Origin of the sequence: Variovorax sp. SG517, assembly GCF_013376045.1 — a bacterium.
GTDB lineage: Bacteria > Pseudomonadota > Gammaproteobacteria > Burkholderiales > Burkholderiaceae_C > Variovorax.
In genome coordinates, this window is record NZ_JABMJG010000001.1 from 288,133 (window position 1) to 343,712 (window position 55,580).

At 68.7% G+C, this 55,580-nt stretch carries 56 protein-coding genes (2 of these 56 only partly in view); 34 read left to right on the forward strand and 22 right to left on the reverse strand.

Features of this window, described 5'->3' with window-relative positions:
* Positions 1-593, forward strand: the 3' portion of a protein-coding gene (locus FHT32_RS01210; RefSeq protein WP_176662846.1) for an alpha/beta fold hydrolase. It extends 469 nt beyond the left edge of the window; only the last 593 of its 1,062 coding nucleotides appear in the window; its start codon lies beyond the left edge, outside the window; it ends in the stop codon at positions 591-593.
* Here the strand turns inward: FHT32_RS01210 and FHT32_RS01215 are convergent.
* Entirely contained in the window at positions 577-1,497 is a 921-nt protein-coding gene (locus FHT32_RS01215; RefSeq protein ID WP_176662847.1) for an NAD(P)-dependent oxidoreductase, read from the reverse strand. The genes FHT32_RS01210 and FHT32_RS01215 overlap by 17 nt on opposite strands.
* A gap of 128 nt (positions 1,498-1,625) precedes the next feature.
* On the opposite strand from FHT32_RS01215, the gene FHT32_RS01220 reads away from it, so the two are divergent.
* The gene (locus FHT32_RS01220; protein WP_176662848.1) at positions 1,626-1,979 is read left to right on the forward strand and encodes a helix-turn-helix domain-containing protein; all 354 of its coding nucleotides are present in this window, start codon (positions 1,626-1,628) and stop codon (positions 1,977-1,979) included.
* Positions 1,980-2,079: 100 nt separating this feature from the next.
* Here the strand turns inward: FHT32_RS01220 and FHT32_RS01225 are convergent, their stop codons facing one another.
* Genes FHT32_RS01225 through FHT32_RS01235 form a run of 3 tightly spaced genes read right to left on the reverse strand, consistent with a single transcriptional unit; the run spans position 2,080 to position 3,485 of the window.
* Positions 2,080-2,481 (reverse strand): OsmC family protein, encoded by a 402-nt coding sequence (locus FHT32_RS01225; RefSeq protein WP_176662849.1) that lies wholly within the window; start codon positions 2,479-2,481, stop codon positions 2,080-2,082.
* A complete protein-coding gene (locus FHT32_RS01230) occupies positions 2,478-3,005 on the reverse strand; it encodes a GNAT family N-acetyltransferase (protein WP_176662850.1) in 528 nt (175 codons plus the stop codon). Before FHT32_RS01230 ends, FHT32_RS01225 begins: the two co-directional genes overlap by 4 nt.
* Positions 3,006-3,017: 12 nt before the next feature.
* Positions 3,018-3,485, reverse strand: coding sequence for a winged helix-turn-helix transcriptional regulator (locus FHT32_RS01235; RefSeq protein WP_093197485.1), 468 nt, complete (start codon positions 3,483-3,485; stop codon positions 3,018-3,020).
* Positions 3,486-3,613: 128 nt separating this feature from the next.
* On the opposite strand from FHT32_RS01235, the gene FHT32_RS01240 reads away from it, so the two are divergent.
* Positions 3,614-4,915 (forward strand): D-amino acid dehydrogenase, encoded by a 1,302-nt coding sequence (locus tag FHT32_RS01240; RefSeq protein WP_176662851.1) that lies wholly within the window; start codon positions 3,614-3,616, stop codon positions 4,913-4,915.
* A gap of 12 nt (positions 4,916-4,927) precedes the next feature.
* On the opposite strand, the gene FHT32_RS01245 is transcribed toward FHT32_RS01240, so the two are convergent.
* The gene (locus FHT32_RS01245; RefSeq protein ID WP_176662852.1) at positions 4,928-6,013 is read right to left on the reverse strand and encodes an aromatic ring-hydroxylating dioxygenase subunit alpha; all 1,086 of its coding nucleotides are present in this window, start codon (positions 6,011-6,013) and stop codon (positions 4,928-4,930) included.
* 361 nt (positions 6,014-6,374) lie between these two features.
* On the opposite strand from FHT32_RS01245, the gene FHT32_RS01250 reads away from it, so the two are divergent.
* The 8 genes from FHT32_RS01250 (at position 6,375) to FHT32_RS01285 (ending at position 14,612) form a co-directional block, all read left to right on the forward strand.
* Entirely contained in the window at positions 6,375-7,415 is a 1,041-nt protein-coding gene (locus tag FHT32_RS01250; RefSeq protein WP_176662853.1) for an ABC transporter substrate-binding protein, read from the forward strand.
* A complete protein-coding gene (locus FHT32_RS01255) occupies positions 7,412-7,945 on the forward strand; it encodes a nucleoside deaminase (RefSeq protein ID WP_176662854.1) in 534 nt (177 codons plus the stop codon). Before FHT32_RS01250 ends, FHT32_RS01255 begins: the two co-directional genes overlap by 4 nt.
* 220 nt (positions 7,946-8,165) lie before the next feature.
* The gene (locus tag FHT32_RS01260; RefSeq protein WP_176662855.1) at positions 8,166-8,996 is read left to right on the forward strand and encodes an urease accessory protein UreD; all 831 of its coding nucleotides are present in this window, start codon (positions 8,166-8,168) and stop codon (positions 8,994-8,996) included.
* 116 nt (positions 8,997-9,112) lie between these two features.
* The gene (locus tag FHT32_RS01265) at positions 9,113-9,997 is read left to right on the forward strand and encodes an iron-containing redox enzyme family protein (protein ID WP_176662856.1); all 885 of its coding nucleotides are present in this window, start codon (positions 9,113-9,115) and stop codon (positions 9,995-9,997) included.
* Positions 9,991-10,938 carry a class I SAM-dependent methyltransferase gene (locus FHT32_RS01270; RefSeq protein WP_176662857.1) on the forward strand — a complete coding sequence of 316 codons (948 nt, stop codon included), beginning with the start codon at positions 9,991-9,993 and terminating at the stop codon, positions 10,936-10,938. The genes FHT32_RS01265 and FHT32_RS01270 overlap by 7 nt, the downstream gene beginning before the upstream one ends.
* A complete protein-coding gene (locus FHT32_RS01275; protein ID WP_176662858.1) occupies positions 10,938-12,032 on the forward strand; it encodes a hypothetical protein in 1,095 nt (364 codons plus the stop codon). The genes FHT32_RS01270 and FHT32_RS01275 overlap by 1 nt, the downstream gene beginning before the upstream one ends.
* 28 nt (positions 12,033-12,060) lie before the next feature.
* The gene (locus tag FHT32_RS01280) at positions 12,061-12,882 is read left to right on the forward strand and encodes a GNAT family N-acetyltransferase (RefSeq protein WP_176662859.1); all 822 of its coding nucleotides are present in this window, start codon (positions 12,061-12,063) and stop codon (positions 12,880-12,882) included.
* Between the two features lie 185 nt (positions 12,883-13,067).
* Complete coding sequence (locus FHT32_RS01285) at positions 13,068-14,612, forward strand: GGDEF domain-containing protein (protein WP_176662860.1); 1,545 nt, start codon at positions 13,068-13,070, stop codon at positions 14,610-14,612.
* A gap of 34 nt (positions 14,613-14,646) precedes the next feature.
* On the opposite strand, the gene FHT32_RS01290 is transcribed toward FHT32_RS01285, so the two are convergent.
* The gene (locus FHT32_RS01290; protein ID WP_093197513.1) at positions 14,647-15,525 is read right to left on the reverse strand and encodes a LysR substrate-binding domain-containing protein; all 879 of its coding nucleotides are present in this window, start codon (positions 15,523-15,525) and stop codon (positions 14,647-14,649) included.
* Between the two features lie 106 nt (positions 15,526-15,631).
* On the opposite strand from FHT32_RS01290, the gene FHT32_RS01295 reads away from it, so the two are divergent.
* The 4 genes from FHT32_RS01295 to metC all read left to right on the forward strand — a co-directional run bounded on the left by FHT32_RS01295 (position 15,632) and on the right by metC (position 20,230).
* On the forward strand, positions 15,632-16,222 hold the full coding sequence (locus FHT32_RS01295; RefSeq protein WP_176662861.1) for a cysteine dioxygenase family protein: 591 nt from the start codon (positions 15,632-15,634) through the stop codon (positions 16,220-16,222).
* 87 nt (positions 16,223-16,309) lie between these two features.
* Positions 16,310-17,893, forward strand: coding sequence for a rhodanese-like domain-containing protein (locus tag FHT32_RS01300; protein WP_176662862.1), 1,584 nt, complete (start codon positions 16,310-16,312; stop codon positions 17,891-17,893).
* A 72-nt stretch (positions 17,894-17,965) separates the two neighbouring features.
* On the forward strand, positions 17,966-18,976 hold the full coding sequence (locus FHT32_RS01305) for a tripartite tricarboxylate transporter substrate binding protein (RefSeq protein WP_176662863.1): 1,011 nt from the start codon (positions 17,966-17,968) through the stop codon (positions 18,974-18,976).
* 45 nt (positions 18,977-19,021) lie between these two features.
* Positions 19,022-20,230, forward strand: a complete 1,209-nt coding sequence (gene metC / locus FHT32_RS01310; protein ID WP_176662864.1) for a cystathionine beta-lyase — start codon at positions 19,022-19,024, stop codon at positions 20,228-20,230.
* A 32-nt stretch (positions 20,231-20,262) separates the two neighbouring features.
* Here metC and FHT32_RS01315 read toward each other — a convergent pair whose 3' ends face one another.
* The 6 genes from FHT32_RS01315 to FHT32_RS01340 all read right to left on the reverse strand — a co-directional run bounded on the left by FHT32_RS01315 (position 20,263) and on the right by FHT32_RS01340 (position 27,169).
* Positions 20,263-20,880, reverse strand: a complete 618-nt coding sequence (locus tag FHT32_RS01315) for a phosphoribosyltransferase (RefSeq protein WP_176662865.1) — start codon at positions 20,878-20,880, stop codon at positions 20,263-20,265.
* 97 nt (positions 20,881-20,977) lie between these two features.
* Positions 20,978-21,406 carry a sel1 repeat family protein gene (locus tag FHT32_RS01320; protein WP_176662866.1) on the reverse strand — a complete coding sequence of 143 codons (429 nt, stop codon included), beginning with the start codon at positions 21,404-21,406 and terminating at the stop codon, positions 20,978-20,980.
* A gap of 120 nt (positions 21,407-21,526) precedes the next feature.
* Complete coding sequence (locus tag FHT32_RS01325) at positions 21,527-23,698, reverse strand: TonB-dependent siderophore receptor (protein WP_256098835.1); 2,172 nt, start codon at positions 23,696-23,698, stop codon at positions 21,527-21,529.
* A gap of 254 nt (positions 23,699-23,952) precedes the next feature.
* A complete protein-coding gene (locus FHT32_RS01330) occupies positions 23,953-24,756 on the reverse strand; it encodes a class I SAM-dependent methyltransferase (protein ID WP_176662867.1) in 804 nt (267 codons plus the stop codon).
* A 126-nt stretch (positions 24,757-24,882) separates the two neighbouring features.
* Entirely contained in the window at positions 24,883-25,089 is a 207-nt protein-coding gene (locus tag FHT32_RS01335; RefSeq protein WP_093058085.1) for a YbdD/YjiX family protein, read from the reverse strand.
* A 4-nt stretch (positions 25,090-25,093) separates the two neighbouring features.
* Positions 25,094-27,169: a carbon starvation CstA family protein gene (locus FHT32_RS01340; RefSeq protein ID WP_176662868.1), complete on the reverse strand. Its 2,076-nt coding sequence runs from the start codon at positions 27,167-27,169 to the stop codon at positions 25,094-25,096.
* A 219-nt stretch (positions 27,170-27,388) separates the two neighbouring features.
* On the opposite strand from FHT32_RS01340, the gene FHT32_RS01345 reads away from it, so the two are divergent.
* The 13 genes from FHT32_RS01345 (at position 27,389) to FHT32_RS01405 (ending at position 42,303) form a co-directional block, all read left to right on the forward strand.
* The gene (locus FHT32_RS01345) at positions 27,389-27,796 is read left to right on the forward strand and encodes a type IV pilin protein (RefSeq protein WP_176662869.1); all 408 of its coding nucleotides are present in this window, start codon (positions 27,389-27,391) and stop codon (positions 27,794-27,796) included.
* Positions 27,790-28,347, forward strand: a complete 558-nt coding sequence (gene pilV / locus FHT32_RS01350; protein ID WP_176662870.1) for a type IV pilus modification protein PilV — start codon at positions 27,790-27,792, stop codon at positions 28,345-28,347. The genes FHT32_RS01345 and pilV overlap by 7 nt, the downstream gene beginning before the upstream one ends.
* Positions 28,344-29,480, forward strand: a complete 1,137-nt coding sequence (locus FHT32_RS01355) for a PilW family protein (RefSeq protein ID WP_176662871.1) — start codon at positions 28,344-28,346, stop codon at positions 29,478-29,480. Before pilV ends, FHT32_RS01355 begins: the two co-directional genes overlap by 4 nt.
* Entirely contained in the window at positions 29,477-30,049 is a 573-nt protein-coding gene (locus tag FHT32_RS01360; protein ID WP_176662872.1) for a hypothetical protein, read from the forward strand. Before FHT32_RS01355 ends, FHT32_RS01360 begins: the two co-directional genes overlap by 4 nt.
* Positions 30,050-30,092: 43 nt before the next feature.
* Positions 30,093-33,173 (forward strand): pilus assembly protein, encoded by a 3,081-nt coding sequence (locus FHT32_RS01365; protein WP_176662873.1) that lies wholly within the window; start codon positions 30,093-30,095, stop codon positions 33,171-33,173.
* The gene (locus FHT32_RS01370; RefSeq protein WP_371132116.1) at positions 33,170-33,706 is read left to right on the forward strand and encodes a GspH/FimT family pseudopilin; all 537 of its coding nucleotides are present in this window, start codon (positions 33,170-33,172) and stop codon (positions 33,704-33,706) included. The genes FHT32_RS01365 and FHT32_RS01370 overlap by 4 nt, the downstream gene beginning before the upstream one ends.
* A gap of 122 nt (positions 33,707-33,828) precedes the next feature.
* Positions 33,829-34,653, forward strand: coding sequence for a DUF6502 family protein (locus tag FHT32_RS01375; RefSeq protein ID WP_176662874.1), 825 nt, complete (start codon positions 33,829-33,831; stop codon positions 34,651-34,653).
* Positions 34,650-36,041 carry a DUF5666 domain-containing protein gene (locus FHT32_RS01380; RefSeq protein WP_176662875.1) on the forward strand — a complete coding sequence of 464 codons (1,392 nt, stop codon included), beginning with the start codon at positions 34,650-34,652 and terminating at the stop codon, positions 36,039-36,041. Before FHT32_RS01375 ends, FHT32_RS01380 begins: the two co-directional genes overlap by 4 nt.
* 97 nt (positions 36,042-36,138) lie before the next feature.
* The gene (locus FHT32_RS01385; RefSeq protein ID WP_176662876.1) at positions 36,139-37,422 is read left to right on the forward strand and encodes an FAD-dependent oxidoreductase; all 1,284 of its coding nucleotides are present in this window, start codon (positions 36,139-36,141) and stop codon (positions 37,420-37,422) included.
* 127 nt (positions 37,423-37,549) lie between these two features.
* Positions 37,550-38,287 (forward strand): DUF3348 domain-containing protein, encoded by a 738-nt coding sequence (locus tag FHT32_RS01390; protein WP_176662877.1) that lies wholly within the window; start codon positions 37,550-37,552, stop codon positions 38,285-38,287.
* Positions 38,284-40,926: a DUF802 domain-containing protein gene (locus FHT32_RS01395; RefSeq protein ID WP_176662878.1), complete on the forward strand. Its 2,643-nt coding sequence runs from the start codon at positions 38,284-38,286 to the stop codon at positions 40,924-40,926. The genes FHT32_RS01390 and FHT32_RS01395 overlap by 4 nt, the downstream gene beginning before the upstream one ends.
* The gene (locus FHT32_RS01400) at positions 40,923-41,591 is read left to right on the forward strand and encodes an OmpA family protein (RefSeq protein ID WP_176662879.1); all 669 of its coding nucleotides are present in this window, start codon (positions 40,923-40,925) and stop codon (positions 41,589-41,591) included. Before FHT32_RS01395 ends, FHT32_RS01400 begins: the two co-directional genes overlap by 4 nt.
* Complete coding sequence (locus FHT32_RS01405) at positions 41,584-42,303, forward strand: DUF2894 domain-containing protein (protein ID WP_371132117.1); 720 nt, start codon at positions 41,584-41,586, stop codon at positions 42,301-42,303. Before FHT32_RS01400 ends, FHT32_RS01405 begins: the two co-directional genes overlap by 8 nt.
* A gap of 6 nt (positions 42,304-42,309) precedes the next feature.
* Here the strand turns inward: FHT32_RS01405 and FHT32_RS01410 are convergent, their stop codons facing one another.
* From FHT32_RS01410 to FHT32_RS01450, 9 genes are all read right to left on the reverse strand, one after another.
* Entirely contained in the window at positions 42,310-42,849 is a 540-nt protein-coding gene (locus tag FHT32_RS01410) for a C40 family peptidase (protein ID WP_176662880.1), read from the reverse strand.
* Between the two features lie 174 nt (positions 42,850-43,023).
* Positions 43,024-43,311: an HU family DNA-binding protein gene (locus FHT32_RS01415; protein ID WP_176662881.1), complete on the reverse strand. Its 288-nt coding sequence runs from the start codon at positions 43,309-43,311 to the stop codon at positions 43,024-43,026.
* A gap of 186 nt (positions 43,312-43,497) precedes the next feature.
* A complete protein-coding gene (locus FHT32_RS01420) occupies positions 43,498-43,896 on the reverse strand; it encodes a hypothetical protein (protein ID WP_256098836.1) in 399 nt (132 codons plus the stop codon).
* Between the two features lie 21 nt (positions 43,897-43,917).
* Complete coding sequence (locus FHT32_RS01425; protein WP_218088046.1) at positions 43,918-44,349, reverse strand: hypothetical protein; 432 nt, start codon at positions 44,347-44,349, stop codon at positions 43,918-43,920.
* An 18-nt stretch (positions 44,350-44,367) separates the two neighbouring features.
* Positions 44,368-44,997: a DUF938 domain-containing protein gene (locus tag FHT32_RS01430; protein WP_176662882.1), complete on the reverse strand. Its 630-nt coding sequence runs from the start codon at positions 44,995-44,997 to the stop codon at positions 44,368-44,370.
* Positions 44,998-45,104: 107 nt separating this feature from the next.
* Positions 45,105-45,923 (reverse strand): class I SAM-dependent methyltransferase, encoded by an 819-nt coding sequence (locus FHT32_RS01435; protein ID WP_176662883.1) that lies wholly within the window; start codon positions 45,921-45,923, stop codon positions 45,105-45,107.
* Between the two features lie 226 nt (positions 45,924-46,149).
* Entirely contained in the window at positions 46,150-46,965 is an 816-nt protein-coding gene (locus FHT32_RS01440; RefSeq protein WP_176662884.1) for an ABC transporter permease, read from the reverse strand.
* 4 nt (positions 46,966-46,969) lie between these two features.
* On the reverse strand, positions 46,970-47,818 hold the full coding sequence (locus FHT32_RS01445; protein ID WP_176662885.1) for an ABC transporter permease: 849 nt from the start codon (positions 47,816-47,818) through the stop codon (positions 46,970-46,972).
* Between the two features lie 118 nt (positions 47,819-47,936).
* Entirely contained in the window at positions 47,937-48,965 is a 1,029-nt protein-coding gene (locus tag FHT32_RS01450; protein WP_176662886.1) for a PotD/PotF family extracellular solute-binding protein, read from the reverse strand.
* A gap of 314 nt (positions 48,966-49,279) precedes the next feature.
* Here FHT32_RS01450 and FHT32_RS01455 point away from each other — a divergent pair, with 314 nt between their 5' ends.
* The 4 genes from FHT32_RS01455 to argE all read left to right on the forward strand — a co-directional run bounded on the left by FHT32_RS01455 (position 49,280) and on the right by argE (position 52,620).
* Entirely contained in the window at positions 49,280-49,693 is a 414-nt protein-coding gene (locus tag FHT32_RS01455) for a RidA family protein (protein WP_019656931.1), read from the forward strand.
* Between the two features lie 5 nt (positions 49,694-49,698).
* A complete protein-coding gene (locus FHT32_RS01460) occupies positions 49,699-50,373 on the forward strand; it encodes a DUF1028 domain-containing protein (RefSeq protein ID WP_176662887.1) in 675 nt (224 codons plus the stop codon).
* Positions 50,374-50,440: 67 nt separating this feature from the next.
* A complete protein-coding gene (locus FHT32_RS01465; protein ID WP_176662888.1) occupies positions 50,441-51,433 on the forward strand; it encodes a LysR family transcriptional regulator in 993 nt (330 codons plus the stop codon).
* Positions 51,430-52,620 (forward strand): acetylornithine deacetylase, encoded by a 1,191-nt coding sequence (gene argE, locus FHT32_RS01470; protein ID WP_176662889.1) that lies wholly within the window; start codon positions 51,430-51,432, stop codon positions 52,618-52,620. Before FHT32_RS01465 ends, argE begins: the two co-directional genes overlap by 4 nt.
* 115 nt (positions 52,621-52,735) lie before the next feature.
* Here the strand turns inward: argE and FHT32_RS01475 are convergent, their stop codons facing one another.
* Complete coding sequence (locus FHT32_RS01475; RefSeq protein ID WP_176662890.1) at positions 52,736-53,995, reverse strand: NAD(P)/FAD-dependent oxidoreductase; 1,260 nt, start codon at positions 53,993-53,995, stop codon at positions 52,736-52,738.
* A 269-nt stretch (positions 53,996-54,264) separates the two neighbouring features.
* Between FHT32_RS01475 and FHT32_RS01480 the strand changes: the two genes are divergently transcribed.
* Positions 54,265-55,422 carry an ABC transporter ATP-binding protein gene (locus FHT32_RS01480; protein WP_176662891.1) on the forward strand — a complete coding sequence of 386 codons (1,158 nt, stop codon included), beginning with the start codon at positions 54,265-54,267 and terminating at the stop codon, positions 55,420-55,422.
* A protein-coding gene (locus FHT32_RS01485; protein WP_256098837.1) for an NAD(P)H-quinone oxidoreductase crosses the window boundary here: on the forward strand, positions 55,419-55,580 show its beginning. It continues 840 nt past the right edge of the window; only the first 162 of its 1,002 coding nucleotides appear in the window; its start codon is at positions 55,419-55,421; the stop codon falls past the right edge of the window. Before FHT32_RS01480 ends, FHT32_RS01485 begins: the two co-directional genes overlap by 4 nt.

Consider the following 55,580-nt stretch of genomic DNA (forward strand, 5'->3'; position numbering starts at 1 on the left):
TGCATCCGGAACGGACGCAAGGCCTCGTCTACCTGGACACCACCTTCGACTACACCGTCGAAGCCGACAGCGCAGGCGAGACAGTGCCCGACAACCGCCTGTTCCACGAGCCCCGGCCCACGCCGGACGACGGCCGGTCCCTGCAAGCCGCCATCGCCTTCTTCCGGCGCAACTCGAAGAACTGGTGGCCTGCGCTGGAAGCGAATCTGCGCGACGCCATCGACATACGCACCGACGCAAGCGTGCGCCTCAATACCCCCGATGAAGTGGAGACCGCCATGGATACAGCCGCACACTCTTTCTCCCCCGACTACAAGGCCGTGCGCGCGCCGTCGCTGGTCGTGACCGCCCTGCCCGCCGACAACCGCGACATGTTCCCGTGGCTGGAGCTGCCGCTCGATGCGAAGACACAGAAAGACGCTGCCGACTACCTGCGCATCTTCCGCCGCGTGGCCATCACGAATTCGAACCAGCTCGTGTCGGCGCTCGATACGCCGAACCGCCTGACGCTGGACAACGCCAGCCACGGCGACTTCATCATGGAGCGCGAGGCCGAGGTGCTGCGCGCCATCCAGTTCATGACATGGGCCTGAGCGATGCCGAAGCCTCTTTCGCACGCAGCAGCTTGATCAGCGCCGCGAGTTCCTCGCCGCCCAGGCCGGCCTCGTCCGCCCGCTGGAAGATGCCGGCGGCGAAGGCCGGGAAGCCGGTGTCGATGCCCGAGTCCTGCGCCGACTGCAGGATGCGCCGCGTCGCCTCGACCGAGATGCGCATCGGGCTCTGCGAGATGGCGAAGTCGCCCGACTGGATGACGGAGCCCTCATGCTGAAGAAAGCCCGCGAAGGTCGGCATGATGCCCGCGACGATGCGGCCGTATTCCGCCACGTCGAAGCCTTCGTGCTCCGCGATGCGCGCGCCGTGGATGAAGCCGAGCATCGTGCCGTAGATGGTGGAGAGCGTGGCGAGGTCCATGGCCGCCGCCGCGCTCGCGGCCTCGCCCAGGTAGACGATGCCGCCGGCCAGTGCCTTCAGCCACGGCCGGGCTTCGTCGAACACCGGCCTGGCGCCCGACACCAGCAGCGGCGTGTCGGGCTGGCCCATCTGGTCGGGTGCGGCCTGGATCGCGCCTTCGAGATATGCGGCGCCCCGTGCGTTGGCCCACGCCTGCGCATCGCGCGCGTCCTGCGGGCTGCCGGTGGTCAGCTGCACCAGCAGGCGGCCGTCCATGGCGGCGGCGACGCCTTCGAGCGCGAAGATGGCCTCGGCCGCGCGGTAGTCGTAGACGCACATCACCACGACACGCGCGGCGCGCACCGCCTCGCTCGCGCTGCGCGCCAGCACAGCGCCTTTCGCAACCAGCACGTCGGCCTTGCCTGCGGTGCGGTTCCACACGGTCACCCTGTAGCCCTGCTCGAGGTAAAGCCGCGCGATGGTTTCGCCCATCGCTCCGAGGCCCAGAACGGAAACTTCCTTGATGTCGGTGCTCTTGCTGCTCATGACGATTCGCTCGTTACGTTTTGTGAAGATGCACGCATCGTAGGAATCGGGCTTCCAAACGGTCAAGTACCTACAATTAAGTTAGGTACTTACCAAAATGTATGTATTACCTGCTGACGGGGATGAAGATGAAATCCAGGAAACCCTACAACTGCGGCATCGGCCCGGCCTTCGACGTGATCGGCGGCAAGTGGAAGGCCGTCATCCTTTGGGAACTGCACGTGCAGCCGCTGCGCTTCGGCGAGCTGAAGCGGGCGCTGCCCGACATCAGCGAGAAGATGCTGATCCAGCAGCTGCGCGAGATGGAGACCGACGGCATCGTTCACCGCGAGGTGTTCCACGAGGTACCGCCGCGCGTGGAGTACTCGGAGACGAAGCTGGGCGCCACGCTCAACGCGGCGCTCGCGCCGCTGGCCGACTGGGGCGACCGCTATGCGAAGCGCGTGGAGGCCGCGCGGACGCGGGCCGAAGCGGCGAAGTGAGGGCGCGGATAAAGGCCGCGCAGTTCCCTCGGTGTGCTGGGCCTGCGCGCGGAGCGCACCTGCTGCGCGCTGCATTGACCGGCAAAGCCGGCAAGCCGGGTCACTCGACCCAGCCGGTCTCGATCTCGGTCTTCACCTCGGTCATGAGCTTGTGCACCGGGCACTTGCCGGCCACGCGAAGCAGCTCGTCGCGCTGCGCTTCGCTCAGGTTGCCGCTCAGGCGCAAGCCCGACTTGAGACGGTAGACGCCCTTGCGCTCCTCGCTGTCGTCGCGGTCGACCACCACCTCGATGTCTTCCACCGGAATGCCCTTGCGGCGCGCGTAGATCAGCACGGTGAGCGCCTTGCAGGCCGCGAGCGATGCGTCGTACAGGTCGTGCGGCTCCGGGCCGGCGTCGCTGCCGCCGCCGGCGGGCGAGGCATCGACCGGGATCTCGTGGTTGCGGATCTTCAGGATGTGGCGGGTGCCGGTGATGCCGTCGCGGCGGATCGTGATGCTCATGCGTGTTTCCTCGGGGAAGTGGTTGCGGTGAGGGGAGAAAGCGTCTTCACGTAAAGGATGGTGGTGAAGCCGCTGTGCCATTCGAGGTCGGGGTAGCGGTCGGCCTCGCGGTAGCCGAGCGCGAGGTAGAAGCCCTGGCTCTGCGTGTTGAAGGTGTCCGTCTCCAGCCGCGCGAGCTCCACGCCGTCGGCGCGCATGCCCTCTTCCGCGAAGGCCATCAGCGCCCTCGCGATGCCTTTGCGCTGGTGCCTGGCCGGTACGTGCAGGGCGTGCACGAAGTCGTGCTCCCAATGCACCATGCCGACCACCTCGCCGTCGATCTCGGCCACGAAGAAGTCCGGACCCTTCTCTTCGATGTAGCCGACAGGGGCACCGCTCTCACGGTAGGCCTGCGCGGCCTCGGGCGTGAGTTGCGGCAGCCAGGTGCCGGCGAAGGTGTCGTCGAGGATGGCCTTCACCGCGTCGAAGTCTTCGAGGCGCCACGGCCGGATCGTGATGTCGGGTACGTCGTTGTTCGTGCTCATCGGTTCGGCGATTCAGCGGTCCACGGCCAGCATCAGCGTTTCCTTGATTTCCTCCATCACCACGTAGCTGTGCGACTCCGCCGCCACCGGCAGCTTCTTGAGGATGTCGCCCAACAGGTGCCGGTATTCGCTCATGCCGCTGAGCCGCGCCTTCACCAGGTAGTCGAAGCTGCCCGACACCAGGTGGCATTCGAGCACCTCGGGCATGTGCAGCAGCTCCTTGCGGACCTTGTCGAACACGTCGCCCGACTTGGCCGAGAGCTTGATCTCGACGAACACCAGCAGCGTCTTGTCCAGCGCCTCGGGCGATACGTGGGCGTGGTAGCCGGTGATGACGCCGTCGCGCTCCATGCGCTTGACGCGCTCGGCGCAGGGCGAGGCCGACAGGCCGATGTGCTCGGCCAGTTCGGTCATGGACATGCGCCCCTGGCGCTGCAGAACGTCGAGGATCTTGCGGTCTATGCGGTCGAGTTCGGGCATTTCACTCCGGCGACAGCCTTGGAAGGTTCTCCGCAGTGTATTCCACTGCCGAATCGAATAAATCAGTGGAATCCACTGCCTGGAGAACTTTAGATTCCCTTCATTCCATCTGAATCGGCGAATACACCATGAAAGTCATCGTTCTCGGCGGCGGCGTGATCGGCACCACCACGGCCTACTACCTCGCCCGCTCGGGCGCCGAGGTCACCCTGCTCGACCGGCAGGCCGGCCCCGCCGAGGAAACCAGCTTCGGCAACGCGGGCCAGGTGTCTCCCGGCTACTCCACGCCATGGGCCGCGCCGGGCATTCCGCTGAAGGCGATCAAGTGGATGTTCAAGAAGCACGCGCCGCTGTCGATCCGCCCCGACGGCACGCTGTTCCAGCTGCGCTGGATGGCCGCCATGCTGCGCAACTGCTCGCCCGAGGCCTATGCGGTGAACAAGGAACGCATGATGCGCGTGGCCGAATACAGCCGCGGCTGCCTGCAGCAGCTGCGCGCCGACACCGGCCTGCAGTACGAGCAGCGCACTGGCGGCACGCTGCAGCTGTTCCGCACGCAGGCACAGCTCGATGCGGTGCAGCGCGACATCGCGGTGCTCGAGGAGTGCGGCGTGCCCTACGAACTGCTCGACCGCGACGGCCTCGCCCGCATCGAGCCCGCGCTGGCCGGCGCGCGCGACCGCCTCACCGGCGGCCTGCGTCTGCCCAACGACGAGACCGGCGACTGCCACCTCTTCACCCGCGGCCTCGCCGAGATCGCACACGGAATGGGCGTGGACTTCCGCTTCGGCCAGACCATCGCCGCGCTCGAGACCGACGGCGACCGCATCACCGGCGTGCGCACCAGCGCCGGCAAGATCCTCACGGCCGACCGCTACGTGATGGCCTTCGGCAGCTACTCGCGCGCCGCCATCGCCGCGCTGGGCCTGGACATTCCGGTATACCCGGTCAAGGGCTATTCGCTGACCGTGCCGCTGCTGGACGAATCGCTCGCGCCGCAATCCACCGTGCTCGACGAGACCTACAAGGTGGCCGTCACCCGCTTCGACAACCGCATCCGCGTGGGCGGCATGGCGGAGCTCGGCGGCTTCGACCTGCGGCTGAACCCTGCCCGCCGCGCCACGCTCGAGAAGGTGGTCACCGACCTCTTCCCCGGCGGCGACGTGCCCCGCGCCACCTTCTGGACCGGCCTGCGCCCCATGACGCCCGACAGCACCCCCATCGTCGGCGGCACGCGCTACCCCAACCTGTACCTCAACACCGGCCACGGCACCCTTGGCTGGACCATGGCCTGCGGCTCCGGCAAGCTCATCTCCGACATGGTGATGGGCCAGCGCCCCGAGATCCGCACCGACGGCCTCGCGATGGACCGCTACGAAACGGGCTCGTCGCGCGCAGCGCGCCCGAACCCCACGACCGCACCGGCTTGATGCAGGGGCCGCTCAGGCGGCCTTTGCAATGGGGATCACGGTGCTGTCGTCCATGCCGCGATACACCTCCGCCTCCCCGTGCTTCGCAAGCAGCTGCATCAGGTGCTTGCGGATCAGCATGCCCGGACGGTCCGACTCCATCGAATACTCCACGCCGCGCCGCCGCGTGTCGACCAGCGCGTCGGGGTCGGTCGATTCGAGGATGTCCTTGTCCTCGCGCGTCACGGCTTCGTCGAAGTCGATCAGCATCTGCGCAGTGCAGTCGGCCTCGGTGTCGTTGCGGAAGAGCCACTGGCACAGCTGCATGCGGCCGTCGTCGATGGGCGTGAAGCAGTTGATGATGATGTGGCGCACGCCGCTCGGGTACTCGATGTCGAGCCTGCGCGAGAACGGCAGGAAGTAGGCGTTGCGCATGTGGCGCGTGGTGATCGGGTCGGTCACGCCGCTGATCGCGTGGAACTTCACCGGGTTGGTCGCCTCGATGACCGTCTCGGCATAGAAGCCCGAATCGTTCTCCACCAGTTCGTACTTGCTCGGCTTCGGGCTCGCGGCCACGCCGAAGGTGGCGCGGTGCACGAAGCTGAAGTGCGAGTTGTCGAAGGAGTTCTCCAGCGCGCGCATCGGGCTGGTCTGCCACTCCTCGTAAAACTGGAAGATGGTGCGGTAGCCCGGGTCGTCGAACTCCGGAATGGCCGGGATGTCGGCGATGGGCTCCTCCAGCGCCACCCATGCATAGCCGTAGCGCGCGGCGCAGCGGTAGGCGGTGGTACGGTACTCGGGCGATATCTTGCGGTCGGCCTCGTACTGCGGAATGCGGATGACCTGGCCGCTGCGGTCGTAGGTCCAGCCGTGGTAGCCGCACTGGATCGCGCCGGTGCCGCAGGCCTGGCCTTCGCTGTCCACGCACCAGCCCTTGGAGAGCTTTGCGGTGCGGTGGCAGCAGCGGTCGCGCAAGGCGGCGGGCTGGCCGTCGGCATCGATGAAGAGGACGATGTCTTCGCCCAGCAGCCTGAAAGGTTTCGGGCCGTTGGCCAGTTCGGTGAGCGGCATGACGGCATGCCAGAACTTGCGGAAGACGGGTTGACGGGTGACGAGCATGCGCGGACTCCTTCTATGGTCGTGTGGGGACGAACGTGAAAGAGCAATTTCCTGCCGGGATGCGTGGGGCACCGCGCGGCTGAACGCTTCTACTCTGCGCAGACTGCCTTGCAAGTTGCGCGCCCGGATTGTGGCGCTTCGGCCGCGCAGCACCAAGCCCCTTCACAAATACCCGACCAATGCACGACCAGAGCCCTTGGCATGCCTCGTGCATCACCGAGCGCAAGAGTAGAAGCGTTCAGCAGCGCACGCACCACGACTGTGCGCCCGCCCGGAAATTGCTCTTGAAACGCCCGCAGCCCTTCTTCCTTCACCGGAAAAAGGCGACCGGATTCAAGACACGAAGCTTCCGAGGCCCCACATGCAACGTCGATCCTTCCTCGCGGCCAGTACCGCGACCATTGCAGCCATCGCCGCCCCCGCCGTGCTCGCGCAAGGCGGCAAGCTCACCCCCCTCAAGTTCACGCTCGACTTCCGCATCAACGGGCAGACCGCTCCCTTCTTCCTCGCACTGGCCAAGGGCTACTACAAAGACGAAGGCCTGGACGTGAGCATCGACACCGGCGCCGGCTCGGTGGCCTCCATCACGCGCATCGCGAGCGGCGTCTATCAGCTGGGGCTGGGCGACATCAGCTCGCTGGTCGAGTTCAACGCCCAGAACCCCGGCACGCCGGTGGTGCAGGCGGTCTACCAGTACTACAACCGCGCACCGTTCGCGATCATCGGCCGCAAGGACCGCGGCATCACCAGCGACTTCAAGAGCCTAGCGGGCAAGAAGGTCGCGGCCGCTGCCGTCGAATCGACGCGCCGCGCCTGGCCGCTGGTGGCGCGCAAGCAGGGCATGCGCGCCGATGCCTTCCAGTGGCAGACCACCGACTTCAGCGCGCGCGACAACGTCATGGTGCGCGGCGACGTCGATGCCGCCACCTACTTCCACGACTCGGCCGTCTCGCTCTTCGCACGCATGAAGCCCGAGGAGCTGTCGATTCTCAAGTACGCCGACGCGGGCGTGAACCTGTACGGCAACGCCATCCTCGCGGGCAGCAACCTGATCGCGCAGAACCCGAAGGTGGTGGCCGCCTTCCTGCGCGCGAGCAACCGCGCCATCGTCGAGACCTTCGCCAACCCGGCGCCGAGCATCGCGGCCATGCGGCAGCGCGAGCCCATCCTCGATGAGAAAATCGAGATCGAGCGCTGGGGCATCACGGCCCAGTACGTGGGCGCCGCAGACACGCAGGGCCATGGGCTCGGCGACATCAGGAAGCTCACGCTGGAGCAGCAGGTCGACGAGGTTGCCGATGTCTTCGGCCTGAAGGTCAAGCCCGCGTCCGACGCCATCTTCAACACTTCAATGCTCCCATCGCGCAGCGAACGCACTCTTCCCAAATCCTCCAAGGCATGAACGATTCCATCGACAGCAACAGCATCGGCACCTTCTATCCGCCGGAGACCGCCCTCGACGAACGCGACGGGCGCTACCTGCGCAAGGCCATCGTGTGGTCGCACGCGGCGCGGCGCAGGGGCAACCGGCCCTTCGGCTGCGTGATCGTCTCGGCCGCCGGAGAAGTGCTCTCCGAGGCCGCCAACAGCAACAACGAAACCGGCGACTGCACCGCCCATGCCGAGGTCAACGCGCTGCGCGCACTGGCCGGGCGCGGGCTCTCGCGCGAGGAACTGGCGGGCGCCACGCTCTACGCCTCTGGCGAGCCCTGCGTGATGTGCGCGGGCGCGATCTTCTGGTCGAACATCGGCCGCGTGGTGTTCGGCATCGACGCCGAGCGGCTGCGCGTGTTCCGCGGCGAACGGCAGGACCAGCGCGATGCGGAGCTGTCGTGCCGCGACGTGTTCCGCGCCTCGCCGCATCCGATCGAGTGCATTGGGCCGGCTCTCATCGATGAAGCCAGCGCCGCGCACGACGGCGCGTGGAAGTAGCTCGCCCCCAGGCTGCGCGCACTTCGTGTCGCTTCGCCAACCCCCTCGCCGGGGGCAACACCAGCGGCCCGGCAAAGCCGGTTCCGCGGTAGCACTGGGCTCGCCCCCAGGCTGCGCGCACTTCGTGTCGCTCCGCCACCCCCCTCCGGGGGCAACACCTGCGGCCCGGCAAAGCCGGTTCTGCGGTGTTCCACGAAAACACCCCGACTAGACTCGCCGGATGTCTTGGCACGCCCGTCTCCATCTCTCCTATCAGCACGAATCCGAACGCACCGTCGCCCGCTTCCGCCATGACGGGCCGCTGCGCATCCTGCAGAGCCTGTATCCGGAGGGCGATGCGGTCTGCCACAACGTGCTGGTGCATCCGCCGGGCGGGCTGGTGGGTGGGGACACGCTCGACATCGAGGTCGAGGGCGCCGATGGCAGCCACGGGCTGATCACCACGCCCGGCGCATCGCGCTTCTACCGCTCCGAGGGCGACCTCGCGCTGCAGCGCACGCGCATCCGCCTGGCTGCCGGCGCGCGGCTCGAATGGCTGCCGCTCGAAGCCATCTGCTACAGCGGCTGCCGGGCCGAGAACCGGCTCAGCATCGAGGTCGAGCCCGGTGCAGAGCTGATCGGCTGGGACGTGACCGCGCTGGGCCTGCCCAATGCCGGCCAGCCTTTCGAGCGCGGCACCTACCTGCAGCACATCGAGGTGCCCGGCGTCTGGCTGGAGCGCGGGCGCATCGACGCGGCCGACCAGCGGCTGCTGCAAAGCCCCATCGGCCTCGGCGGCCAGCGCTGCCTGGCCTCGCTCTTCTTCGTGGCGGGCTCGCCGATCGCGCGGGCCCGGCGCGACGCCCTGCTCGCGCACGCACGCACGCTGCTCGACGCGAGCCCCCTGGCCGAAAGCGCCGGCGCGACCAGCCCGCATGCCGAAGTGGTGGTGCTGCGGGTGCTGGCGCCCGTGGTCGAGCCCGCGATGCTGCTGCTGCGTCAGGTGTGGCAGGCATGGCGCACGGAACTGTGGCGGCTGCCACCGGCCACGCCGCGCATCTGGTCCACCTGAGGCCGTTTCATCCTGCCCCCGGCATTCGGGGGTGAATCTGTAGGCGCCGTCTGACGGACAGCCGCCGCGCAAAGGCGCACTCTGGCCCCTTGCCCAGCGGATGACGAGGATCGGCCATGCCTGTTGACGACACCCCGGACACCCTTCACCGCCGACTGGCGCGGTTCAACGCCGCACGGCTGAGGCCCGGCATCCCTTCGCCCCGGTGGAAGAACGACCTGGAACAGGAGCATGCGTGCCGCCTGCTCGAAGGCGAATTCATCGAAGGCCTGCGCGCCACCGTGCAGGCGGCCGCGTCGGCTGCCTGCGGCAACGCGGCGCATTTCCTCGCCTGGTTCGAGTCGCTGGCGCGCACCGGACCGGGTCAGGGCCATCCGCTTTTCGACTGGCTGGCACAGGAGGCCACGCTGGCGCAGATGCGCTGGTTCCTCACGCAGGAGGCCGCAGGCGAGGCCGGGTTCGAGGACCTGCTGGCCTATGCCCAGGTCAAGCTGCCGCCGCAGCCCAAGCTGGAGTGCGCGCGCAACTTCTGGGACGAGATGGGGCACGGCAAGCAAAGCGCCATGCACGGCCAGATGCTGGAGCAGATGGTGCGCGAACTCGACCTGCACCCGGCCATCGACACCACGGTGTGGGAGTCGCTGGCGCTCGCCAACACCATGGTCGCGCTGGCCACCACGCGGCGCTACGCCTTCCACGCCATCGGCGCGCTCGGCGTGATCGAGCTCACGGCCCCCGGCCGCGTGAAGCAGGTGGCCACCGGCATGCGGCGGCTGGGCCTCGGCGGCCGTGTGCGCGCCTACTTCGACCTGCACGCGGCGCTCGACGTGTCGCACTCCCGCGCATGGAACCGCGAGGTGATCCTGCCGCTTGTGGAGGCCGACCCGGCCTGCGGCCAGTTCATTGCCGAGGGCGCGCTGATGCGGCTCGCCTGCGGCGAACGCTGCTTCGAGCGCTACAGCGCCGAGCTACGTCAAGCAGAAGAGGTCGCTGCATGCTGAACGCGGCCGACGTGCTGCGACAGGTGGCGGCCACCGGCTACCGCTTCACCGCGGTCACGCCGCTGACGCACCAGCGCGTGCTGGCGCGGCGCGGACGCGAGCCGGGTGCCACGCTGCGCGACATCTTCGGCTGGAACCTGCCGTTCGAAGCGCGTTCGCTGCCGCCGGAACTGCTGGCCGGCATGGAGCGCGCCGGCATCGTGCGGTGCGAGGGATCGCTGCTGCGCAGCACGGTGCGCATCGCCAGCCTGGGCGACGACCTGTTCTTCCACTCGGCCTATCCCACGGTCGAGGAGAACGCGGTGTTCTTCGGCCCCGACACCAGCCGCTTCGCGCGCTTCATCCGCCATGCGCTGGCCTCGCGCGAAGCGCAATGGCCGCCCCTGCGGGTGCTCGACGTGGGCTGCGGCAGCGGCGCGGGCGGCGTCGCGGTGGCGCGTGCGCTGGCTGCCACCGGCACGCCCGCGACGGTCGTGATGAACGACATCAACCCGCTCGCGCTGCAGTACACGGCCATCAACGCGGAGGTGGCGGGCGTGGACGTCACGCTCGCGCAGGGCGATGCGCTGTCGGCCGTCGATGGCGAATTCGATCTGATCGTGTCGAACCCGCCCTACCTCGACGACGCCGCGCAGCGCGCCTACCGCCACGGCGGCGCGCGGCTGGGGCGGGCGCTCAGCGTGCGCATCGCGGCGGAGTCGCTGAAGCGGCTCGCGCCGGGCGGGCAGCTGCTGCTCTACACCGGCGTGGCGATGGTCGATGGCGAGGATCCGTTCCTTGCGGAGATGCAGCCGCTGCTCGCGGCACCGGGCCTGGAATGGTCCTACGCCGAGATCGACCCCGACGTGTTCGGCGAGGAACTGGAGCGGCCGGTGTACGCGCACATCGACCGCATCGCCGCGGTGGGCCTTGTCGCCACCCGCGCCGCGGAGGCAGCCTGATGGCCGCCGGACTCGGTCTCGGCATCGACACCGCCCGGCTCGCCGTGGTGCGCGAGTGCAGCGTGCTGGAGCGCATGCCCAAGTGGCTCATCTGCGTGCCGCTGGTGGTGCAGTGGCTGTGGCTCTCGGTGCGCTACGGCGGCGCCACCGTGCCCACGGCCGCCAATCCACACATCACCTCCGGCGGGATGGCCGGCGAAGGCAAGCTCGAATACTTCCGGGGCATGGGGCCGCTGGCGCGGTCGGTCACGGCCGAACACTGCGGCGTGCTCAACGACGGCACGGCCACCGAAGACGCGCTGCGGCAGGCCATGGCGGCCAGCGGCCTCGCGTTTCCCGTGGTCGCCAAGCCCGACCTGGGCCTGTGCGGCTACGGCGTACGCCTGGTGCCCGACATGGCGGCGCTGCGCGCCTACCTGGCCGCCTTCCCCACGGACGAAACGGTGGTGCTGCAGCGCTACCTGCCGCAGGAAGGCGAGGCAGGCATCTTCTACGCGCGCGACCCCGTCACCGACGAGGGCCGCGTCATCGGGCTGGCGCTGCGCTACTTTCCGCGCGTGACGGGCGACGGCCGCAGCACCGTTGCACAGCTCGTGGCGGCCGACGTACGCGCCCGCCGCATCGCGCGCACGCCGCGCCACCAATGCAGCGTGCCGCCAGAGAGCGTGCCCGCCGCCGGGCAGCAGGTGCGGCTGGCCACCATCGGCTCGACGCGCGTGGGCGGCCTTTACCGCAACGGCGCCGCGCTCGTCACGCCGGAGCTGGTGCGCGCCATCGACGCCGTCGGGCGCGACATGCCCGACTTCCGCTTCGGACGCTTCGACGTGCGCTACCAAAGCCTGCGCGAACTCGCCGCCGGGCGCGGCTTCACCATCATGGAAGTCAACGGCGCGGGCTCCGAGGCCATCGAGGCGTGGGACCCCGACATCGGCGTGATCCAGGGCCTGCGCATGGTCTTCGCCAAGCAGCGGCTGCTGTTCGCCATCGGCGCGGCGCAGCGCAGGGCCGGCGTGAAGCCCATCGGCCTGCTGGCGCTCGCGCGGCTCAACCGGCGGCAGAACCGGCTGGTCGACCGCTATCCGCCTTCCAACTGAGCACCTTCAACCGAGTCATCGCACGCACATGGACATCACCGCCACGCACGCCTTGCCCCACCGCTCGCTCACGGCTCTCGCGGCCGAGGCGCCCGTCCTGGAAACCCGCTGGGCCGATTGCGAGGAGGACGTGCGCGACGCGCAGCGCCTGCGCTTTCGCGTGTTCGCGCAGGAGATGGGCGCCCGGCTGACACCGCCCGAGGGCACGCCGCCCGGGCTGGACGCGGACCGCTTCGACGCCTTCTGCGACCACCTGCTGGTGCGTGCCGTCGACCCGGTGCACGGCCCCGGCCCGCTAATCGGCACCTACCGCGTGCTCACGCCGCAGGCGGCGCGCCGCGCTGGCGGCTTCTACACCGACACCGAGTTCGACCTGGCGCCGCTCGCCCCGCTACGGGCCAGCGCGCTGGAGCTGGGCCGCTCGTGCGTGGACGCCGACTGGCGCTCGGGCAGCGTGATCATGGCGCTGTGGACCGCGCTCGGGCAGTACATGGTCGACCACGCGCTCGACACCATGATCGGCTGCGCCAGCATCGGGCTGGACGACCAGGGCACGGCCGCGGCGCGGCTGTGGCACCGGCTGTGCCGCACCCACCTGGTGGAGGCGCGCTGGCGCGTGGAGCCGCGCATCGCGCTGCCGCTGGACCCGGAGCCCGACACCGATGCAGACACCGACCTGCCCGCGCCCGCCACGCCGCCGCTCATCAAGGGCTACCTGCGCTGCGGCGCGCGCCTGCTCGGGCCGCCCGCGCTCGACGTGGCCTTCAATACCGCAGACCTGCCCCTGATGCTGCGCGTGGACGAGGTTTCGCCGCGCTACCGGCAGCATTTCTTCGGCATTCCGGCGTGAACACGGGCACCTGAGCGGCAGCGCGGCAACGACGCGCGGGAGGGCGCGAGGGACGGCAGGAGAAACGGCGCCGAACGGGCAGCAGGAGCGCTTCGGATACAGTCCCGCACCACCCCGCTTCAAGACCTGCCGCCAGCGTGACCTTCCGAAAATCCGTCAACAGTCTGGTTTTCCGTCTTCTCGTCATGGGCCTGGCAATGGCGCTCGTGGGCACCGCGGCCAGCTACATCCAGCTCAGCCGCTTCCTGCGGGAGGAACTGACGAAGTCGGTGGCGACGCAGCAGACGGCGCTGGCCGCCTACGTGGCCCGCGACGTCGACAACTACATCGTCGAGCGGCTGTCCTTCCTGGAGCGCCTGGCGCTCGCCCTGCCGCCCGAGCTCCTGTCGCAGCCCCGGCAACTGCATGCGTGGCTGGCGGAGCGCGGCGCGCTCAGCGACCTCTTCCCGCTGGGCCTGGCGCTCGCCGAGGTCGGCGGCAAGCGGCTCGACGACACCGGGCAGATCTCGACGGACAGTCCGGAATTCGCCGAGGCATCCGCCGGGCGGCGCGCCGTCGGGCGGCCCCGCGCCACGGCCTCGCAGCATTCGGCCCTGCCCATGGGCGTGCCCGTGCGCAACGCCGCAGGCCAGGTCACGGCGGTGCTGCTCGGCATGGCGGACCTCACGGCCGACGGCCTGCTCGACCACCTTCAGGAAGGGCGCGTGGGCCGCAACGGCGGCATCCTGGTGATCTCGCCGCGCGACCGCCTGTTCGTCGCCTCGACGGATGTCTCGATGTCCCTCAAGCCGACGCCCGCCGACGGGGTGAACCTGCTACACGACCGCGCGATGGCCGGCTTTCGCGGCAGCGGCACGACGCGCAACGCCAGGGGCATCGACGAGATATCCGCCATCGCATTGGTGCCCAGCGCGGGCTGGTTCGTGGTGGCGCGCCTGCCGGTCTCGGAAGCGCTGGCCCCGGTGGCGCGCATGCAGACCTTCATCCTGCAGCAGCGCGCGCCCGCGGTGACCGCGGTGCTGATCGTTATCGGCCTGATCATGGCCTGGCTGCTGCGGCCGCTCTTCCGCGCCGCCGACCAGGCCGACCGCATGACGCGCGGCGAACTCGCGCTGGCGCCGCTGCGGGTGGTGCGCGACGACGAGATCGGGCACCTGACACAGGCCTTCAACCGCCTGCTGGCCAAGCTCGTCGACAACCAGGAGGCGCTGGCCCACCTCGCCCACCACGACGCGCTGACCGGGCTGCCCAACCGCCAGCTGCTGCGCGACCGGCTGCAGCAGGCGCTGGCCCACGCCGGGCGGCACGGGCACGAGGTGGCCGTGCTCTACCTGGACCTGGACGGATTCAAGAGCCTCAACGACACCTTCGGCCACGAGGCGGGCGACAAGGCCCTGCGCGAAATCGCGCGCCGCCTGCAATGCCTGGTGCGGCAGACGGACACCGTCGCGCGCATCGGCGGCGACGAATTCGTGCTGGTCGCCACCGGCCTCAAGGCGCCCGCGAAACAGGGCGCGCAGGTGCTGGCGCAGCGATGCGTCGACGCCATCGCCGAGCCGCTGCCGCAGGAGCTGGCGGGCATGGCCATTGGCGCGTCGATCGGCATCGCCCTGGGCAACGGAAGCGAAACGCCGCAGGACCTGCTCGCCGCGGCCGACAAGGCCATGTACCGGGCCAAGCAGGGCGGGCGCGGCAGCTACGCGATGACGGGCGCCGCGACCGGTACGTAGCGGGCCCGGGGCCGCGCCCCCTTTTCCTTCTTCGCTACGCCGGCATGTCCGTGCGCGGCAGCCGCAGGTGCTTCTTCAGCGTCTCGAACACCTGCCGCGTGACCGGGTTCACCACGTGGCTGCGCACGTAGAGGTAGTAGGCCAGGTCGGGCAGCCGCGGCATGCCGTCGCCCGCGCCCAGCACGCGCAGGCCGGCATCGAGCTGCTCCACGCCGCGCGCCGTCACGCCGAGCCCGGCGCGCAGCGCGGCCTTGATGCCGATCAGGCTCGACGATGTGTAGCGCGGCGTCCAGGCCACGCCCGCCGTGTCCAGCGCCTCGTGGCCGATGCGGCGGAAGATGCTGGGCCCGTCGGCCATGATGAGCGGCACCGGCTTCGTCGGGTCGTGCACGTAGCTCGCGGCGCACAGCCACACGGTGGGCGAGTTGCGCAGCACCACGCCTTCGAACTGCGACTGCGCGTCGGCGCGGTTGGAGATGATCATGTCGACCTCGCCGCTCTTGAGGGAGGTCATCAGGTAGGGGCTGCGGCCGATGTGGATGTCGAGCTGCAAGAGCGGCGAGGTGCGCGCCACCTCGGCAAGCAGCAGCGGCAGCATGGTCTCGGCCACGTCGTGCGGCGCGCCGATGCGCAGGTTGCCTTCGAGCTGCCCCTGCCGCAGGCTGCGCAGCGCCTCGTCGTTCAGCGCCAGCATGTGGTGCGCGTAGGTCAGCAGCCTCTCGCCGTGCTCCGTCAGCCGCTTCTGCCGCCCCTGCTTGACGAACAGCGGATGGCCGATCTGCTCTTCCAGCCGCTGCATCTGCTGCGTGATGGCCGACTGCGTGCGCCCCAGGTGCACCGCCGCGGCCGCGAAGCTGTGGAGGCTGACGACGGCCGCGAAGGAGCGCAGCAATTCGAGATCGAGCGTGGGCATGCATCAATTTTATTAATGTGTTTACTGCGCCGGCTGGATTGTTGCGTCACGCCCCCGTCACTACAGTGGATGCACACCAAACAGGCAACCCCACTGGAGAAACCGCATGAGCACCCCATCCGAGCAACGCAGCCGGGCCGTCGAGGCGTCCATCGCCGAGATGAAGAAAGCCATCGGCGGCGCTGAAGCCACCCGCGAGAAGCTCGACGTGGTGCTCGAGTCGCTGCAAGGCCTGGCCGCGCACACCGAATACTGGGGCGCCGCCGACTTCCCGCCGCCCGAGGCCGGCGAGCACCAGGCCCGCTACCTCATCGCCGAAGACCCCGACCAGAGCTATGCGCTCTACCTGAACGTGATGCGCCCGGGCAAGAAGATCGTGCCGCACAACCACACCACCTGGGCCTGCATCGCAGCCGTGGAAGGCACCGAGCACAACCGCGTGTACGAGCGCACCGACGACGGCAGCGTGCCGGGCGTGGGCAGGCTGAAGCAGACGGAGCTGGTCGTCGTCGAGCCGGGCAAGGGCATCGCGCTGATGCCCGAGGACATCCACTCGGTGGAGATCCAAGGCGAACAGGTGATCCGCCATCTGCACATGTACGGCCGGGCGCTGGAGACGCTGAACAGCCGCACCGCCTACGACCTGGCAGCCGGCACGTACCAGACCATGGGCATCGGCGTGCAGACGCGCCGCTAGCCGCTCTTCCTTTCACCTTTTCCCGTTCTTCATGCGGGCCGCGCTGGCGGTCTCGCAGGACTTCGTTCGTCCCAACGACTCGCTCTCATGACTCTCTTCATCGACCCGAAGACCCTCAAATCCTGGCTGCACGACGGCGGCGAGATCGCATTGCTCGACGTGCGCGAACACGGACAGTACGGCGAGGCCCACCTGTTCTACGGCATTCCCCTGCCCTTCAGCCGGCTGGAGATCGACGCACCGCGCCTGGTGCCGCGCCGCAGCGTGCGCACGGTGGTCTACGACGAAGGCGACGGCGGCGAGGTCGCCGAGCGCGCCGCGGCGCGGCTCTCGGAGCTGGGCTACACCGACGTGCACATGCTGCAGGGCGGCGCCCGCGCATGGAAGGCGGCGGGCTACGTGCTCTTCGCGGGCGTGAACCTGCCCTCGAAGACCTTCGGCGAGCTGGCCGAGGAGGTCTATCACACGCCCCGCGTCAGCGCCGACCAGCTGGCCGACATGCTGGCGCGCAAGGACAAGGTGGTGGTGCTCGACGGCCGCCCCGCCAGCGAGTTCCGCAAGATGAACATCCCCGGCGCCACCTGCTGCCCCAACGGCGAGCTGGCCTACCGCGTGCGCCGGCTGGTGCCCGACACCACCACGCCCATCGTCATCAACTGCGCGGGCCGCACGCGCAGCATCATCGGCGCGCAGACGCTCATCAACCTCGGCCTGCCCAACCCGGTGTACGCGCTGGAGAACGGCACGCAGGGCTGGTACCTCAACGACCACAAGCTGGAGCATGGCGGCACGCAGCGCTATGCCGACGACAGCGGCAACACCGAACTGCGCCCCGCAGCCAAGGCGCTGGCCGCGCGCTTCGACGTACCGACGGTGAACGCGCAGACCGTGCGCCAGTGGGCCGACGACGCGAGCCGCAGCCTGTTCCTGTGCGACGTGCGCACGCCGGAGGAATTCGCCGCCGGCAGCCTGCCCGGCGCGCAGCACACGCCGGGCGGCCAGCTGATGCAGGCCGGCGACCAGTACTTCGGCGTGCGCGGCGCGCGGCTGGTGCTGTTCGACAGCGACGGCGTGCGCGCGCCCACCGTCGCGAGCTGGCTGCGGCAGATGGGGCACGACGCGAGCGTGCTCGAAGGGGGGCTGGCGAGCGGGCTCGCTCTCACGCCGGCTGAAGCGCCTGCTGCGCCCGCGCTCGGCACCATCGATGCGAAGACGCTCGCCGCGCGCATCGAGCGCAACGACGTGGCCGTGATCGACCTGCGCGGCAGCATGCAGTTTCGCGCCGGCCACATCGCGCAGGCGCGCTGGTCGATCCGGCCGCGCCTCGCCGCCGACCTGAAGGGCGAGACGCGCCAGATCGTGCTGGTGGCCGACGAAGCCGCGCTCGCCGCATGGGCTGCCGCCTCCGAACTCGCGGGCATCTCGCCCGCCCCGCTGCTGCTTGCCGGCGGCATGGCCGCCTGGACCGCCGCCGGCCTGCCGGTGGAAGCCACTCCCGCGCTGCCCGCCGACGCGGACTGCATCGACTACCTGTTCTTCGTGCACGACCGGCACGACGGCAACAAGGAGGCCGCGCGCCGCTACCTCGCGTGGGAGACCGGCCTCGTCGCGCAGCTCGATGCGCAGGAGCGCGCGGCCTTCCGGCTGCCCGCCGGCGCATCGCACGGCTGACCTGCCCGCCTGCTCCCCAAACGGTCCCGCTTTCTGTTCGTCCTTGTCAGTTCCTATTCCAGGAGTTCCGTCATGCCGTTCGCCAGCCGCATCCCGCACATCGCCCGTCTCGCCGTAGCAGCCGCCTGGCTCTCGGCACTCGCACTGCAGCCAGCCACAGCCGAACCGATGGCGCCGCGCAACGGCTTTCCGTCGCAGACGGTGAAGTTCATCTCGCCCTTCCCGCCGGGCGGCGGCAACGACGCGACGGCGCGCCTGGTCACCACCAAGCTGCCGGAGATCATGGGACAGGCCGCGCTGGTCGACAACCGCGGCGGCGCGGGCGGCAACATCGGCGCCAAGGCGGTGGCCGACGCCAAGCCCGACGGCTACACCGTGCTGACCTCGCAGGTTTCGATCATGGCGGTGAACCCGTCGCTCTACGCCTCGCCGGGCTTCGACCCGGTCAAGAACTTCGTACCCATCACGCAGATCAACGCCGCGCCGCTCGCGCTGGTGGTGGAGGCGAACTCGCCCATCAAGAGCTTCGCCGACCTCGCCGCCAAGGCGAAGGCCAATCCCGGCAAGGTGACCTACGCCACGCCGGGCAACGGCACGCTGTCGCATCTGGTGGGCGTGGTGCTCGCGAAGGACAACGGCGTGGAAATGACGCACGTGCCCTACAAGGGCGCCGGCCCCGCGCTGACCGACCTGATCGGCGGGCAGGTCGACGTGATGGTCACCTCCACCGCATCGGTGGCCGGCTTCGTGCAGAACGGCAAGCTGCGCGTGCTGGCCGTGACCAGCCCGCGGCGCATCGGCGTGTTCGCCAAGGTGCCCACGCTGGAAGAACTGGGCTACAACGGCGCGCGCTTCGAGGACTGGTACGGCTTCTTCGCGCCCGCCGGCACGCCGCCCGAGCGAGTGGCCTTCCTCAACGAAGCCATCGTGCGCACGCTGCGCCTGCCCGAAGTGAGCAAGCTCGTCACCGACGGCGGCAGCGAGGTGGTGGCCAGCACGCCCGAGGCCTTCGCGGCTCAGCTGAAGCAGGACATCGAGCGCTGGTCGCGCATCGTCAAGCTTTCCGGTGCGCGCGCCGACTGATTGAAGCAACATAGCGGCCCGACTTCCCTTCGCCCCCACCTCACCATGTCCGACTCGCACAACGCTCCCGCCGACCTGAGGCTCGACACCCGGCTCACCCGCACCGGCAAGACCGCGTCGTACGCCGGCGGATCGCCCGTCAACGTGCCCCTGGTGCGCGCGAGCACCGTGCTGTTCGACAGCGTAGGCGCGATGCGCGACGCACGCACGCGGCGCGACGAGGAGCGCGTCTTCAGCTACGGCGCGCGCGGCACGCCCACCGCCTTCGCGCTGGAAGACGCGGTGAGCGAACTCGAAGGCGCCTACCGCACGCGGCTCTTCCCCACCGGCCTTGCGGCCATCGGCATGGTGCTGCTGTCGTACCTGAAGCCGGGCGACCATGTGCTCATGTCGGACAGCGTGTACGAGCCCACGCGCAACCTGGTGCATTCCTTCCTCGAGCCTTACGGCATCCGCAGCACCTTCTTCGCGGCGGACGGCAGCGGCATCGAGGCGCTGTTCGAGCCGAACACGCGGCTGGTGTACGCCGAATGCCCCGGCTCGCTGATCTACGAGATGTGCGACCTGCCCAGGCTCGCCGAACTGGCCCACTCGCGCGGCGCCCTGCTCGCCGCCGACAACACCTGGGGCTCCGGCGTCCAGTACCGCCCTCTCGCGCTGGGCGCCGACATCTCGACGATGGCGGCGACCAAGTACCTCTCGGGCCACTCCGACGTGATGATGGGCACCGTCGCCACCACCGAGGCCGCATGGCGCCCCCTCAACGAACGCTGCGACGCCTTCGGCATGACCGTGAGCCCCGACGATGCATGGCTGGTGCTGCGTGGCATGCGCACGCTGTCGGCACGGCTGCAGGTGCACGAGCGGCACGCGCTGGAAGTGGCGCACTGGCTGCAGAAGCGGCCCGAGGTTGCGACCGTGTTCTGCCCCGCGCTGCCGCAGCATCCGGGGCATGAGATCTGGAAGCGCGATTGCAGCGGCACGAACGGGCTGCTGTCGATCGAGCTGCGGCCGGGCGTCGAGAACGCGGCGGTCGAGCGCTTCGTCGATGCGCTCAGGCTCTTCGGTCGCGGCTCCTCATGGGGCGGCTACGAGAGCCTCGTGGCCTGGACCAACATGCGCGCCGCGCGCAGCGTGACGGACTGGAGCAAGCGCGGTGCGGTGGTGCGGCTGCACGTCGGGCTGGAGGCGCCGGCGGATCTGATTGGGGATCTTGAAAGCGGGTTCGATGCGATGAACGCCGCGTCGCAGTAGCCCTGCCTGCACAGGCAGCGCCGGGGAAAGGGTCAGCGCCACTGCGCCAATATCTCGCGCACTTCCTCGTCGGTCGTCGCTCCGAACGACCGGTACCAGTTGCCGACCGCGACGAAGGGCTCGGGCGCGTGCATGCACACCACCTCGTCGGCACGGGGCTCCCGGCCTTTCAGCGCATCGCAGGCAGTTGCACTGCCCACGGGCACGGCCACGACGACCGGCGCAGCACCGAGCGCCCGTGCCGCGATCACCGCCGCGCGCATCGAAAGGCCGGTGGCGAGTCCGTCGTCGACCAGCAGCGCTGTCATGCCTCGCAGGTCCAGCGGCGCGCAGTGCTCGCGGTATTCGCGTTCGCGCCGCTGCAGTTCGCGCCGCTCCCGCTTCAGTACGCGGACCATGCCGGGCGCATCCTCACCCGTCACGTGGATGCCGCCGACAGCGATGGCGCCGGCCGCGTACTCCTCGTGCCCCGGCAGGCCGAGCTTGCGCACGACCAGCACGTCCAGCGGCAGGTGCAGCGCGCGCGCCACTTCGGCCGCCACCGGCACGCCGCCGCGTGGCAGCGCGAGCACCACGCAGCGCTGCGCGTCGCGGTATCGGTCCAGCAACGACGCCAGTTGCCGGCCAGCGTCGGCACGGTCTCTGAACATGGCATGCCCTCTTCGTGCAAGGCCTGGGCGGCAGTGTCCCCGGCATGCACATTGTGCGACCGGCACCGTCCACGGGATGCCGGCGCGCCCGCCTCGCTCATCCGCAGGCGAGCTTGCCCCCGGGCGCGGTGCGCAGCCTGTTGAGGAAGGTGAGCTGCACCTTCGCCGTCTCGCTGCCCTGCACCGCCGCGCGGCGCATCCATTCGCCGGCTTCGCAACGGTCGGCCTTCACAGCGGTGCCGTAGAGCGCGGGGCCGGTCATCAGCACCATGCCGAGCATCTCCTGCGCCTCGGCATGGCCTTCGACGGCGGCCTGCCGCAGGTGGTCGAGCATCGCGCGGTAGTCGCGCGCGGCCTGCGCCTCGAGGGCGAGCTGGAAGCGCTGCTCGGCCTGCAGGTCGAGCTCGGCACCCGAGGGGCGCGCAGCGCTGACGGCCGCCACCAGCAACAGCGCGCCCGCCAGCAGGACGCGCAGGCGCAGCGACAGGCCGGTCATCTGGTTGAGGTCGAGTTGTTCGGATGGCATCGATGTACTCCACGAATGATGTTGTCGTGGAGGCATCGTCGCGCTGCCGCGCCGAACGGAAAAGCTGGAATTCGCGCAGGCGGGCTCAGCCGCAGACTGAGCCCGCAACGGCATCCGGGATCAGAACTTCGCGGTCAGCATCACCTGCAGCTCGCGTCCGGGGCCCGGCATGATCAGGTTGTCCACGCTGCCGTGCGCCGACACGTAGTACTTGCGGTTGGTGATGTTCTTCAGGTTCGCCGAGATCTCGTAGCGCCCGGTCTTGTAGCTCGCAGCCAGATCGGCCGTGACGTACGAGGGCAGCGTGACGAGGTTGCTCAGCGACGCATAGCGCGAGGCCACGTAGTTGACGCCGCCTCCGGCGCTCAGGCCGTTGCCCAGGTCCTTCATGAGCCACACGAAGGCCGAGTGCCGCGGCGTGAGCGGCGCGATCTTGCCCTGCACCGGCATCGCCGGGCCGACCGGCAGTTGCAGCGAGCTCACCGTGGCCAGCGACTTGGTCATGCGGGCATCGAGGTACGCATAGCCCGCGCTGATGTCCCAGCGCCCCGGCAGCTTGCCGGCCAGCGCCAGCTCCATGCCGTTGGTGCGCTGCGTGCCGACGTTGATCTGCCGCGCGGGGTTGGTCGGGTCGGTGTTCTTGATGCCAGAGCGCTCCAGGTTGAACAGTGCCGCCGTGACATTGAGCGCGCCGTCGAGGAAGTCGAGCTTGGCGCCGATCTCCTTGTTCACCGTGATCTCGGGGTCGTTGGCGGTGTTGCCGGCCGAGAGCGCGAAGGTCTCGGCCGAAGGCTGGAACGAGCGGCTGTACGACACGTAGTACGACTGGGTTTCGCTCGGCTGCCAGACCACGCCCGCGCGTGGGCTGAACTTGCGGTCGGTGCGCGACAGCGGCGCGAGCGTGCGCTCGAAGGAGGTGTCCTGCCCGAACACGTCGTAACGGCCGCCGACCAGCGCCTTCCATTGCGGCGCGAGCGTGATCTGGTTCTGCGCGTAGAGCGCGGCGGTCTTGAAGGTGGAGTTGCTCGGGATCGCGCTGGTGGCGGTGTAGCTCGAAAGCGGCAGCGGCGCCGGCACGGCCACCGGGTTCAGGATGCTCACGCGCTCGTAGCCGGTGGCGGAACTCACCGAGTACAGGCGCTTGTCCTGCTGGCCAAACTCGGCGCCGATCAGCCACTCCTGCCTGAAGCCACCCAGCTCGTTGCGCCAGGTCAGGTCGGTCTGGTTGAACCAGCCGCTTTCGTCGCGGTCGACGAAGCCGCGCGTGCGGCCCACGGTGAGGCGCACCGGGTCGGTGGTGCCGCTGGGCAGGGTGTTGAAACGGTCGAGCTTGTAGCTGTAGTAGCGCGTGGTGTTGCGCAGGCTCAGCGCGTCGCTGAAGCGGTGGTTGAGCGTGGCGGTGAACGACTGCACCTTGGTCGTGGTGGTGTCGTCGCGCTTCGCGAAGGCCGAGCCGTAGTAGGTGCCGATGGGCACGTTCACCGGACGGCCGTTGAGCGCCGGAATGCCGAAGTCGGTGAGCCGCTGGTCGTGGGCGTTGGTGTACTGCAGCAGCAGGTCGGTCTGCGGGCTGAACTTGATGGCCAGCGAGGGCGCGATGTTGTAGCGGTCGATGAACTGCTGGTCGCGGTAGCTGCCCGATTTCTCGCGCGCCACGTTGAGGCGGAAGGCCATGTTCTCGCCGATGGGCGTGTTGAGGTCGGCGGTGGCCCGCTTGAAGTCGTGCGAGCCCAGGCCGAGCGACACCTCGCCGAAGGGCCGCTCGAAGATCGGCTTCTTGGTCACGCGGTTGACGAGGCCGCCAGACGAGCCGCGGCCGTACAGCACGGCCGCCGGGCCTTTCAGCACCTCGATGCGCTCGGTGTCCGACAGATCGCGGAAGTACAGCGCGTCGTCGCGCACGCCGTCCACGAACCAGTCGGCGATCGCGGTGAAGCCGCGGATCACCACCTGGTCGCGCTGGCCGTCGCCTGCGTTGAACGACACGCCAGGCGCGTTGCGCAGCGCGTCCTGCATCGAGGTGGCGCCCTGGTCGCGCAGCAGTTGCGCCGGCAGCACGTTGACGGCCTGCGGAACGTCGCGCAGCGGCGCACTGCCCTTGGTGGCGGTGCTGCCGACGGAAGGCGCGTAGCCGACGTCCTGCTCGGAGGTGACGGTCACCTCCTTCAGCGTGGCGTCGGCATTCTGGGCCTGGGCCGCGCAATGGGCAGCGGCCAGGGCGGCGACGATCAGGGACGGGTTGCGCAGGCCAAAGTGAAGGCGAAGGCGCGGCGCGCGAGAACGGACGGACATGGCAGGAATTCCCTCAAGGCGATTTGTTTTTGAAATCGCGAAGCGCCACGCCGGCGCCTCCGTCGCTTGGACGGGGAAACCGTGTGTGCCCTGCCTTGAATGAATCTGGGTTGGGTGCCTTCGCCGGCCCGCACCGGCACGGTGGCCGGGGCTTCGGGCGAGGGATCGCATCGCGCGACCCGCGGATTCTAAATAAATGCAACGACGTTCCAGGCCGGCTCTCGGACCGGCTCCTGCCGCCACCGCGGCGCCGCTCAGCGCGCGCGGGCCCGCGTCAGCAGGTAGCTCTGGTGCACCACGTTGTCGACGTAGTACGGCTCGGCGAGCGCGTCGAACTCGGCCCGCAGCGCCGCCAGCTTCTGCGGATCGTCGGCAAGGCCTTCGACCAGCTTGCGCATCGGGCCGACCGAACGTTCCAGGAACAGGCGGAAGTGGCCGATGCTCAGGGCCGGAAAGTGCATGGTGCCGCGGCCGAAGAACGGCGCGTCGAAGTGCGGCCCCAGGCGCTCCGTGACGATCGCCGGATTGCCCCATTGCGGTGGCGGCGACGCGCCGGCCGGGGGCGGCGGCGAGTTGCGCCCGATGAAGGCGAACATGCGGCCCACGAAGTGCTCGGGCGGCCAGGTGGCGAAGGCGATTCGCCCGCCGGGCTTCAGCACGCGGCGCATCTCGGCGATGGCCACCTCGGGGCGCGGCGCGAACATGTGGCCGAACTGGCTCAGCACCACGTCGAAGGAGCCATCGGCGTACGGCAGGTTCTCGGCGTCGCCTTCGGTCCAGGCGATGTCGCCGTGCCCGGAGATGCCGGCGTTCTCGCGCGCGGCCTCGATCAGTTCGGGCGTCAGGTCGAGCCCGGTGACGCGTGCGCCGCGGCGTGCCGCCGTGACGGCCACGACGCCGGTGCCGGTGCCCACGTCCAGCACCGTCTCGCCCTCGGCGATCTGCGCGAAGCCGACGAGATGCCCGGCCACCGGCGTCGTGAACATGGCGGTCGGCGCAAAGGTCGACCACATCTCGCGCTGCCGGTTCTTGAACTCTGCAAAGGGATCCTGCGACATATCACCCTCCATGCCAGCCACCAGGCTGCAGACATGGAAGGGACTCTAGGCCCGGGGGACGGGCCCGTCCATCCCGCGGGGCGGAGCTTCGATCGGAAAGAGCTGTAACGCAATGCCGCGCCGGGCTCAGCAGCAGCGCCCCTTGCCGGCGCCGTAGCGCGCCTCCAGCCGCTCGCGGAAGAAGGCCTCGTAGCTCATCGGCGGCCGGTCGGGGTGGGTGGCCGCCATGTGGGTCAGGTAGGCGTCGTAGTCGGGCAGCCCGACCATGAGCCGCAGCGACTGCTTGAGCGAGCGCGCGAAATAGCGCCCGGCTTCCGGCAATGCGAGGCCCATGGCTTCAATGGGCGGCCGTCGCGGCGGCGGCGCCCATGGGTTCGAACGGCGTTTCCTGCGTCGTCGGGCGGTTGGCCGCGCGCGCCGCGAAGCAGGCCTTGATGCTGTACACCAGCACGCTCAGCACCACGAAGATGAAGAGCGCGCACAGCGCGGCGTCGAGGCGGTCGTTGAAGACGATGCGCGACATCGCTTCGGGCGTCTTGGCCGGCGCCACCAGCACGCCGTTGGCAATGCCTTCGGTGTACTTGGCAGCGTGCGAGAGAAAACCGATCTTCGGGTCGGACGAGAAGATCTTCTGCCAGCCCGCCGTGAGCGTGCACGCCAGCAGCCACGCGGCCGGCGCGATGGCCACCCACGCATAGCGCTCGCGCTTCATGCGGAAGAGCACCACCACGCCCAGCATCAGCGCCACGGCGGCGAGCATCTGGTTCGAGATGCCGAAGAGCGGCCACAGCGTGTTGATGCCGCCCAGCGGATCGACCACGCCCTGATACAGGAAGTAGCCCCAGGCCGCCACGCACAGCGCGGTGGCGACGAGGTTGGCCGGCAGCGAGTCGGTGCGCTTGAGCGCGGGCACGAAGCTGCCCAGCAGGTCCTGCAGCATGAAGCGGCCCGCGCGGGTGCCGGCGTCCACGGCCGTGAGGATGAAGAGCGCCTCGAACAGGATCGCGAAGTGGTACCAGAAGGCCATCATGGCCTGCCCGCCGATCGCCTGGTGAAGGATGTGGGCCATGCCCACGGCCAGGGTCGGCGCGCCGCCGGTGCGCCCGAGGATGGTGGTCTCGCCCACGTCCTTGGCGGTCTGCACCAGCATCTCGGGCGTGATCACGAAGCCCCAGCCCGACACCGTGGCCGCCACCTGCTGCGCGGTGGTGCCGACCAGCGCGCCGGGACTGTTCATCGCGAAGTAGATGCCGGGCTCGATGCACGAGGCCGCCACCAGCGCCATCACGGCGACGAACGATTCGGCCAGCATGCCGCCGTAGCCGATGAAGCGCGCGTGGCGTTCGTTGTCGAGCATCTTGGGCGTGGTGCCCGAGGAGATGAGCGCGTGGAAGCCCGAGACGGCGCCGCAGGCGATGGTGATGAACAGGAACGGGAACAGGCTGCCCGACCACACAGGGCCGTTGCCCTGCGCGAACTGCGTGACAGCGGGCATCTGCAGCGTCGGCATCACGAACACGATGCCGATGGCCAGCGCGATGATGGTGCCGATCTTCAGGAAGGTCGACAGATAGTCGCGCGGCGCTAGCAGCAGCCACACGGGCAGGCTGGCGGCGACGAAGCCGTAGCCCACCAGCATCCAGGTCAGCGCCTTGCCGTCGAAGGTGAAGAGCGGTGCCCACTCGGGGTTCTGGCTCACGGCCTGGCCGCCGAAGATGGCGAGCATCAGCAGCACAAAGCCGATCAGCGACACCTCGCCGATGCGCCCCGGGCGGATGTAGCGCAGGTACACGCCCATGAAGAGCGCCACCGGAATCGTCGCGGCCACCGTGAAGGTGCCCCACGGCGATTCAGCCAGCGCCTTCACCACGATCAGCGCCAGCACCGCGAGGATGATGATCATGATCATGAAGGTGCCGAACAGCGCGATCATGCCGGGCACCGGCCCCATCTCCTGCTTGACGAGGTCGCCCAGCGAGCGGCCGTCGCGCCGCGTGGAGATGAACAGCACGATGAAGTCCTGCACCGCGCCGGCGAACACCACGCCGGCCAGCACCCACAGCAGGCCGGGCAGGTAGCCCATCTGCGCCGCAAGCACCGGGCCCACCAGCGGGCCCGCGCCCGCGATGGCGGCGAAGTGGTGGCCGAACAGCACGTTCTTGTCGGTCGGCACGTAGTCCAGGCCGTCGTTGTGGCGGTGCGCCGGCGTCTTGCGGTTGCCGTCCAGGCCCAGCACCTTGTCGGCGATGAAGAGGCTGTAGTAGCGGTAGGCGATCAGGTAGGTGCAGATCGCGGCGGCCACCACCCAGAGGGCGTTGACGCTTTCGCCTCGGGTCAGGGCCACGGTGCCCAGCGCGAACGCGCCGATCACGGCCACGACCAGCCACACCAGATGGCGTCGGATGCTGTGCATGCGGATGTCTCCTTGGAATTGAACCCGGGGAGTTTTGCCGGGCAGGGGCGCCGGCGCATCCGTCGGACCGCGCAAGGCAGGCGCGTGGCTTTGCGTAATGGAAAACCCTGGAACCCGTCGTGGCGGGCACCGCACACCGGAGCTTTCCGGCCCTTGTATTTCCCATAAATGTGATAAATTCACATAATTAACAATGTGAAACATTCCTTTCGAGCCACGATGAACCAGCATTCGCAGGCACGCAGACGCAGCAGCGGCTTCACATTGATCGAGGTCATGGTCACGGTGGCGATCGTGGCCATCCTGGCCGCCATCGCCCTGCCGAGCTACCAGCAGTACGTCATCCGCTCCAAGCGCTCCGCGGCGCAGGCGCAGATGATGGACATCGCCAATCGGCAGCAGCAGTACCTCATCGCCAACCGCGGCTACGCCGACAAGGCGGCGCTCACCGCCAGCGGCTACAGCCTGCCCTCCGAGGTCTCGGCGAACTACGGCTACGACGTCACCCTCTCCACCTCCGGCGCGCCGGGCTACACGCTCACCTTCACGCCGACCGGTTCGCAATCGGGCGACGGCAACCTCAGCCTCACCAGCGAAGGCGTGAAATCGCCGGCGGGCAAATGGTGACGCGCCGCTCCATCCGCCGCCAGCGCGGCACCACGCTGATCGAGGTGCTGGTCACGCTGCTCGTGCTGGCCATCGGCCTGTTCGGCCTCGTGGGGCTGCAGGCGCGCATGCAGGCCTCCGAGATGGAGTCGTACCAGCGCTCGCAGGCGCTGATCCTGCTGAACGACATGGCCAGCCGCATCGCGACCAACCGGCGCACGGCGGCCAGCTACGTCACCAGCGCGCCGCTGGGTGCCGCCGCCACCTGTCCAACCGCCACCGCGACGCGCCAGCAGGTGGACGCCAAGGAGTGGTGCAACGCGCTGCAGGGCGCGGCCGAGGTCTACGGCAACAGCAAGCTGGGCACCGTGATCGGCGGACGCGGCTGCGTGGAGGACATGGGCAACAACGAATACCTCGTCACCGTCGCCTGGCAGGGCCTCGGGCCGATCTCCGCCCCGCCCGACGGCGTGGCCTGCGGCAAGGGCCAGTACGACAGCGGCACCACCTGCACGGACGACAAGTGCCGCCGCGCCGTGACCACGCTGGTGCGCATCGGGTCGCTTTCATGAACCGCCCACGCGCCCTGCGGCATGGCCAGCGCGGCCTGACGCTGATCGAGCTGATGGTGGCCATCACCATCACGCTCATCGTGGTGGCGGCGCTGCTCACGCTCTTTCTCAACGTGAGCAACTCCCAACGCGAGCTGGAGCGGGTCAACCGACAGATCGAGACCGGGCGCCTCAGCACCTTCGTGCTCGAGAACGAGATCTCCCACGCCGGCTTCTGGGAGAACTACATGCCGGAGTTCGACGACCTCACCGTCACCGGCGCTCCCACGCACGTGCCCACCGGCGCGCTGCCCGACCCTTGCCTGCCCTACTCCGCCGCGAACTGGACCGACGACTACAAGCGCCAGCTGCTGGACATCCCGGTGCAGACCTACGACAGCGTGCCCGCCAGCTGCGCCGACCTGCTGAAGAACAAGAAGGCCAACACAGACATCATCGTGGTGCGCCACGCCGAGACCTGCCTGCCCGGCACGCCCAACTGCGATGCCGACACGACCGGCGCCATGTACTTCCAGTCGTCGCTGTGCGGCACGCAGAAGCCGTCGTCCTTCGACCTCTCGACCGCCGGCTTCGGCAACATGTTCCGCAAGGACTGCACCACCCCGTCGCCCAAGCGCAAGCTCGTCGCGGACATCTACTACGTGCGCGACTACGCGGAGACGGTCGGAGACGGCATTCCCACGCTGGCGCGCTCGCGTTTCGACCTCGCGGGCGGCTCGCTCGCGCAGCAGCCGCCCGTGCCGCTGATCGAAGGCGTGGAAGGCTTCCGCGTCGAGCTGGGCCTCGACACGCTGAGCAAGACCGGCGCCGCCGTCGACTACACCACGGCCATCGCATGGGCCGATCCCGCGAACAAGTCCACGCCCGCGAACCGCGGCGACGGCAGCCCCGACGGCGACTTCGTGCACTGCGTCGCCAGCCCCGCCTGCACCGCCGACCAGCTCGTCAACGTGGTGGCCGTCAAGCTCCACGTGCTGGCGCGCAGCTCCGAGGCATCGCCCGGTCACACCGACACCCGTACCTACCAGCTCGGCGGCGCCACGCTGGGCCCGTTCAACGACCACTACAAGCGCCACGCCTTCTCCACTTCCGTGCGCCTGACCAACGTCACCGGCCGGAGGGAAACGCCATGAACACACGCGCGCCACTCGCCCGCGGCGCCGGCCAGCGCGGCGCCGCGCTGCTCATCGGGATGATCATGCTGCTGCTGATCACGCTGGTGGTCACCGCTGGCTTCAACCTGAGCAACGCCAACCTCAAGGCAGTGGGCAACCTGCAGGCGCGCAACGAGGCGGTGGCCGCCGGCAACCGCGCGATCGAGGAGGTCGCCACCAGCCTGCTGGTGCCCGGCAGCGACGGCAGCCCGACGCTCGCGGCACCACAGCAGACCGTGAGCATGGTGGACATCGACAACGACGGCGTCACCGACTACATCGTGACCGTCGCGCCCCCCGTGTGCGTGCGCGCCACCAAGGCGCTGGACACCGGCGGCGGCGGCACCACGGGCCCGGGCGGCATCACCGGCGGTGCCTCCAGCAGCGGCTCGGGGCTCTCGACGCTGCCCGACCAATACAACTCGGTGTGGGACATCAGCACCACGGTCACCGATGCCCGCAACACCAACGGCGCCACCACCGCCGTGCGCCAGGGCGTGCGCGCCCTGCTCAACAAGGCGCAGTTCGAAGCGTTCTGCGCTTCCTAGGCATGCCCCCCCAAGACAACCCGACGACGAACAGGCCCGCACCATGACCCGGAAACTTCTCGCTTCGCTGTGGACGGCCGCCGCGCTCGCTGCGTTGACGGCGCTGCCGGCGGGTCCTGCCCACGCCGAGGACATCGACCTCTTCGTGGGCTACAACCCCAGCGCGGCACAGGCGCCGAACGTGCTGTTCGTGCTGGACAACACGGCCAACTGGAACCAGCCCTTCACCGCCGAGATGACCGCGCTCGCCTCGGCCTTCGAAAGCCTGAAGGCCAACAAGTTCAAGGTCGGCCTGATGATGTTCACCGAGACCGGCCAGGGCAACTCCAACTCGGACGGCGGCTACGTGCGCGCCGCGGTGCGCACGCTGGACGACGGCACCAAGGTCAAGTACGGCGCGCTCATCCGCAGCCTCGACAAGCTCGGCGACAAGTCCAACGGCGGCAAGGCCGGCAAGACCATGGCCGAGGTCTACCGCTACCTCGCCAGCGGCACGCCCATCGCCGGCAACGGCAAGAACAAGGCCGACTACAGCGGCAACACGAGCGGCACGGCGGCGTCGCAGGCCATCTACGCGCTGCCGCGCAACGCGCTCGGCAGCTTCTCCGCCACCACCTACGTCGGCCCCAGCACCGAGAACTGCACCGGCACCTACGTCATCTACATCAGCAACGGCGCGGCGCAGGACAACAACAACGACAGCCAGATCTCCAACGCCGCCCTGCGCGCCGCAGGCGGCGACACGACGCAGATCGCCCTGAGCCCCAGCGGCTCGCAGGACAACACGGCCGACGAGTGGTCGCGCTTCCTGCAGACCAGCATGGGCGTGAAGGTCTACACCATCGAGGCCGCCAAGGCCACCGGCGGCCAGGGGCCCGGCTGGACCTCGCTGCTCAAGAGCATGGCCACCCAGAGCAAGGGCGAGTATTACGACATCTCGGCCAAGCCCGACCTGGGCGGCGCGCTGGGCGCGGCGCTGGACGACATCTTCAGCAAGATCCAGTCGGTCAACAGCGTGTTCTCCTCGGTGAGCCTGCCGGTCAGCGTGAACACCCAGGGCACCTACCTGAACCAGGTGTTCGTGGGCATGTTCCGCCCCGACCAGGACGCCTTCCCGCGCTGGAACGGCAACCTCAAGCAATACAAGCTGGGGCTGGACAGCAGCAACCAGCTGATCCTGCAGGACTCGGTGGGCGCCAACGCGGTGAACAACCAGACCGGCTTCGTCGCGCCCTGCGCGCGCAGCTTCTGGACGCCCGCGCCCAGCGACACCGACGTCTACTGGAGCTTCCGGCCTTCCGGCGACTGCCTGGGCAAGGAAGCCGCCGACAGCCCCGACGGCAACGTGGTGGAAAAGGGCGCCCAAGGCTACATGCTGCGCCGCATCGCCGTGGCCAACCGCAACATGAAGACCTGCGCGCCGGGCAGCTGCACCGCCCTCACCTCCTTCGCCGACGGCAACACGTCCATCACCAAGGCCGCTCTGGGCGTCACCGCCGACACCGATCGCACCGCGCTCATCAACTGGGCGCGCGGCCTCGACAACAAGGGCGACGAGCGGCCCGACGCGCAGGGCAACCCCGTCACCTCCACCTCGATGCGCCCCTCGGTGCACGGCGACGTGGTGCACTCGCGGCCGGTGGCCATCAACTACGGCACAGACGCCATCCCGCAGGTGGTGGTGTTCTACGGCGGCAACGACGGCGTGCTGCGCGCCGTCAACGGCAACCGCACCGACGCCATCGGCTCGGCCGCCGCGGGCGACGAGCTCTGGTCCTTCATGCCGCCGGAGTTCTACGGCAGCATCAAGCGGCTGTACGACGACACCACGCGCATCAACTTCCCCGGCCTGCCGGTCACCGCCGGCGCCGTGGCGCCCAAGCCCTACGGCATGGACGGCCCCGTCTCGGCCTATCGCCAGGGCAGCACCGCCTGGCTCTACGCAAGCATGCGCCGCGGCGGCCGGCTGGTCTACGCCTTCGACGTCTCCTCCGCCACCGCGCCCACGCTGAAGTGGCGCAAGGGCTGCCCCAACCAGGGCGACGACATCGGCTGCGACACCGGCTTCGAGGGCATGGGCCAGACCTGGTCGGCCCCCAAGGTGATGCGCGCCAGCGGCTACGGCGGCGGCAACAGCCCGCTGCTGATCTTCGGCGGCGGCTACGACAAGTGCGAGGACGTCGACACCAACAGCGCAGCCCAGGCCTGCGGCACCGGCGCGAAGGGCAGCGGCATCTACGTGCTCGATGCCGACACCGGCGCGCGCCTGCAGATGTTCGCCACCGCGCGGCCGGTGGTCGGCGAAGTCACCGTGGTCACCGACTCCCTGGGCATCGCCCGCATCGCCTACGCGGCGGACCTGGGTGGGAACGTCTACCGCATCGCACTCGGCAGCGGCGCGCCTTCGGGCTGGACCATGACGCAGGTCGCCTCGCTGGGCTGCGACACCGTGACCACCTGCACGCCCAACCGCAAGTTCATGTTCGCCCCCGACGTGGTGGAGGACAACGGCTCCTTCGTCATCCTTCTCGGCTCGGGCGACCGCGAGAAGCCGCTGCGCTACTACAACTCCGCGCTCGGCGTGGCCAACCGCTTCTACATGCTGGTCGACAAGCCCACCGACAGCAGCTGGCTGAGCAGCGAGACCAGCAACTGCGGCACCGGCAACGGCCTGCTGTGCCAGGCCTCGCTGCAGCCCATCACCGACACCTCCACGCCGACCTCCTCCGACCTCGCGACCAAGAAGGGCTGGTACCTCGCCCTGGCCGCCGGCGAACAGGTGGTGACCAGCTCGGTCACCGCCTACGGCGTCACCACCTTCAACACCCACACGCCGACCAACCCCAACACGCAGTCGTGCCGCGCCGACCTCGGCACCGCGCGCGTCTACAACGTGTCGTACGTCAACGCCGCTCCCCAGGGACCGGGCGGGCGCTTCCAGAACGTGGTGGGCGGCGGCCTCGCGCCCTCGCCGGTGGTGGGCCGCGTCCAGCTCGACGACGGCAGCATGCGCGACGTGGTGATCGGCGCCAATCCCGACTCCTTCCTGAGCCCCAAGGGCACCTCGCCCAAGGCCGCGTTCAAGCAGCCCAAGGGCCGGGTCTACTGGTTCATCCAGAAGTGAGCACTCGAAGCACCGGCCTCATGCGCAACCCCGGCACCGCCCGCGCGCGCGGCTTCACGCTGGTGGAGCTGATGGTCACGGTGGCCGTGCTGGTGGTGCTCGTCGCCATCGCCGTGCCTTCGTTCGACAGCATCCGGCTGTCCACGCGCCTGAGCGGCTATGCCACATCGCTGGTCTCGGGCAGCCAGCTCGCGCGCAGCGAAGCCATCAAGCGCAACGCCCCGGTCACCCTGTGCGCCTCGGCCAACGGCACCAGCTGTAGCACCAACGGGCAATGGGAGGCCGGCTGGATCGTGCTGAGCGGCACGCAGGTGCTGCGCGCGGAAAGCGCCGCGGCCTCCGGCTACCTGCTGCGCGAGGCGGGCGGCGCCAGTTCCATCGTGTTCCAGGCCACCGGCATGGGCGCCGGCCAGAGCCGGATCAACATCTGCCGCGCCACCCCCAGCGCCAACCAGTCGCGCGCCGTGAGCATCAGTGCCACCGGGCGCACCAACGTCACGAAGTCGAACGACGGGAGCTGCGCTTCGAGCTAGGACGCCGCCGCCGGAAAGGCCGCTGCGGCGGACCGACGACAATACGCCGCAGCGACGGAGTCTGGATGGCGGCCCGGCCCCTTGTCCAAGAACCCACGAACCCAGGAGCAACGACCGCATTCATGGAACACCGGCTGGATTGGGCCCTCGCAGCCTGCGCTCGCATCCTTCGTCCCGTGGTCCGATTGGCGCTTGCCATGGGCGTCAAGCACCCGCACCTGGAAGAACTGCTGCGCGACCTGCTCATCGAGGAGGCGCAGCGCTCCTGGCGCCAGCAGGGCGTGAAGCGGCCCAACCTCAGCCAGATCTCGGTGACCACCGGCCTGAACCGCAAGGCCGTCACCGCCAAGGTCCGCGCCACCGTCGACCCCCTGCCCCACACCGAACTCTCGGCCGCCGCCAAGACCTTCACGCTGTGGCTGCAGCTGACCACCGAGCAGGAGGCCCTGCGCCGCCTGCCGGTCACCACGGAAGACGACGCGCCCTCCTTCGAGCGCGTGGCGCGGCTGGCCAGCCGGGGCAACATCCACCATCGCACCATCCTGGATGAACTCGTGCGCCTGAACATGGTGGCCGAGGACAACGGCACGGCCGAGCTCACGGCCGACGGCTTCGTGCCGGTCGAAGACCTGCAGTCGATGCTCGCCTTCATGGGCGACAACGGCCGCGACCACCTGCTGGCCGCCGTCTCCAACACCCTGGGCGAGTCGCCCCGCATGCTCGAGCGCGCGGTGTACGCGCGGGGCCTCACGCTGGAAGACTGCGAAAAGATCCAGCTCCTCGCGCGCGAGCGCTGGGCCGGCCTGCACCACGAACTGGCCCGCGAGATGACCGGGGCCGTCGAGCGCGCGCCCGCCGGCAGCAAGGCGCGCATCCGCGTCGGCATCTATACCTATTACGAAGACGACGAAGCCGCGCCGAAGAAGAGCGGGCCGCCCTCACGATGAACACGATCCTCACCCTTGCGCCCTCCTTCCGGCTCGCGCACCGCTTCCTGCGCGGCCTGCTGCTCGCGGGCGGCATCGCCATGCTCCTGTCCTGCGGAGGCGGAGGTGGCGGCGGCAGCGGTGCGTCCGGCCTGGGCGCGGCCGGCGCGGCCGGCTCCGGCACCTCGACGGCGACCGGCGGCGGCGGTGGCGGTGACACCGGCGGCTCCGGGGGCCAGGGCGACACAGGCGGTACCAGCGGCAGTGCAGGCACCGGCAGTGGCGGCGACGGCACCAGCACCGCCGGCAACACCAACGGCGACGGCTCCGGCGTGGGTTCGGGCGGCACCGGCGTGAGCGCGGACGCCGCCGGCATCGGCGCGGCAGACGGCCTCGGCAGCGTGATCCTCAACGGCCTGCGCTACAACACCGACAGCGCCACCTTCAGCCTCGAAGACACGACCGAGCTGCAGATCGGTATGAGTGCGCGCATCGCCGGCAAGGTCGATGCCAACTTCACCAGCGGCACTGCCGCGCAGGTGGTCTCGGCCGCCGAGCTGCGCGGCGCGGTCTCCGACATCGACCTGGCAAGCGGCAGCTTCACCGTCATGGGCAGCCGCGTGACCACCGACAACGCCACCGTCTGGGGCGACGCCAGCGGCCCGGCCGACCTGCTCGACGGCGCGGTGATCCAGGTCTGGGGCCTGCCCGCCGCGCCGGGCACGCTGCGCGCCACGCGCGTCCACGTCGCACCGGCCTCCGTCGAGCCGCTGGCGACCGGCACCGTCCAGAACCTCGACCTTGCCGGCCGGCAATTCACGCTCGGCCTGCTCACCGTCGACTTCGGCCCCGGCCTCGACACCGCCAGCCTGGCCGAAGGCGCCATCGTGCGCGTGCGCGGCACCGTGGCGCCCGTGGCCGACCGCTTCACCGCCACCACGGTCAAGGGCTGGTACGCCATTCCCACCGCCGACGGCATCGCGCTGCAGCTCGCGGGCGTCGCCACCGACTTCGTCTCGCTCGGCGACTTCCGCGTGCTCGGCAACAAGGTGGACGCGCGCAACGCCCAGATCACCGGCGGCCAGGCGGGCGCCATCGGCAACGGGGTCAAGGTCGAGATCGACGGTTTCCTCTCCGGGCAGGTGCTCGTGGCGAAGAAGCTGCGCATCCGCTACGTGCCCGGCACCGGCGGGCCGTCCTCCTTCACCGTGATCGGCCCGGTCGCCGGCTACCAGTCGACTTCCGACTTCATGGTGCGCGGCCAGCGTGTGAACGCCGCCGGCTCCGCTACCATCTTCGAAAACGGCACCGCCACGGACCTGGGCAACGGCAAGCGCGTGACAGTCGTCGGAGACCGCGTGGTCGACGGCGTGCTCATCGCCCAGCGCGTCACCTTCGCGCAGCCTTGAACCCGGGCTGAACCCGGGCTGGGCCCGGCACACCGGGCGGCGCCGTGCAACACAGGCCACGCCGTCCGCGGCGCGACCGGATCGATCGATCGGAGCCATGGACACACAAGCCACCCAAGCGCCCGCATCCTCGACGCCACGCTGCTGCATCGCAGGCGGCGGCCCCGCCGGCATGGTGCTGGGCCTGCTGCTGGCCCGCGCCGGCGTGCCCGTGGTCGTGCTGGAGAAGCACCTGGACTTCCTGCGCGACTTTCGCGGCGACACCGTGCACCCGTCCACGCTCGAAGTGCTGCACGAGCTGGGCCTGCTGGAAGCCTTCCTGCAGCGCCCGCACGACCGCATCGACGAACTGCGCGGCACCTTCGAGGGCCGCACCGTGCCGGTGGCCGACTTCACCCACCTGCCCTCGCACAGCAAGTTCCTCGTGCTGATGCCGCAATGGGAGTTTCTCGATTTCATGTGCGACGAGGCCCGGCGCTACCCCTGCTTCGAACTCTGGACCGACGCCGAGGCCGTCGGCCTGCTGCAGGACAAGGGCCGCGTCAACGGCGTGAAGGTGCGGCGCGGCCGCCGCGCGGGCCAGCCGCAGGAGGTCGAGCTGCACGCCTCGCTGGTGGTGGCGGCCGACGGACGACATTCGACGCTGCGCGATGCCGCCGCCCTGCCGCACATCAGCTACGGAGCACCCATCGACGTGCTGTGGATGGCCGTGCCCAGGCTTGCCAGCGACCCGTCGTCCACCGGTGGCCACATCGCGGGCGGCCGCATTCTGGTGACGCTGAACCGCGGCGACTACTGGCAGTGCGCCTTCGTCATCCCCAAGGGCGGCCACGACGCGCTGCAGGCACGGGGCATCACGGCCTTCCACGAGGAGATCGGCCGCATCGCGCCCTTCCTCGCCGACAGGCTGCCTTCGGCGCTGCCCGACTGGGATTCGGTGAAGCTGCTCGAAGTGACGGTGGACCGCCTCGAGAGCTGGTCGTGCCGGGGGCTGCTGTGCATCGGCGACGCCGCGCATGCGATGTCGCCGGTGGGCGGCGTCGGCATCAACCTCGCCGTGCAGGACGCGGTGGCCGCCGCCAACCTGCTGGCCGCCGCGCTGGCCGGCGACGCGAGCGAAAAGGAAATCGACGCCCTGCTGCCCCAGCTGCAGCGGCGCAGGGAACTGCCCGTGCAGGTCACCCAAGCCGTGCAGCGCTTCATACAGGACCGCGTGCTCATGGCCGTGCTCGACGGCAGGCCGGCTGCAGGGCCACGGCGCCTGCCCCTGGCGCTGCGGCTGCTCGCGCGCTGGCCGCTTCTGCGCAGGCTGCCGGCGCGGGCCGTGGGGCTGGGCCTGCGGCCCGAGCATGTGACTTCGCCGCGCTCCGCGCGCACATGATGAAAAAACTGGCATTTCGTTACACAGCCGGGAGCTCGCGGCGCCCGGCGGGAGGGCTCGGACAGAGGGCCCTGTTGTAGACTGCCGGGTTTTTCGGACCACGCGCATTCGGGCGCTTTCAGGGGGCATGGAGCAAGTTTCAAGGCGCACAGGTTTCAACGGCTCGGCGCTCATTCGCTTGCTTTCAAGGCTTTCCAACGTCGACGCCCGGGAGCCCGCGCAACCCACCGCCGACCGGCTGAGCCAGTGGTTCGGCTGGACCGACGCCATCTCGCTGTCCGCGGCGCTCGACGGCGCCCCGGCAACGCCGCAAACCGGCCTCCGCGCCCCCCGCAACAACGAGGAAAGCGAATGCCAGCGCGTGAAAGCCGCCCTGGCCAATGCCATCGTCGAAGACGACACCTTCGGCGCCGGCAAGGAGGCCGCCTCCGACTTCACCCCCTACAAGCGCCGCTACCTGGCCCGGCAACAGACCATGGAAGCGGGTGCGAGCTCGCTGCGCGGCAAGCTGCGCGCAGCCATGGCGGCCAAGTCGGCGGCCATGGCGCGGCTCGCCTCGGTGGACGTGGTGATGGCGCAGGTACTCGAGGCGCGCGAATACAGCCTGCTGTCGGCCGTGCCGGGCATCCTCGAGCGGCACTTCGAACGGCTGCGCAAGGCCGCCGAAGCGCAACAGGCGCCCGATGCCGAGGCTGAAGCCTCCGAAACAGACGACAAACCCCACAGTGCCCGGCCCACCGACGAGTGGCTGGACGTGTTCCGCAAGGACGCCCAGGACGTGCTGCTCGCCGAACTGGACTTCAGATTCCAACCGGTCGAAGGGCTGCTCGACGCCCTTCGCACCCAGGCCACCAGGACCTCATGACCCGATTCCTCCACTACGCCGTATTTGTCGCTGGCCTTGCCGTCGTGGGCTGGGTGGGCGCCGGATACATCGGCACCAACCCGCTGGCGCTGGCCGTCACGCTGATCATCGGCGCCTTCTACATCATGGGCGCGCTGGAGCTGCACCGCTTCCAGCAGGCCACCACGAGCCTCACGCAGGCCACGGCCGAGCTCTCGGCTCCGCCCGAGAGCCTGGGCACCTGGCTCGACCGGCTGCATCCCTCGCTGCGCAACGCCGTGCGCCTGCGCATCGAAGGCGAGCGCGTGGGCCTGCCAGGCCCCGCCCTCACGCCGTATCTCGCCGGCTTCCTGGTGCTGCTGGGCATGCTGGGCACCTTCATCGGCATGGTGGTCACGCTCCGGGGCACCGGCCTCGCGCTGGAAAGCTCGACCGACCTGCAGGCCATCCGCGATTCGCTCTCCGCGCCCGTCAAGGGCCTGGGCCTCGCCTTCGGCACCTCGGTGGCGGGCGTGGCCGCATCGGCCATGCTGGGCCTCGCCTCGGCGCTGAGCCGCCGCGAGCGGCTGCAGGCCAGCCAGGTCCTCGACACGAAGATCGCCACCGTGCTGCGCATCTTCTCGCAGACGCACCAGCGCGAAGAGTCGTTCAAGCTGCTGCAGCAGCAGGCCCACGCCATGCCCGAGCTGGTCGGCCAACTGCAGGCGATGGTGCAGGCCATCGAGCGGCAGAACCAGGCGCTCGGCGACCGGCTCGCGGCCAGCCAGGACAGCTTCCACAGCAAGGCCGAGGCCGTGTACGGCAGCCTCGCTTCTTCCGTCGACCAGTCGCTCAAGCAGAGCCTGACCGAGAGCGCGCGCGTCGCCGGCGCCGCGATCCAGCCTGTGGTCGAAGCCACCATGGCCGGCATCGCGCGCGAAACGGCCGCGCTGCACCAGACCATCTCGAACACCGTGCAGCAGCAGCTCGACGGTCTCTCCAGCCGCTTCGAGGCCACCACCGAGCGCGTGGCCGACACCTGGAAGACGGCGCTCGCCGAGCACCAGCACACCACCGAGGCGCTGTCGAAGGACGTGCGCGGCTCGCACGACCACTTCGCGCAGACCTTCGAGCAGCGCTCCGCGGCGCTGGTCGACAGCGTCTCCGCGCGCCTGGAAAGCACCGTCGGCAGCGTGTCCAAAACCTGGGGCGACGCCCTCGCGCGGCACCAGCAGGTCAGCGAGAAGCTGTCGGGCGATGCGCACCAGGCCCTCACCTCGGCCACCGCAGCATTCGGGCAGCACACCGCATCGCTGCTGCAGACCGTGGACCAGGCGCATGCAAAGCTGCAGACCGAGCTCGCTACGCGCGACGAACAGCGCCTCTCGGCCTGGACGCAATCGCTGGCCGACATGGGCGCCGCGCTGCACCAGCAATGGCAGCAGGCCGGCGCGCACAACGCGAGCCAGCAGCAACAACTGCTCGACACCGTGGCGCAGACGGCACGCGACACGATGGCGCAGACCGAAGCACATGCGAAGAGCACCGTCGCCGAGATCGCCCGGCTGCTGCAGGCCGCGGCCGAAGCACCGCAGGCAGCGTCCGACGCGATGTCGCAGATGGCGCAGCGCGACGAACAGCGCCTCGCCGCCTGGACGCAGTCGCTGACCGCCATGGCCGCGTCGCTGCAGCAGGAATGGCAGCAGGTCAACGCGCACCACGCGGGCCAGCAGCAGCAGCTCATCGACACGATGGTGCAGACCGCACGCGACACGATGGCCCAGACCGAGGCGCACGCGAAGAACACCGTCGCCGAGATCTCGCGGCTGTTGCAGGCCGCCGCCGAGGCACCGCAGGCCGCGGCCGATGCGATGTCGCAGATGGCGTCGCGCGACGAAGAGCGCCTTGCGGCATGGACACAATCGCTGGGCGCCATGGCCGCCTCGCTGCAGCAGGAATGGCAACAGGCCAACGCGTACAACGCAAGCCAGCAGCAGCAGCTCTTCGACACCATGGCCCAGACCGCGCGCGAGATGTCGGCGCAGACCGAGGCGCACGCGAAGAGCACTGTCACCGAGATCGCGCAGCTGCTGCAGGCCGCGTCTGAAGCGCCACGCGCCGTAGCCGAAGTGGTGACGGAACTGCGCCAGAAGCTCGCCGACAGCATGGCGCGCGACAACTCCATGCTGGAGGAGCGCAGCCGCATCCTCGAAACCCTCTCCACCCTGCTCGACGCGGTGAACCACGCTTCCACCGAACAGCGCGCGGCCATCGACACGCTGGTGTCTGCATCGGCCGAGATGCTGGAGCGCGTCGGCAGCCGCTTCACCGAGAAGGCCGAGGCCGAGTCCGACAGGATGGGCGCCGTTGCCGCGCAGATCGCCGGCAGCGCCGTCGAAGTGGCCAGCCTGGGTGAAGCATTCGGCCTCGCGGTGCAGCTCTTCAGCCAGTCGAACGACAAGCTTGCGGGCCATCTGCAGCGCATCGAAGGCGCGCTCAGCAAGTCCATCTCGCGCAGCGACGAGCAGCTTGCCTACTACGTCGCGCAGGCGCGCGAAGTGATCGACTTGAGCATCATGTCGCAGAAGCAGATCGTCGAGGACATGCAGCAGATCGCCATCAGGCAGCGCCAGCAGCATCAACAGCAGCCGCAGCAGGCGCCCGCGGACAGCGAAGCATGATGGGCACCCGCGAAGACATCGAGGCCGGCTTCGACGAGCCCGGCGTGCCGGTGTGGGCGGTATTCGGCGACCTCATGGCCGGCCTGCTCGGCGCCTTCGTGCTCATCCTCGTGTGCGCGCTGGGCATGCAGCTGGAACTGGCTTCGAAGCTCGAGACCGAGGTGAAGCAACGGCAGGCCGAGGCCAAGCGCCTGCAGACGCTCGAGCAGGCCCTGGCGGCGCCGCTTGCCGCCGGCCGCGTGACGCTGACCAACGGCCGCATCGGCATCAGCGGCAGCGTGCTGTTCGCCTTCAACTCGGCGGAGCTGCAGCCCGAGGGCAAGCAACTGCTCAAGAGCCTGGCCGCGCCGCTGGCCACGTATCTCAAGTCGCGCGACGAGATCCTGATGGTGAGCGGCTTCACCGACGACCGGCAGATGCGCGACAACGCACGCCAGTTCGCGGACAACTGGGAGCTGTCGGCGCAGCGCGCACTGACCGTGACGCGCTCGCTGATCGAAGCCGGCGTGCCCTCATCGGCGATCTTCGCCGCCGCCTTCGGCTCCGAGCAGCCGGTGGCGTCGAATGCCGACGCGGACGGCCGCTCGAAGAACCGTCGTGTGGAGATGGCGCCCGCACCGCGCCCTTCATCTTCTTCAAGCGCCAGCGCAAAGCCTCGTGACTGAGCAGGCAGACGCCACCACCCGCGACACCGGCACCATGGTCGCCGAGGCGCTCGCGCGCGGCGACCAGCGCTTCGACCCCGTGCGCTTTCGCGTCATCGAGGCGATGGCCCGGCGCGCGGCCTCGCTCGATGGCGAAGTGCGGCGCATCGTCGACGACAAGGTGATCGCGCTGCTTGCGGCGTATGGCGAGGACCTGGAGAAGGCCAAAGCGGCGGAGGTCACGAAGCAACAGGCGCAGCCCGAGCGCGACGCATTCGCGGACCTCATCGAGCACATCGCCAGGCACGCGCCGGCTGCAGATGATGTTCCCGCGGATGTATCTGCAATAGCAGCAGCGAAGACAACGGCACCGGGCAAGGCAGCGCCCCGCCCGCGGTCGTCCCCTTCGGTTGCACCTGCGCCAGCCGCCGAGCTGAAGTCGATCCGCTACTTCAAGAGCACCTGGTCCAGGCTCAGCGCCGACCGCCGGCTGAACCAGTCGCTGGCGAAAGTGCCCCAGAACGCCGGCCCGCTCAACTCGCACCAACTCGTGCACCGCTCGCTCACGCTCATGCGCGACATGTCGCCGGAGTACCTCAACCGGTTCATGGCGTATGTCGATGCGCTGTCGTGGGTCGAGCAGTTGAATGGTGGCGGTGCCACTGCGGCTAATGCGGCAAGCCCGCGCGGCGAGGGCACGAAGAAGAGCGGTCGCGGCAGCAAGGGCAGCTGAGGCAGCTCAGGGCCGCCGCGCCTGCACCACCTGGCGCGACCAGTACACGCCATCGAGTCGATCGAGCCGGACCACACCGCCGGTCGAAGGCGCATGCACGAAGCGCCCGTTGCCCACGTAGATGCCCGCGTGCGAGGGCGTGGAAGAGCCGAACAGCACGAGATCGCCGGTGCGAAGCTCCGACATCGGCACCGGGGCACCGAAGCCCGTCATGCGCGCCACCGTGCGAGGCGGCGATTCACCCACGCTGTTGAGGTACACGTAGCCGATGAGCCCGCTGCAATCGAAGCCGCCGTCTGGCGTGTTGCCGCCGTAGCGGTACGGCGTGCCCACAAGACCGAGGGCATGGATCGCGATGCTGTTCGATTGCTCGGCCGTCAGCGTGCTGGTGCCGCCCATGACGGGCCCGAGGCCACCGCCCTGCCGCGGCCCCGAGGGGCTCGCACAGCCGATGAACAGAAGGCAGGCCCCTATCGAAAGAAGCCGAAGCAGCCACTGCTGCGATGTGGTGGGGAATGAGGGCGTCGGCACAGGCGCGTCGTACATGTCGGATGGCTGGGCTCGTGAACCTGCACGAACTCTAGCGCGGAATGCGACGGTTTCCTGAAGATGCCGCCCCTGCGCGGCCCCGCACTGCTGCGCGGGCGCCACGGAGGGAGGTGTGGAAAAGAGGCCTGCGTGTGCCTCTTCCGGGTCTTTTGGGTCTTTTTTCTTGCTTGCTTACTGTGCGGCGGGCGCGTTGACCGCGTCCTTCAGCGCCTTGCCGGCGGTGAACTTCGGCGCCTTGCTGGCCTTGATGGTCATCTTCTCGCCGGTCGAAGGGTTGCGCCCTTCACGCTCGGGACGGGCAGCCACGGCAAAGGTGCCGAAGCCGATCAGTTGCACCGTGTCGCCCTTGGCCAGCGCGCGCGACAGGTTGTCGATGACGGAGTCGAGCGCGCGCGAGGCGTCGGCCTTGCTCAGGTTGGTGTCGGTGGCGATGGCGGCGATGAGGTCGGTCTTGTTCAAAACGGGTGTCTTTCTTTGGTGGGACGGTGGATGAATGGATTGAAATGAAATCGGTGCGCGCTCGGCGCACCGGGCTCGAACTTTAAACGCCCCGCCGAGCGAAGAAGACACGCGCACGCGTTTCAAAAGTGAAACATCGTGATCGATGCACGGTGTCGATGCAGGAAACTGCGGCCGGCACCGCCCTCAGAAGCCTGGCGCGGAACGCCAGGACACAGTGTCCGGATACTGACGGGATTCCTTGAAGCACAGGAATATCTCCACGACCGCATCCGCCACAAACCACTCATCGGACTTGAGCGTCAGGGTGCCCGCGCCAAATACAAGCCGGGTTCCATCCGGGAAAACCGGGCTTGGCCGATCGTGAAACGCCCGCTCTCGCATACCGGTTGCAGGGTCGAACCTCTCCACCATGCAGGTCGACCTGCCACCCGCGACTTGAACGCAGCTGCCGTCTGCCCTCGTCAGCGATGCATATGAATGCCTTCCTGCGCTCTGGAGAGCATGCACTCTCCGTCGAATCTGCGCATCCGTCGGCGCTTTGAGTTCGGCAAAGTTCTGTCCTTCGAGGCGCATGGTGTTCATTTTTCCTGTGAGACTTGACTCTCAACCGTTGAGTGACTGAAGCACCTTGATTGCTATCGCCCCGCGCCCCGCGCCAATTCCCCGGTTGCGCCGGTTCGTATTCTGGGCCGTTGTCACGTCTTCCCAGACCTCAACCGATGCAACGACCTCGTGAGCCGCGTCTGTGTCGATCTCGAAATCGATGAATCTCTCGTCTTGCGTGAGCAACAAGCCGATCAGTCTTGGCTCCCCCGGGAAGTCGATGTCCAGATCGATGATGATGGACCTCTCCCACTGAATGCCTCGCTCAAGGCCGCTGACCTTGAGCGCTTCGGGGAGAGGGTTCTGCCGCCAGTGCATGGCCTCTCGCCGGATCGAATCCTCGACCAAGGCGTTCTGCTGTTGCACATTCAACTGGCGATAGCGTATTAGCGGCATGGAAGCGGGGGCGGTGACGGCAGGCGCACCTTTCATTCGGGTTGCGGGCAGATCCTAGAAGCCGAATACCAGCAGCAGATTGTTCGCCGGCATCGCATGCCGCTCCCGCAACACAAGCCCCGCCCTCCGCGCCTCCACGGCCACATCCTTCAGCCACCGAATGCCCCACTGAGGATTCCGCGCGCGCAGGTCTTCATCGAACGCGATGTTGCTCGGCGCCGTGGGCACGTCCTCTTCGATGTAGGGACCGTACGTGACGAGCACCCCGCCATCGCGCAGATGCCGCGCGGCCCCCTGCATCAGCGCGGCGCATGTGGCCCAGGGCGAGATGTGCAGCATGTTGGCGCAGAAGATCGCGTCGAACTGCTTTTCTTCTTCCCCTGCTGCGAACGCGAAGCCCTCGGATGGCCATCGAGGCGCCATCACGTCGAGCGGCAGCGGCGCGCGCAGATTGGGCAGTGCGGCCTCCGCGACGCGGCTTGCCATTGCGGGCAGCACGCGCGCGTCTGCGTCGGTGGGCTGCCAGGTCCATTTGCTCAACGCAGCCGCGAACCACGCTGCATGCTGGCCGGTGCCGGATGCGATCTCCAGGGCGGCGCCCTCTTCGCCGAGGATGCCGGTCAACGCATCGAGGATCGGCTGCTTGTTGCGGTCGGCGGCGGGGCTGTGGGGAAGGCTGGACATTGGAATTTGAAGATGGGCGATGAGCAAGTTCGCGGAACTGCAGTTTGTACCCGCAGTTGGCTCAACGGTTGCGTCGCGGGGCCGGCAATACGCGCACGGCTTGCGCCCTACCCCGCCGCCACGATCACATGCGCCTGGATCTTGCCGGCCACCGGTCCTTCGCCATGGCGGCTGGCGATGACCTGCGCCGCGCGGTCCGTCGCCGCCTGTAGCGCATTGGCATCGCGCGCCTCGATCTCGTTGCGCAGCGGCGTTCCCTGGCAGTAGGCGGTGGCGACGTCGCGCGCCGAGGGTGAGCGGCTCGTCTTCTCGCGCGCCTCGATCTCGATGCTTGTGAAGCCCGCGCGGCTCAGGTCGCTGCGGATCAGCGCCACGTCGTGATAGCCGTGTGGCGTGCGCGCCAGGAAGCGCGGAGGGTCTTGCGGAAAGATCTCGGCGACGGCGCTGGTGACCCCGTCGGCAAAGGCGTTGTCTTCGATGCGGTCCCACACGGTGAACACGAAGCGCCCGCCCGGCCTCAGCACGCGGCGCGCCTCGGCATAGCCGGCGGTGCGGTCGGGGAAGAACATCGCGCCGAACTGGCAGAGGACGACGTCGAACGAGGCATCTTCGAACGGCAGCTTGAGCGCGTCGGCCTGCTGCCATTCGATGTCGATGCTGCTGGTGCTGCCCTGACGGGTGGCGGCGTAGTCGAGCATGGGCTGGTTGAGGTCGGTCACCACGTAGCGCGTGCCTTTGCCCAGCCTGGGCGCCAGCGCTCGCGTGACGACGCCGCTGCCGGCGGCTGTTTCGAGCACCGCGCCGGGGGAGAAGCCGGCGACCAGCTCGGCCGTATCGGCGGCGTAGGCCTCGAAGATCAAGGGGACCATGAGCGTGTCGTAGAGCCGGGGGATCGAGCCTGCGAAGAGCTTGTCGCTTTCGGTCATGGGATGGCTCCTTGAAAGCTGGGCTTGTGTAGTGCCCTTGATCGCCCTTGGGTGCCCTGTTCGAGTTACCCCTACAGCTCAGGCGCGAGCCGTGTGGCCTCGACAGGCGCGCCGCCGTATCGGGCATCGGCGGCGCCACACCATGGTGGCCCCGTTCGCAGACCCAGTCAACGCCGTGGCCTGGAACGCACGCGACGGCGCCCTGCCGCGTGCGCAAGGGCATTCATCACTCTTCGATGTTCAGGATCTTGCCCAGGCCGAGGAAGTAGTTGGCCAGGGCCAGCACGGTGGCCGTGACCGCGATGTAGACCACCGACAGCGCCGCCAGCGTCGGGTCGGCGAACTCGCGCACGTAGTTGTACATGGCCACGGGCAGTGTCTGCGTGTCCTGCGTGGTCACGAAGAGCGAAGCCGTGAACTCGCTGAAGGACATGATGGCCGCGAAAAGCCAGCCGCCGAACAGCCCGGGCGCCAGCAGCGGCACCGTCACGGTCAGCAGCACCTTGAGCGGCGAGGCGCCCAGGCTGGCCGCGGCCTGCTCCAGGCGCTCGTCGAGGTTCTCCATCGACACGTAGACGCTGCGCATCACGAAGGGCAGCACCAGCATCACATGGCACAGGATGGCGATGCCCCAGCCGCGCTGCACCGAAGCCTGCGACACCAGGATCAGCAGCCCCAGCCCCAGCGTGAAGTGCGGCACCACCAGCGGCGAATGCAGGATGGCCAGCAGGGTCTGCTTGCCCTTGAACTCCATCCGCTTCGCCGCGATGGCCAGGCAGGTGCCGATCACCAGCGCCAGGATAGACGACCAGCCGGTGACGACCAGGCTGGCCTTGAAGCCATGCTGGAAGTCGGGGTAGCTGAACACCCGCGCGAACCATTGGAGCGAGTACGACTCGGGCGGGAAGCTGAGGATGGCCTTCTCGTTGAACGCGGCAATGGTGACCACCACCACCGGCAGCAGCACGAAGCCCAGCAAAACGGCAATCAGCAAGGGGCCGGCGATGCGCAGCGGAAGCGGCAGAGCGCTCTGGATCTTCATGGTTTCAGTGCCCTCCAACGGCCTTCAGCCGCTTTGTCACCTGGCCCAGCGCGAGCAGCGCGGCAGCGGTCAGCAGCAGGCCGACCACGCTCAGGCTCGCGGCCAGCGGGAAATTCATCGACGAGAAGCCGAGCTGGTAGACCAGCGTGGACACCGTCGGCACGCGGCCGCCGCCGATCATCTGCGGCGTGGCGAAGGCACTGAAGGTCCAGGCGAATGCCGTGGTGATGCTCGCCAGGATGCCGGGCATCGACAGCGGCAGCGTGACCGTGAGGAAGGTCTTGACCGGGCCCGCACCCAGGCTCTGCGCGGCCTTCTCGTAGTCGCGGTCGATGTGGGAGATGGCCGTGGCCAGCATCAGCACCACCACAGGAATGGTCACGTGCACCAGCGCCACGAGCACGCCCAGGTGCGTGAACATGAGCTCCAGCGGCCACTCGATCAGGCCCAGACGGCGCAGCACGCCGTTGATGAAGCCGTTGCTGCCCAGCACCGCGATCCACGAGTAAGTGCGCACGATCTCGCCCAGGAACAGCGGCGTGATCGACACCACGAGGATGAAGGACTTGAGCGCCCGGTTGCGCACGCGCACCAGCGCGTAGGCCAGCGGATAGGCCACGAGCAGTGAGAACACCGTCGTCTCCACGCTCAGCAGCAGGGTGTTGGCGAACGCGGCGAGATAGATCGACTTGGTCAGTCCGCTGAAGTTCTCCAGCGTAAGGCCGCCCACGTCCAGCGAGCCGGGCACGAAGGCGCGGAAGCTGAACTGCAGCACGGCCAGCAGCGACACGGCAATACCCGCCGCAACAATGACGGCCGGAGATACCAGCCAGGCCCGTAGATCGGAACGCATTCCTGCCCTTCCCAACAACATCAACAACAACTTCTTCTTCAGATGCTCGATCGTCGCGGGGAGACCGGCGCGGCACCGGCCGCGCGGGTCTCCCCGGCTTGCATGACCCCGCGGGGGATCAGTTCATGATGTTCTCGGTGAACCACTTGCGCCATTCGGCGGTCTTCTCGGCGCGCAGCTTGTTGTCGATCACGATGGCCTGGGTGTCCCACTGCTCCTTGGTGGTGAATACGCCGGGCAGCTTGGCGTCTTCGGCCGAGACCTTCGCGTTGGTGACGACGGGGCTGGCCTTCTTGGAGGCGACGATCTTCGACTGCACGTCGGCCGACAGCGCGATGTTCAGGAACTTGTAGGCCAGGTCGGCCTTGGTCGTGCCCTTCATGATGGCCATCGTGTCCACGCCGAGCACGGCGCCTTCCTTGGGCATCACGACCTTGATCGGCACGCCCTGGCTGGCCATGTAGTAGGCGTTCATCGACAGGATCACCTCCACGGGCGTCTCGCCGGTGGCGATCAGCTGCTGGGCGTTGGCGTCGTTGGTGTAGAAGGCCTTGAAGTTGGGCTTGAGCGCCTTGAGCTTGTCCTGGCCCTTCTCCCAGGTGGCGGCATCGCCGCCCGAGAGCATGGACGACACCGTGATGATGTGGCTCGGGTCGAAGTCGGGCGCGCTGATCTTGCCCTTGAGCGCGGGGTTCCACAGGTCGTTCCAGCTTTCGAGCTTGATGCTGGCGGGCACCAGGTCGGGGCGGTAGCCGATGGAGTAGACGTAGGCCCAGCTGCCGATGTGGTACGGGCTGATCTTGGCGCGGTCCACCAGGTTGGCGTAGTTCGGGACCTTGGCGGTGTCGATCTGCTCGAACAGGTTGCTGTTCACGTACAGCCAGCCCACGTGCGAGGTCGTGAAGGTGATGTCGCTCTCGGGCTTGGAGGCCAGCTTGGCCTTGTTCAGGCGGTCGATGGTGCCGCCCGTCACGTACTTCACGGGCACGCCGGTCTGGCGGGTGAATTCCTTGCCGATGTTGTCGTCGATGAGGTCACGGAAGCTGCCGCCCCAGGTGCTCACCACGAGTGCGTTGTCCTGTGCCCAGGCGGTGGTGCCGCCCAGCGTGACGGAGAGCGCGCACAAAGTCAGAAGCTTGCGAAACATTGATTGAACCTCGATCGTAAAAGTTGAACATCTGCCGGTACTGCGGCTGCAGATGCCCTGAAGCACCTGCAACACACCTTCTGCGTGTGCAGCACCTGCATCACGGGGCCGGATCATAGGAATGGCTTACCGCCGCGGCCTAATCGCCTTTTACGTACAGGTGGCTCAAATTTTCCGAGGGCCCCGGCGCGCGCGCCGCTCGGAAATTCCTAAACGGTCGCACGGAAAAAACAAATGGCGCCGACGGCCGGCGCCAACGACCATGCCGGTCCCGGCGCCATCGGCGTCTCATGCCCCCAGCCCCTGCAGCGACCATGAAGCACACCCGCATCCGTCCTTTCAACACCAAGGTCACCTACCCGGAACAGAAGCTGGACAACGACCTCTGCCAGGCCGTCGTCGCGCGCGGCCGCACCGTGTTCCTGCGCGGACAGATCGGCCAGAACCTGGAAACCTCCGAGAGCGTGTGCATCGGCGACGTTGCCGGACAGGCCGAGCAGGCCATGTCCAACATCGCGATGCTGCTCGAGGAAGCCGGCGGCGAACTGCAGGACATCTGCAAGATCACCATCTACATCATCGATCCGCGCTACCGCGAGGCCGTCTACCTTGTCGTCGGCCGCTGGCTCAAGGGCGTGTTCCCGGTGTCCACGGGCATCGTGGTCTCGGCCCTGGCCCGACCGGAGTGGCTGGTGGAGATCGACGCCACCGCCGTCATCCCCGACTGAACGCCATGACCTTCTCCATCGTTGCGCGCTGCCCCGCCACCGGCCAGTTCGGTGCGGCCGTGGCCTCTTCTTCGCCTGCCGTGGCGTCGCGCTGCGTGCGCGGCCGCCGGGGCGTGGGTGCAGCCGCCAGCCAGAACATCACCGACCCCGACCTGGGCCCGCTGCTGCTCGACCTGATGGCCGCCGGCAACACGCCCGCGCAGGCCGTGGCGCAACTGCAGCAGCAACGGCCCTTCATCGACTACCGCCAGCTCATGGCCATCGACGCGCACAACCCGCCGGTGGTGTTCACCGGCGCCAACGCGCTGGGTACCCTGGCGAGCGTGGTGGGTACGCACGCGGCCTGCGCCGGCAACATGCTGCTCAACCGCGAGGTGCCGGCGGCCATGTTGGCGGCCTTCGAAAAGGCCGAGGGCGCGCTCGCGGAGCGTCTGATGCAGGCCATGCTCGCCGGCCAGGCGGCCGGCGGGGAAGAAGGCCCGGTGCACTCGGCCGGACTGCTGGTCTACGAAACGCAGAACTGGCCCGTGGTGGACCTGCGGCTGGACTGGGTGGAATCCGACCCGGTACAGGCGCTGTACGCCACCTGGAAAATCTACGCGCCGCAGCAGGAGGCCTACATCACGCGTGCGCTGGACCCGCGCGCAGCCCCCAGCTTCGGTGTGCCCGGCAATCTCTGACGCAGGGCTGTCGCTACACTGGCGCGGTCGCTTTCGCGCCGCGCGTGGCGCGCCTTCCTGTTCCGATATGCTCAACCGCGTTTCCCTGCGCCAGATGGAGTACTTCGTCGCGACGGCCAAGCACGGCAGCATCGCCGCGGCCTCCGCGCAGATCCACATCTCCTCCCCTTCGATCTCCGCGGCCATCGCCCACATCGAGAGCGAACTCAACGTCCAGCTGTTCGTGCGCCACCCCTCCAAGGGGCTGGGGCTCACGGCCATCGGCACGCTGGTGCTGAACCAGTGCCAGGACGTGCTCGAACGCTCCTCGCGCCTGTACGAGATCGCTTCCGACTCCGGCGACGTGATGCAGGGCCCGCTGCGCGTGGGCAGCTTCCAGTCGCTCACGGCCATGATCGCGCCCGAGGTGATCTTCGGCTTCGCGCGTGCCTTCGAGCGGGTCGAGATGCAGATGGTGGAGGGCGACCAGGAAGTGCTCATGAACAAGCTGCGGTCGCTGGAGATCGACGTGGCCCTCACCTACGACCTGCGCCTGGACGACGACATCGAGTTCGAGAGCCTGGCCACGCTGCCGCCCTACGTGCTGGTGAGCGAACTGCATCCGCTCGCGCAACAGAAGGCCGTCACCTTCGAGGAGCTCGCACCGCAGCCCTTCGTGCTGCTCGACCTGCCCATGAGCCGCGACTACTTCACCTCGCTGTTCGCCAGCGTCGGGCTGACGCCCAACATCGTGGCGCGCTCGCGTTCCGAAGAGGTGGTGCGCTCCATGGCCGCCAACGGCATCGGCTATGCGCTGTTCAACGTGCGGCCCAAGTCCAACCTGTCGCTGGACGGCAAGCGCCTGGTGCGCGTGCGCTTGGCCGGCAAGAACCGCCCCATGCTCCTGGGGCTGGCCACCTACAAGCCCATGAAGCAGTCGCGGCTGACCCAGGCTTTCATGGACCGCTGCCGCGCCTACATCTCCGACCAGTACATCCCGGGCATGAGCGCGGCCAGCTTCTTCGATCCCCATCCCGTGGCGCCGGATGCCTCCGACGCGCCACCCGCGCAACAACCATGACCACTGAACGCTCCACCAGCGTCTCCAGCCTATCCAGCGTTTCCCTGCTGGAGACGCTGATCGCCTTTCCCTCCGTCTCGCTCCAGCCCAACGACGGACTCATCGCTGCGGTGCAGGAGATCCTCTCGGCCGCCGGCATCGCCTCCACGCGCGCGCCGGACCCCGAGGACCCGCGCCGCACCAACCTGTTCGCATCGGTCGGACCCGAGGGCGTGCCCGGCGTGCTGCTGTCGGGCCACACCGACGTGGTGCCCGTGGAAGGGCAGCCCTGGACATCGCCGCCTTTCAAGGCCACCCACAGGGACGGCCGCATCTACGGACGCGGCGCGGCCGACATGAAGGGCTTCGTCGCCTGCGCAGTCACTGCCATGGTGGCTGCCGCCGGACGGCCGCTGAAAAGACCGCTGCAACTGGCGCTGTCCTTCGACGAGGAGATCGGCTGCGTCGGCGTGCGCCATCTGCTGCGCCGGCTCGAAGGCCGTCTGCCGGCGCCCTACCTGTGCATCGTGGGCGAGCCCACGCTGATGCGCATCGGCACCGGCCACAAGGGCAAGGCCGCCTACCGCGCGGTCTGCTGCGGCGAGGCCGGGCATTCGGGCCTCGCGCCGCAGTTCGTCAACGCCATCCACATGGCCAGCGACCTCGTGGCCTCGGCGCGCGAAGTGCAGCGCGAGCTGGCCGAAAGCGGCCCGCGCGAAGAAGGCTACGGCGTGCCCTACTCCACCGTGCACGTCGGCACCATCCAGGGCGGCCGCGCACTCAACATCGTGCCCAGCGAATGCACGCTGAACTTCGAGATCCGCAACGTCGCGCAGGACGAGCCGGCGCAGATCCTCGAGCGCATCCTGCAGAACCTGGCCGCGCGCGTGAAGCGCGAGGCCCAGCATGCCGATGCACCGCTGCCCGAGGTCACGCTGCGGAACAGCTACCCCAGCCTGTCGACACCGGAAGATGCGCCGGCCGTCGGCCTGCTGCGAGGGCTGCTGCCCGAGGGCACGCCCACCACCAAGGTCGACTACGGCAGCGAGGGCGGCCTGTTCCAGCAGAGCTGGCAGCAGACGCCCGTGCTGGTGTGCGGCCCCGGCAGCATCGCGGTGGCGCACAAGGCCGACGAATACGTGGAGCTGTCGCAGCTGCAGGCCTGCGACCGCATGCTGGCCGGGCTCGTCGACTTTCTCTGCCGCTGATTGGATAGATAGATCAGCCACGCCGCAGGATGCTGCGGCTCACGGTGCGCGTCGAATGAAGAAGGCCGCCGGATCGCAGGATCCGGCGGCCTTCTCATTGATGCAGCTTGCGCCCTCAGCTCTTCTCGTACGACATGTAGCCCTGCTGCAAAAGGATGTGGTCGGCGATGTACTTGGCGTCGTGCCACACGCCGTAGATGAACGACGAGGCACGGTTCACCAGATTCGGCAGCCCCAGGAAGTAGATGCCGCTTTCCGCCGAGATGCCGCGCTTGTGGTACGGCTCGCCGTTCTCGTGGAAGGCGTTGACCTGCAGCCAGCTGTAGTCGAACTTGAAGCCCGTGGCCCACAGCACGGTCGTGATGCCGGCCTCGCGCAGGTCCAGGCTCAGCGTGGGCTCGGTCAGGCATGCGGGGTCGGGCAGCAGCTCCCAGGCCTCGGGCTCGGGCGGGAACGGCAGGCCGTTCTGCTCGATGTACGCATCGGCTTCGCGCAGCACATCGAAGTAGGCCTGGTCGCCCTCGGCCACGTTGCGGGCCAGGCCTTCGGCGAAGCGCATCACGCCGTTCTCGTACGACTCGGTCAGGCCCACCAGTTCGATGCCTGCGTGCGCAAGGCGCCGGAAGTCCACCGTGCGCCCACCTTCATAGCCGCTCACGGCAAAGGCCACGTGCTTCTTCTTGGGCTTGATGCGCACTTCGTCCCACAGGCCGAGCGCGCCCAGCCACCAGCAGTAGTCGCGCCCGCGGTAGGAGCGCGGCGGGCGGTAATGTTCGCCCACCGAGAGGTACACCTTGCGGCCGGCCTGGCGCAGCTCTTCCGCGATCTGCGAGCCCGAGGCACCGGCGCCCACGACCAGCACGGCACCATCGGCCAGCTGGCCCGGGTTCTTGTAGGCCGACGAATGCAGCTGCGCGACCGGCGCGTCGGCCGGCACGATGGAGGGATAGGCCGGAATCTGGAACGGGCCGGTGGCCGCGACCACGTTCATCGCCTCGATGACGCCTTGAGAAGTCGTCACCTTGAAGCCCGGTCGGCCGACATGGCGCTCCACGCGCTGCACCTCCACGCCTGTGCGCACGGGTGCCTTCAACATGGCCGCATAGTCCTCGAAGTACTGGGCCATGCGCTCCTTGGGCGGAAAGGCTTCGGGCGAGACGCCTTCGAACTTCAGCCCCGGAAAGCGGTCGTGCCAGGCCGGGCCGTTGGCGACCAGCGAATCCCAGCGCTCCGAGCGCCAGCGCTCCGCGATGCGATTGCGTTCGAGCACGAGGTGCGGAACACCCATGGCCGCCAGATGCTCGCTCATCGCGATGCCGGCCTGGCCTGCGCCGACCACGAGGGTGTTGATTTTCTCCACTGACTCCACTGACATTTGATGTTCCTCAGGATGATCGGCGCCGGCGCTTTCGGCCGAGCGGGCCGGCACTGCCATGCACCGATTGGGGGGCGAGTCTGATGAAGGGCACCGCGTTTGAAAATCATGTTTTTCAGACGCAAGGCTTAGGAAAAAGCGAAGCGCAGCCTCCACGCTACGAAGGCGTTGCGCTCACGCTGGAGGAATCGCCTGTTTCGTTTTTTCCGAGGGCCCGCCTCAATATCTGCAAAGGCCCGATGGCAGCCTGTTGGCTTATCGTTTCGGCCATGAATCCTGTCCCTTCCGAGCACGGCCCCAATGCGGCCAATGCGTCCAACGTGGCCAATGCGTCCGACGTGGCCGTCAGCATCGAAGGCGTGGTCAAGAAGTACCACGACCAGACCGTGCTGCGCGATGTCTCGCTGAAGATCCGGCGCGGCGAGTTCCTCACACTGCTGGGGCCTTCGGGCTGCGGCAAGACCACGCTGCTGAACCTCATCGCAGGCTTTGCCGAGGCCGACAGCGGAGAGGTCTTCATCGAAGGCCGCCCCGTCACCAGCGACCCGCCGCACCTGCGCAAGATCGGCCTCGTGTTCCAGAACTACGCGCTGTTCCCGCACATGACGGTGGAGCGCAACATCGGCTACGGCCTGCGCATGCAGGGCGTGCCCACGGACGAGGCGGCCAGGCGCATTCGCGATGCCATGGCCATGGTCAAGCTCGACGGCCTGGGCCACCGCAAGCCGCGCGAACTCTCGGGCGGCCAGCAGCAGCGCGTGGCGCTGGCGCGCGCGCTCGTCATCCAGCCCAAGGTGCTGCTGCTCGATGAACCCTTCTCGGCCCTCGACAAGAGCCTGCGCGGCTCCATGCAGGTGGAGATCCGCGAGATCCAGCGCCGCCTGGGCCTGACCACCGTGTTCGTCACGCACGACCAGGGCGAGGCGCTGGCCATGTCCGACCGCATCGCGGTGATGTCGGCAGGCGTGATCCGCCAGATCGCGCCGCCGGCCGAGCTCTACCAGAGCCCGCAGGACCCTTTCGTCGCGTCCTTCCTGGGCGACGTGAACATCCTGCCGGCCCACTACCACGGCAAGGGCGCGGGCGACGTGCAGCTGCGCCTGGGCTCGGGGCTCATCAGCCTCTCGCAGGACCGGCTGGTGCACGCCTCGCACGAAGGCGAGCGACTCGACGTGTACGTGCGGCCAGAGCATCTGCGGCTGGAGAACCTGCACCCGGCCTCGGCGCTGAGCGGCACCGTCGTCAACCACGTGTTCCAGGGCGACCACATCAACACCTTCGTCGATGTCGACCTGCCGATGACGGCACGCCAGATCGTCACCGTGCGCAGCCCGGGCCTCACGGCCATGCGCCAATGGCCGGTGGGCTCGGTCGCAGGACTGGCGCTCGCACCTGAAGGCGTGAGCGTCTTCAGCCCGCAGCCATGAGCGACACGCTGCCCTCCACCATGCAGGCCATCGTGGCCCGCGAACCGGGCGATGCCAGCGTGCTGGTGCTTGCCGAACGGCCCGTGCCGCAACCCGGGCCCGGCGAGGTGCTGCTGCGCGTGCTGGCTGCCGGCATCAACCGGCCCGACATCATGCAG

Coding starts and splice junctions, on each gene's coding strand:
- FHT32_RS01215 (WP_176662847.1), bottom strand. CDS start 1,497: ATGAGCAGCAAGAGCACCGACATCAAGGAAGTTTCCGTTCTGGGCCTC.
- FHT32_RS01220 (WP_176662848.1), top strand. CDS start 1,626: ATGAAATCCAGGAAACCCTACAACTGCGGCATCGGCCCGGCCTTCGAC.
- FHT32_RS01225 (WP_176662849.1), bottom strand. CDS start 2,481: ATGAGCATCACGATCCGCCGCGACGGCATCACCGGCACCCGCCACATC.
- FHT32_RS01230 (WP_176662850.1), bottom strand. CDS start 3,005: ATGAGCACGAACAACGACGTACCCGACATCACGATCCGGCCGTGGCGC.
- FHT32_RS01235 (WP_093197485.1), bottom strand. CDS start 3,485: ATGCCCGAACTCGACCGCATAGACCGCAAGATCCTCGACGTTCTGCAG.
- FHT32_RS01240 (WP_176662851.1), top strand. CDS start 3,614: ATGAAAGTCATCGTTCTCGGCGGCGGCGTGATCGGCACCACCACGGCC.
- FHT32_RS01245 (WP_176662852.1), bottom strand. CDS start 6,013: ATGCTCGTCACCCGTCAACCCGTCTTCCGCAAGTTCTGGCATGCCGTC.
- FHT32_RS01250 (WP_176662853.1), top strand. CDS start 6,375: ATGCAACGTCGATCCTTCCTCGCGGCCAGTACCGCGACCATTGCAGCC.
- FHT32_RS01255 (WP_176662854.1), top strand. CDS start 7,412: ATGAACGATTCCATCGACAGCAACAGCATCGGCACCTTCTATCCGCCG.
- FHT32_RS01260 (WP_176662855.1), top strand. CDS start 8,166: ATGTCTTGGCACGCCCGTCTCCATCTCTCCTATCAGCACGAATCCGAA.
- FHT32_RS01265 (WP_176662856.1), top strand. CDS start 9,113: ATGCCTGTTGACGACACCCCGGACACCCTTCACCGCCGACTGGCGCGG.
- FHT32_RS01270 (WP_176662857.1), top strand. CDS start 9,991: ATGCTGAACGCGGCCGACGTGCTGCGACAGGTGGCGGCCACCGGCTAC.
- FHT32_RS01275 (WP_176662858.1), top strand. CDS start 10,938: ATGGCCGCCGGACTCGGTCTCGGCATCGACACCGCCCGGCTCGCCGTG.
- FHT32_RS01280 (WP_176662859.1), top strand. CDS start 12,061: ATGGACATCACCGCCACGCACGCCTTGCCCCACCGCTCGCTCACGGCT.
- FHT32_RS01285 (WP_176662860.1), top strand. CDS start 13,068: ATGGGCCTGGCAATGGCGCTCGTGGGCACCGCGGCCAGCTACATCCAG.
- FHT32_RS01290 (WP_093197513.1), bottom strand. CDS start 15,525: ATGCCCACGCTCGATCTCGAATTGCTGCGCTCCTTCGCGGCCGTCGTC.
- FHT32_RS01295 (WP_176662861.1), top strand. CDS start 15,632: ATGAGCACCCCATCCGAGCAACGCAGCCGGGCCGTCGAGGCGTCCATC.
- FHT32_RS01300 (WP_176662862.1), top strand. CDS start 16,310: ATGACTCTCTTCATCGACCCGAAGACCCTCAAATCCTGGCTGCACGAC.
- FHT32_RS01305 (WP_176662863.1), top strand. CDS start 17,966: ATGCCGTTCGCCAGCCGCATCCCGCACATCGCCCGTCTCGCCGTAGCA.
- metC (WP_176662864.1), top strand. CDS start 19,022: ATGTCCGACTCGCACAACGCTCCCGCCGACCTGAGGCTCGACACCCGG.
- FHT32_RS01315 (WP_176662865.1), bottom strand. CDS start 20,880: ATGTTCAGAGACCGTGCCGACGCTGGCCGGCAACTGGCGTCGTTGCTG.
- FHT32_RS01320 (WP_176662866.1), bottom strand. CDS start 21,406: ATGCCATCCGAACAACTCGACCTCAACCAGATGACCGGCCTGTCGCTG.
- FHT32_RS01325 (WP_256098835.1), bottom strand. CDS start 23,698: ATGTCCGTCCGTTCTCGCGCGCCGCGCCTTCGCCTTCACTTTGGCCTG.
- FHT32_RS01330 (WP_176662867.1), bottom strand. CDS start 24,756: ATGTCGCAGGATCCCTTTGCAGAGTTCAAGAACCGGCAGCGCGAGATG.
- FHT32_RS01335 (WP_093058085.1), bottom strand. CDS start 25,089: ATGGGCCTCGCATTGCCGGAAGCCGGGCGCTATTTCGCGCGCTCGCTC.
- FHT32_RS01340 (WP_176662868.1), bottom strand. CDS start 27,169: ATGCACAGCATCCGACGCCATCTGGTGTGGCTGGTCGTGGCCGTGATC.
- FHT32_RS01345 (WP_176662869.1), top strand. CDS start 27,389: ATGAACCAGCATTCGCAGGCACGCAGACGCAGCAGCGGCTTCACATTG.
- pilV (WP_176662870.1), top strand. CDS start 27,790: ATGGTGACGCGCCGCTCCATCCGCCGCCAGCGCGGCACCACGCTGATC.
- FHT32_RS01355 (WP_176662871.1), top strand. CDS start 28,344: ATGAACCGCCCACGCGCCCTGCGGCATGGCCAGCGCGGCCTGACGCTG.
- FHT32_RS01360 (WP_176662872.1), top strand. CDS start 29,477: ATGAACACACGCGCGCCACTCGCCCGCGGCGCCGGCCAGCGCGGCGCC.
- FHT32_RS01365 (WP_176662873.1), top strand. CDS start 30,093: ATGACCCGGAAACTTCTCGCTTCGCTGTGGACGGCCGCCGCGCTCGCT.
- FHT32_RS01375 (WP_176662874.1), top strand. CDS start 33,829: ATGGAACACCGGCTGGATTGGGCCCTCGCAGCCTGCGCTCGCATCCTT.
- FHT32_RS01380 (WP_176662875.1), top strand. CDS start 34,650: ATGAACACGATCCTCACCCTTGCGCCCTCCTTCCGGCTCGCGCACCGC.
- FHT32_RS01385 (WP_176662876.1), top strand. CDS start 36,139: ATGGACACACAAGCCACCCAAGCGCCCGCATCCTCGACGCCACGCTGC.
- FHT32_RS01390 (WP_176662877.1), top strand. CDS start 37,550: ATGGAGCAAGTTTCAAGGCGCACAGGTTTCAACGGCTCGGCGCTCATT.
- FHT32_RS01395 (WP_176662878.1), top strand. CDS start 38,284: ATGACCCGATTCCTCCACTACGCCGTATTTGTCGCTGGCCTTGCCGTC.
- FHT32_RS01400 (WP_176662879.1), top strand. CDS start 40,923: ATGATGGGCACCCGCGAAGACATCGAGGCCGGCTTCGACGAGCCCGGC.
- FHT32_RS01410 (WP_176662880.1), bottom strand. CDS start 42,849: ATGTACGACGCGCCTGTGCCGACGCCCTCATTCCCCACCACATCGCAG.
- FHT32_RS01420 (WP_256098836.1), bottom strand. CDS start 43,896: ATGAACACCATGCGCCTCGAAGGACAGAACTTTGCCGAACTCAAAGCG.
- FHT32_RS01425 (WP_218088046.1), bottom strand. CDS start 44,349: ATGAAAGGTGCGCCTGCCGTCACCGCCCCCGCTTCCATGCCGCTAATA.
- FHT32_RS01430 (WP_176662882.1), bottom strand. CDS start 44,997: ATGTCCAGCCTTCCCCACAGCCCCGCCGCCGACCGCAACAAGCAGCCG.
- FHT32_RS01435 (WP_176662883.1), bottom strand. CDS start 45,923: ATGACCGAAAGCGACAAGCTCTTCGCAGGCTCGATCCCCCGGCTCTAC.
- FHT32_RS01440 (WP_176662884.1), bottom strand. CDS start 46,965: ATGAAGATCCAGAGCGCTCTGCCGCTTCCGCTGCGCATCGCCGGCCCC.
- FHT32_RS01445 (WP_176662885.1), bottom strand. CDS start 47,818: ATGCGTTCCGATCTACGGGCCTGGCTGGTATCTCCGGCCGTCATTGTT.
- FHT32_RS01450 (WP_176662886.1), bottom strand. CDS start 48,965: ATGTTTCGCAAGCTTCTGACTTTGTGCGCGCTCTCCGTCACGCTGGGC.
- FHT32_RS01455 (WP_019656931.1), top strand. CDS start 49,280: ATGAAGCACACCCGCATCCGTCCTTTCAACACCAAGGTCACCTACCCG.
- FHT32_RS01460 (WP_176662887.1), top strand. CDS start 49,699: ATGACCTTCTCCATCGTTGCGCGCTGCCCCGCCACCGGCCAGTTCGGT.
- FHT32_RS01465 (WP_176662888.1), top strand. CDS start 50,441: ATGCTCAACCGCGTTTCCCTGCGCCAGATGGAGTACTTCGTCGCGACG.
- argE (WP_176662889.1), top strand. CDS start 51,430: ATGACCACTGAACGCTCCACCAGCGTCTCCAGCCTATCCAGCGTTTCC.
- FHT32_RS01475 (WP_176662890.1), bottom strand. CDS start 53,995: ATGTCAGTGGAGTCAGTGGAGAAAATCAACACCCTCGTGGTCGGCGCA.
- FHT32_RS01480 (WP_176662891.1), top strand. CDS start 54,265: ATGAATCCTGTCCCTTCCGAGCACGGCCCCAATGCGGCCAATGCGTCC.